General features: G+C 70.1%; 56 protein-coding genes and 1 pseudogene (2 of these 57 cut by a window edge). 22 read left to right on the top strand and 35 right to left on the bottom strand.

Going from position 1 to position 56,265, the window contains the following annotated elements; translation table 11 throughout:
* The 5 genes from RCR19_RS32925 to RCR19_RS32905 form a co-directional block, all read right to left on the bottom strand.
* On the bottom strand, positions 1-425 hold the 5' portion of the coding sequence (locus RCR19_RS32925; RefSeq protein WP_331268414.1) for a DinB family protein. It extends 145 nt beyond the left edge of the window; 425 of the gene's 570 nt are visible here — the first part of the coding sequence; it begins with the start codon at positions 423-425; its stop codon lies off the left edge, out of view.
* A 215-nt stretch (positions 426-640) separates the two neighbouring features.
* Positions 641-1,069, bottom strand: coding sequence for a DUF6193 family natural product biosynthesis protein (locus tag RCR19_RS32920; protein WP_331268413.1), 429 nt, complete (start codon positions 1,067-1,069; stop codon positions 641-643).
* A 467-nt stretch (positions 1,070-1,536) separates the two neighbouring features.
* Positions 1,537-1,677, bottom strand: a complete 141-nt coding sequence (locus tag RCR19_RS32915; protein ID WP_331268412.1) for a hypothetical protein — start codon at positions 1,675-1,677, stop codon at positions 1,537-1,539.
* Positions 1,678-1,768: 91 nt separating this feature from the next.
* On the bottom strand, positions 1,769-3,187 hold the full coding sequence (locus tag RCR19_RS32910) for a M14 family zinc carboxypeptidase (protein WP_331269619.1): 1,419 nt from the start codon (positions 3,185-3,187) through the stop codon (positions 1,769-1,771).
* An 11-nt stretch (positions 3,188-3,198) separates the two neighbouring features.
* Positions 3,199-3,324, bottom strand: a complete 126-nt coding sequence (locus tag RCR19_RS32905) for a hypothetical protein (RefSeq protein ID WP_286328964.1) — start codon at positions 3,322-3,324, stop codon at positions 3,199-3,201.
* 105 nt (positions 3,325-3,429) lie between these two features.
* Here RCR19_RS32905 and RCR19_RS32900 point away from each other — a divergent pair, with 105 nt between their 5' ends.
* Together RCR19_RS32900 and RCR19_RS32895 are read left to right on the top strand one after the other, a co-directional pair.
* Positions 3,430-4,620, top strand: coding sequence for a ThiF family adenylyltransferase (locus RCR19_RS32900; RefSeq protein WP_331268411.1), 1,191 nt, complete (start codon positions 3,430-3,432; stop codon positions 4,618-4,620).
* The gene (locus RCR19_RS32895; RefSeq protein WP_331268410.1) at positions 4,617-5,879 is read left to right on the top strand and encodes a hypothetical protein; all 1,263 of its coding nucleotides are present in this window, start codon (positions 4,617-4,619) and stop codon (positions 5,877-5,879) included. The genes RCR19_RS32900 and RCR19_RS32895 overlap by 4 nt, the downstream gene beginning before the upstream one ends.
* 73 nt (positions 5,880-5,952) lie before the next feature.
* On the opposite strand, the gene RCR19_RS32890 is transcribed toward RCR19_RS32895, so the two are convergent.
* On the bottom strand, positions 5,953-6,852 hold the full coding sequence (locus tag RCR19_RS32890; protein ID WP_331268409.1) for a LysR family transcriptional regulator: 900 nt from the start codon (positions 6,850-6,852) through the stop codon (positions 5,953-5,955).
* Positions 6,853-6,930: 78 nt separating this feature from the next.
* Between RCR19_RS32890 and RCR19_RS32885 the strand changes: the two genes are divergently transcribed.
* Positions 6,931-7,944, top strand: coding sequence for an EamA family transporter (locus tag RCR19_RS32885; RefSeq protein ID WP_331268408.1), 1,014 nt, complete (start codon positions 6,931-6,933; stop codon positions 7,942-7,944).
* Positions 7,835-8,476, top strand: coding sequence for an NAD(P)H-binding protein (locus RCR19_RS32880; RefSeq protein WP_331269618.1), 642 nt, complete (start codon positions 7,835-7,837; stop codon positions 8,474-8,476). The genes RCR19_RS32885 and RCR19_RS32880 overlap by 110 nt, the downstream gene beginning before the upstream one ends.
* Before the next feature lie 123 nt (positions 8,477-8,599).
* Here RCR19_RS32880 and RCR19_RS32875 read toward each other — a convergent pair whose 3' ends face one another.
* Complete coding sequence (locus RCR19_RS32875) at positions 8,600-8,986, bottom strand: HGxxPAAW family protein (protein ID WP_331268407.1); 387 nt, start codon at positions 8,984-8,986, stop codon at positions 8,600-8,602.
* Between the two features lie 164 nt (positions 8,987-9,150).
* Between RCR19_RS32875 and RCR19_RS32870 the strand changes: the two genes are divergently transcribed.
* From RCR19_RS32870 to RCR19_RS32845, 6 genes are all read left to right on the top strand, one after another.
* Entirely contained in the window at positions 9,151-9,594 is a 444-nt protein-coding gene (locus RCR19_RS32870) for a MarR family transcriptional regulator (RefSeq protein WP_331269617.1), read from the top strand.
* A gap of 225 nt (positions 9,595-9,819) precedes the next feature.
* Positions 9,820-10,842, top strand: coding sequence for an LLM class flavin-dependent oxidoreductase (locus RCR19_RS32865; RefSeq protein WP_331268406.1), 1,023 nt, complete (start codon positions 9,820-9,822; stop codon positions 10,840-10,842).
* 307 nt (positions 10,843-11,149) lie between these two features.
* Complete coding sequence (locus RCR19_RS32860; RefSeq protein WP_331268405.1) at positions 11,150-11,683, top strand: GNAT family N-acetyltransferase; 534 nt, start codon at positions 11,150-11,152, stop codon at positions 11,681-11,683.
* 43 nt (positions 11,684-11,726) lie between these two features.
* Positions 11,727-12,476, top strand: coding sequence for a hypothetical protein (locus RCR19_RS32855; RefSeq protein ID WP_331268404.1), 750 nt, complete (start codon positions 11,727-11,729; stop codon positions 12,474-12,476).
* A gap of 114 nt (positions 12,477-12,590) precedes the next feature.
* Complete coding sequence (locus RCR19_RS32850) at positions 12,591-14,171, top strand: IS1182 family transposase (RefSeq protein WP_331269501.1); 1,581 nt, start codon at positions 12,591-12,593, stop codon at positions 14,169-14,171.
* Between the two features lie 71 nt (positions 14,172-14,242).
* Complete coding sequence (locus RCR19_RS32845; protein ID WP_331268403.1) at positions 14,243-14,740, top strand: nuclear transport factor 2 family protein; 498 nt, start codon at positions 14,243-14,245, stop codon at positions 14,738-14,740.
* Between the two features lie 438 nt (positions 14,741-15,178).
* On the opposite strand, the gene RCR19_RS32840 is transcribed toward RCR19_RS32845, so the two are convergent.
* Positions 15,179-15,823 (bottom strand): helix-turn-helix domain-containing protein, encoded by a 645-nt coding sequence (locus RCR19_RS32840; protein ID WP_331268402.1) that lies wholly within the window; start codon positions 15,821-15,823, stop codon positions 15,179-15,181.
* Between the two features lie 164 nt (positions 15,824-15,987).
* Between RCR19_RS32840 and RCR19_RS32835 the strand changes: the two genes are divergently transcribed.
* A complete protein-coding gene (locus RCR19_RS32835) occupies positions 15,988-16,953 on the top strand; it encodes a zinc-binding dehydrogenase (protein ID WP_331268401.1) in 966 nt (321 codons plus the stop codon).
* Between the two features lie 131 nt (positions 16,954-17,084).
* Here RCR19_RS32835 and RCR19_RS32830 read toward each other — a convergent pair whose 3' ends face one another.
* The 3 genes from RCR19_RS32830 to RCR19_RS32820 all read right to left on the bottom strand — a co-directional run bounded on the left by RCR19_RS32830 (position 17,085) and on the right by RCR19_RS32820 (position 19,491).
* A complete protein-coding gene (locus RCR19_RS32830; RefSeq protein WP_331268400.1) occupies positions 17,085-17,834 on the bottom strand; it encodes a DUF5677 domain-containing protein in 750 nt (249 codons plus the stop codon).
* Positions 17,835-18,053: 219 nt separating this feature from the next.
* The gene (locus RCR19_RS32825) at positions 18,054-18,638 is read right to left on the bottom strand and encodes a DinB family protein (RefSeq protein ID WP_331268399.1); all 585 of its coding nucleotides are present in this window, start codon (positions 18,636-18,638) and stop codon (positions 18,054-18,056) included.
* 232 nt (positions 18,639-18,870) lie between these two features.
* A complete protein-coding gene (locus RCR19_RS32820; protein WP_331268398.1) occupies positions 18,871-19,491 on the bottom strand; it encodes a helix-turn-helix domain-containing protein in 621 nt (206 codons plus the stop codon).
* 228 nt (positions 19,492-19,719) lie between these two features.
* On the opposite strand from RCR19_RS32820, the gene RCR19_RS32815 reads away from it, so the two are divergent.
* Positions 19,720-21,327: an MDR family MFS transporter gene (locus RCR19_RS32815; RefSeq protein ID WP_331268397.1), complete on the top strand. Its 1,608-nt coding sequence runs from the start codon at positions 19,720-19,722 to the stop codon at positions 21,325-21,327.
* A 184-nt stretch (positions 21,328-21,511) separates the two neighbouring features.
* Here the strand turns inward: RCR19_RS32815 and RCR19_RS32810 are convergent, their stop codons facing one another.
* Positions 21,512-22,342, bottom strand: a complete 831-nt coding sequence (locus tag RCR19_RS32810; protein WP_331268396.1) for a TIGR02452 family protein — start codon at positions 22,340-22,342, stop codon at positions 21,512-21,514.
* Between the two features lie 301 nt (positions 22,343-22,643).
* Here RCR19_RS32810 and egtA point away from each other — a divergent pair, with 301 nt between their 5' ends.
* The 4 genes from egtA to egtD are packed head-to-tail and all read left to right on the top strand — an operon-like array spanning position 22,644 to position 27,062.
* Positions 22,644-23,960: an ergothioneine biosynthesis glutamate--cysteine ligase EgtA gene (gene egtA, locus RCR19_RS32805; protein ID WP_331268395.1), complete on the top strand. Its 1,317-nt coding sequence runs from the start codon at positions 22,644-22,646 to the stop codon at positions 23,958-23,960.
* Positions 23,957-25,273, top strand: a complete 1,317-nt coding sequence (gene egtB, locus RCR19_RS32800) for an ergothioneine biosynthesis protein EgtB (RefSeq protein ID WP_331268394.1) — start codon at positions 23,957-23,959, stop codon at positions 25,271-25,273. Before egtA ends, egtB begins: the two co-directional genes overlap by 4 nt.
* Positions 25,273-26,064, top strand: coding sequence for an ergothioneine biosynthesis protein EgtC (gene egtC / locus RCR19_RS32795; protein WP_331268393.1), 792 nt, complete (start codon positions 25,273-25,275; stop codon positions 26,062-26,064). Before egtB ends, egtC begins: the two co-directional genes overlap by 1 nt.
* Entirely contained in the window at positions 26,061-27,062 is a 1,002-nt protein-coding gene (egtD, locus tag RCR19_RS32790; RefSeq protein WP_331268392.1) for an L-histidine N(alpha)-methyltransferase, read from the top strand. The genes egtC and egtD overlap by 4 nt, the downstream gene beginning before the upstream one ends.
* Positions 27,063-27,114: 52 nt before the next feature.
* Here the strand turns inward: egtD and RCR19_RS32785 are convergent, their stop codons facing one another.
* The gene (locus tag RCR19_RS32785) at positions 27,115-28,374 is read right to left on the bottom strand and encodes an extracellular solute-binding protein (RefSeq protein WP_331268391.1); all 1,260 of its coding nucleotides are present in this window, start codon (positions 28,372-28,374) and stop codon (positions 27,115-27,117) included.
* A 200-nt stretch (positions 28,375-28,574) separates the two neighbouring features.
* Between RCR19_RS32785 and RCR19_RS32780 the strand changes: the two genes are divergently transcribed.
* Entirely contained in the window at positions 28,575-28,781 is a 207-nt protein-coding gene (locus tag RCR19_RS32780; protein ID WP_059129244.1) for a dodecin, read from the top strand.
* A gap of 18 nt (positions 28,782-28,799) precedes the next feature.
* On the opposite strand, the gene RCR19_RS32775 is transcribed toward RCR19_RS32780, so the two are convergent.
* Positions 28,800-29,288, bottom strand: a complete 489-nt coding sequence (locus tag RCR19_RS32775) for a hypothetical protein (protein WP_331268390.1) — start codon at positions 29,286-29,288, stop codon at positions 28,800-28,802.
* 220 nt (positions 29,289-29,508) lie between these two features.
* Between RCR19_RS32775 and RCR19_RS32770 the strand changes: the two genes are divergently transcribed.
* Positions 29,509-30,762 carry a hypothetical protein gene (locus tag RCR19_RS32770; RefSeq protein ID WP_331268389.1) on the top strand — a complete coding sequence of 418 codons (1,254 nt, stop codon included), beginning with the start codon at positions 29,509-29,511 and terminating at the stop codon, positions 30,760-30,762.
* Between the two features lie 25 nt (positions 30,763-30,787).
* Here RCR19_RS32770 and RCR19_RS32765 read toward each other — a convergent pair whose 3' ends face one another.
* The 4 genes from RCR19_RS32765 to RCR19_RS32750 all read right to left on the bottom strand — a co-directional run bounded on the left by RCR19_RS32765 (position 30,788) and on the right by RCR19_RS32750 (position 33,346).
* Positions 30,788-31,600 carry an SAM-dependent methyltransferase gene (locus RCR19_RS32765; RefSeq protein ID WP_331268388.1) on the bottom strand — a complete coding sequence of 271 codons (813 nt, stop codon included), beginning with the start codon at positions 31,598-31,600 and terminating at the stop codon, positions 30,788-30,790.
* Positions 31,601-31,772: 172 nt separating this feature from the next.
* Entirely contained in the window at positions 31,773-32,198 is a 426-nt protein-coding gene (locus RCR19_RS32760) for a CBS domain-containing protein (RefSeq protein WP_331268387.1), read from the bottom strand.
* Positions 32,199-32,242: 44 nt separating this feature from the next.
* Positions 32,243-32,704, bottom strand: coding sequence for a TIGR03668 family PPOX class F420-dependent oxidoreductase (locus tag RCR19_RS32755; protein ID WP_331268386.1), 462 nt, complete (start codon positions 32,702-32,704; stop codon positions 32,243-32,245).
* Between the two features lie 216 nt (positions 32,705-32,920).
* The gene (locus RCR19_RS32750) at positions 32,921-33,346 is read right to left on the bottom strand and encodes a MarR family transcriptional regulator (protein ID WP_331268385.1); all 426 of its coding nucleotides are present in this window, start codon (positions 33,344-33,346) and stop codon (positions 32,921-32,923) included.
* 65 nt (positions 33,347-33,411) lie between these two features.
* On the opposite strand from RCR19_RS32750, the gene RCR19_RS32745 reads away from it, so the two are divergent.
* Positions 33,412-33,858: a PaaI family thioesterase gene (locus RCR19_RS32745; protein WP_331268384.1), complete on the top strand. Its 447-nt coding sequence runs from the start codon at positions 33,412-33,414 to the stop codon at positions 33,856-33,858.
* Positions 33,859-33,950: 92 nt separating this feature from the next.
* Here the strand turns inward: RCR19_RS32745 and RCR19_RS32740 are convergent, their stop codons facing one another.
* The 8 genes from RCR19_RS32740 to RCR19_RS32705 form a co-directional block, all read right to left on the bottom strand.
* Positions 33,951-34,346 carry a luciferase family protein gene (locus RCR19_RS32740; protein ID WP_331268383.1) on the bottom strand — a complete coding sequence of 132 codons (396 nt, stop codon included), beginning with the start codon at positions 34,344-34,346 and terminating at the stop codon, positions 33,951-33,953.
* Between the two features lie 127 nt (positions 34,347-34,473).
* Positions 34,474-36,291 (bottom strand): APC family permease, encoded by a 1,818-nt coding sequence (locus RCR19_RS32735; protein WP_331268382.1) that lies wholly within the window; start codon positions 36,289-36,291, stop codon positions 34,474-34,476.
* Between the two features lie 129 nt (positions 36,292-36,420).
* The gene (kdpA, locus tag RCR19_RS32730) at positions 36,421-38,070 is read right to left on the bottom strand and encodes a potassium-transporting ATPase subunit KdpA (RefSeq protein ID WP_331268381.1); all 1,650 of its coding nucleotides are present in this window, start codon (positions 38,068-38,070) and stop codon (positions 36,421-36,423) included.
* A gap of 1 nt (position 38,071) precedes the next feature.
* Positions 38,072-38,974: a potassium-transporting ATPase subunit C gene (locus tag RCR19_RS32725; RefSeq protein WP_331268380.1), complete on the bottom strand. Its 903-nt coding sequence runs from the start codon at positions 38,972-38,974 to the stop codon at positions 38,072-38,074.
* 2 nt (positions 38,975-38,976) lie between these two features.
* Positions 38,977-41,124: a potassium-transporting ATPase subunit KdpB gene (kdpB, locus tag RCR19_RS32720; protein ID WP_331268379.1), complete on the bottom strand. Its 2,148-nt coding sequence runs from the start codon at positions 41,122-41,124 to the stop codon at positions 38,977-38,979.
* 41 nt (positions 41,125-41,165) lie between these two features.
* Entirely contained in the window at positions 41,166-41,255 is a 90-nt protein-coding gene (kdpF, locus tag RCR19_RS32715; RefSeq protein ID WP_059129256.1) for a K(+)-transporting ATPase subunit F, read from the bottom strand.
* A 98-nt stretch (positions 41,256-41,353) separates the two neighbouring features.
* Positions 41,354-42,685, bottom strand: coding sequence for a diaminopimelate decarboxylase (gene lysA / locus RCR19_RS32710; RefSeq protein WP_331268378.1), 1,332 nt, complete (start codon positions 42,683-42,685; stop codon positions 41,354-41,356).
* Between the two features lie 14 nt (positions 42,686-42,699).
* Complete coding sequence (locus RCR19_RS32705) at positions 42,700-43,140, bottom strand: SAV_915 family protein (RefSeq protein WP_331268377.1); 441 nt, start codon at positions 43,138-43,140, stop codon at positions 42,700-42,702.
* 325 nt (positions 43,141-43,465) lie between these two features.
* Between RCR19_RS32705 and RCR19_RS32700 the strand changes: the two genes are divergently transcribed.
* Both RCR19_RS32700 and RCR19_RS32695 read left to right on the top strand, forming a co-directional pair.
* Entirely contained in the window at positions 43,466-44,047 is a 582-nt protein-coding gene (locus RCR19_RS32700; RefSeq protein WP_331268376.1) for a universal stress protein, read from the top strand.
* Positions 44,048-44,332: 285 nt separating this feature from the next.
* Positions 44,333-44,911 (top strand): universal stress protein, encoded by a 579-nt coding sequence (locus RCR19_RS32695; RefSeq protein ID WP_331268375.1) that lies wholly within the window; start codon positions 44,333-44,335, stop codon positions 44,909-44,911.
* Between the two features lie 98 nt (positions 44,912-45,009).
* On the opposite strand, the gene RCR19_RS32690 is transcribed toward RCR19_RS32695, so the two are convergent.
* The 7 genes and pseudogenes from RCR19_RS32690 to RCR19_RS32660 form a co-directional block, all read right to left on the bottom strand.
* Entirely contained in the window at positions 45,010-47,550 is a 2,541-nt protein-coding gene (locus RCR19_RS32690; RefSeq protein WP_331268374.1) for a sensor histidine kinase KdpD, read from the bottom strand.
* Between the two features lie 2 nt (positions 47,551-47,552).
* A complete protein-coding gene (locus RCR19_RS32685) occupies positions 47,553-48,236 on the bottom strand; it encodes a response regulator transcription factor (protein WP_331268373.1) in 684 nt (227 codons plus the stop codon).
* Positions 48,237-48,367: 131 nt separating this feature from the next.
* Entirely contained in the window at positions 48,368-49,036 is a 669-nt protein-coding gene (locus RCR19_RS32680; RefSeq protein WP_331268372.1) for a potassium-transporting ATPase subunit C, read from the bottom strand.
* Positions 49,037-49,041: 5 nt separating this feature from the next.
* Positions 49,042-51,180: a potassium-transporting ATPase subunit KdpB gene (gene kdpB, locus RCR19_RS32675; protein WP_331268371.1), complete on the bottom strand. Its 2,139-nt coding sequence runs from the start codon at positions 51,178-51,180 to the stop codon at positions 49,042-49,044.
* Positions 51,177-52,841 carry a potassium-transporting ATPase subunit KdpA gene (gene kdpA / locus RCR19_RS32670; protein ID WP_331268370.1) on the bottom strand — a complete coding sequence of 555 codons (1,665 nt, stop codon included), beginning with the start codon at positions 52,839-52,841 and terminating at the stop codon, positions 51,177-51,179. The genes kdpB (RCR19_RS32675) and kdpA (RCR19_RS32670) overlap by 4 nt, the downstream gene beginning before the upstream one ends.
* Positions 52,842-52,849: 8 nt before the next feature.
* Positions 52,850-52,939, bottom strand: a complete 90-nt coding sequence (kdpF, locus tag RCR19_RS32665) for a K(+)-transporting ATPase subunit F (RefSeq protein WP_016434100.1) — start codon at positions 52,937-52,939, stop codon at positions 52,850-52,852.
* 257 nt (positions 52,940-53,196) lie between these two features.
* Positions 53,197-53,760 (bottom strand): annotated as a pseudogene (locus RCR19_RS32660) (amino acid permease); the annotation flags it as partial.
* A gap of 215 nt (positions 53,761-53,975) precedes the next feature.
* On the opposite strand from RCR19_RS32660, the gene RCR19_RS32655 reads away from it, so the two are divergent.
* The gene (locus RCR19_RS32655) at positions 53,976-54,533 is read left to right on the top strand and encodes a hypothetical protein (RefSeq protein WP_331268369.1); all 558 of its coding nucleotides are present in this window, start codon (positions 53,976-53,978) and stop codon (positions 54,531-54,533) included.
* A 317-nt stretch (positions 54,534-54,850) separates the two neighbouring features.
* Here the strand turns inward: RCR19_RS32655 and RCR19_RS32650 are convergent, their stop codons facing one another.
* Complete coding sequence (locus RCR19_RS32650; protein WP_331268368.1) at positions 54,851-55,657, bottom strand: DUF4118 domain-containing protein; 807 nt, start codon at positions 55,655-55,657, stop codon at positions 54,851-54,853.
* Positions 55,654-56,265, bottom strand: the 3' portion of a protein-coding gene (locus RCR19_RS32645; RefSeq protein WP_331268367.1) for an ATP-binding protein. It continues 1,890 nt past the right edge of the window; only the last 612 of its 2,502 coding nucleotides appear in the window; its start codon lies beyond the right edge, outside the window — the gene reads right to left on this strand; its stop codon occupies positions 55,654-55,656. The genes RCR19_RS32650 and RCR19_RS32645 overlap by 4 nt, the downstream gene beginning before the upstream one ends.

Below are 56,265 nucleotides of genomic sequence, written 5' to 3'. Positions count from 1 at the left end.
GGTTGTGTGGCGTCCAGGTCGGGCAGGGTGACGACCAGCTCGTCGGTCCGACGGGCTACCCCGGCGTAGTCGGCGAGCACGCCGGCCAGCGTCTCGCCGGGCAGCATCCGGAACTCGTCGGCCCGTCGGGACCAGTCGGCCTCGGTCATGGTGGTGAAGTCGCCCATCGACGACGGGCCGTCCAGGATGAACTGCACCCAGGTCCGCTCGACCGCAGCGACATGCTTGATCAGGCCGCCCAAGCAGAGCTGGCTGGCGGTGGTCCGGCGCCCGACCTGCTCGTCGGTGAGGTCGCGGGTGGTGAAACGCAGGAAGTCCCGATGCTTGGCCAGTACCTCCAGCAAGTCGGCGCGCTCGCCGGTGGCTGTTGGCGCATCGGCCGGGTCGTGGGTGGCCAGTTCGTTGACAGTCACGATATCGCTCATGGTCGCTGCCTTCCGTGGTTCGTGTTCCGCCGGGCAAGGAGGACGCTAGAGGTCGTAGAGGTCAGATTCTGACCTAAATGAGGGGAGATCACCTCACCGGCGACGGCAGCGCCCACGGCGGGTAGCTCCATGTGGTGAGGCATGGCGGTGATCTCGGCCAGGCCGACTGCATTCGGATTGCTTTGCGGCCCAGCCGTCAACGGCTGTCCGTGTGGTCATCGTTGGTCGCCGTCGGACGGTCCCGGGACGGCCCGACTCGGCGCCTGGCCGACGTCCATCAGACGCTCGACCAACCGCTCCGCTTCGGTCACTGCCTCATCAGCACTGACCGTCTCGAGCACCGTGCCAGAGCGGGTACGCACGGCATAGAAGCCTTCAGGAGCGAGCGCGATGGCCACCGGCAGAACCTCACCCTCGCCAAGCCAGTGACGCGGTCCCGTGCTGAACGCAAGCGCTGTATGGCTGGTGAAGGGGTAGAACCGCCCCAGCGCGCTGTTCCGCGCCCTGTCGACCAATGCCGCCAGGATGGGCGGAACCCACGAAGTGGTGGCGGTTCGGGACCGCTCATCCCAGGCTTCGGCCGCACGAGCCCGAAAGTCCCACGCCGCCTCGGTCGAGTCGCCGGTCTCGCTCCCCGCGTCCAAGCTGCCTCCCCGTCCGGTCTACCAACGGCACGGTATCTTTTGAGCGTTGCATTGTGGCGCGGTGAACGTCGGTGGCGTCTCAATAGGCGGTGTCAAGCCGCCGCCACGTACGTCAGTGATCTTCGCTGACGACAAACTCACCCACGTGTTCCTCGCGGATGCGACCACCATGACCGACGCTTCATCTCCGCTCTTGGCCATCGACCTCTATGACGAACCGGGACGGACGTTCGGGTCCTGGCCCGCTGGTACCCCGAGATTTCCGCCAATCCGAGCATCGCCAACGTGAACTTCGCCGACGTAGCTGACGATTCAGGAACGTTCCGCGGCTGGGGTGACGATCGAACGCTCCGTCCCATGGCGCCGGTGGCTCCCATCTCGCCCGACCGCCACCGCGGGCTCTGCGCAATGCCTCCTGCTAGCTGCATTTCCCGTCGTTTCCCGCGAACGGACACGGACGGGCGCGACTACGGAGTGGTGTGAACGGCGGCGTCCAGCACCTTCGACTGAGCGTTGACGAGATCGCTCGGGATGCTCGCCGACTCCCCAAGGGTGTCGGAAATGTTCTTGTAGATCGCCAGTGTGGACCCGTGGCGGATGACAGCCACACTGACGGAGCACTTCAGGCCGTCCTCACCGGGCTCGACAACCCACTTGATGACCCACCGGGAGTTCTCAGGCTTGTTCGGCCCGCGGTGCTCACCCTTGGCCGAGGGCTCTCAGCGCGCACTCCGCCGCTGCCACTGCCGTACGGGTCTGGTGGGCCACCTGGGCGTGGACCGGGACGGGGCGTGTGTGCAGGGCGGTCTCGAAGTCCGCGCACCAGGTGGTGAAGAGGTCGCTCAGTTCGTCGTGGAGCGCGGGGGCGGCGGCGTTGGCCGACGCTTCGAGCAGGCGCAGCAGCAGGCCCGCTGCCCTCAGGGGTTGGCGGCGGGCCACGATGTCCAGGGCGGCGACCTGGGCCGTTGTCAGGTGGCGGGGGTCCTCGGGGGTGTTCGCGGCGGCGGCCTGCTGCGCCAGGGGTTGCCAAGACGCGGCGACCAGGTCGTAGAGGCCGGCGGCCATCCACTCCAGTACGCGGCGGAGGGGGTCAGTCTCGGGTGGGGGCAGGAAGCCGCGGGTCTTGGAGAGGACCTCGGTGACCTGTCGGCCGCCGTCGCGCACCAGGTCGGCCAGGTTGCTCAGAAGGCGGACGGCCTCCGGTTCCGGGGTGGTGTCCGCGACCATGGGGGCGGCCCAAATGGGCACTTCGATGATGGCGGTGACGCCGCCATAGTGCCGGGGCGCGCACCAGGTGGAGCGGGCGATGTCCTCCGACCCGGCCGCCAGGCGGGCTGCGCTGTCCGGCGGGGGCAGGACGTAGATCGCGGGACTGGGGTTCTCCCAGTACAGCGCGTCGTAGGTGCCCTGCTGGAGGGGGATGCCGATCGCCTCGGCGGACTCACGGAAGGGTACGGCCAGATCGGGGAGGTCGCGGGTCAACTGGATCCAGCTTCCACCCACATCTGTGCTGTGCAGGGAGCACTGGATGAACGGGCGCAGTTCGTCGATCACGCGGAGGAGGGCGAGGGTCTCCGGGATCGGGCGGTCCGCGACGGGGGCCCATTCGGGTTGCTCGGCGGCCATGGGGCGGTAGGCCGTGCGGTAGTAACGTGCAAGGCTGAGAGGTCTTTTGGCGGGAATCGGGCCGAGATCCGGGCCGAATCCGGGGCCGGCAGCGTTTCCGAGGTCGGGTACGGACACGGACACGGGATCGAAGCCGCGTCCGAGAACAGGGCCGGCGTCGTCTGCCGCCTCGGCGAGGGCGGCGCCGTCCGGGTCAAGGCACAGGATGATGTTCCAGGTGACGAGGGTCGGGTCGGTTGCAGGGGACTGCCGGTCGCCTCGTGCCGCCAACTCCGCCAGCGCGAGGGCCGTGCCGCCCGCCGCCCGCTCGTCCGGGTGCGGTCCGGCGACCACCAAGGCCTTGTGAGGGCCGTGTCCGGCGGACAGCATCAGAAGCGGGCGGCCCTCACGGGACGTCCCGATCCGGCGCAGTCGGGCGGTTCCGGGGAACCGTGAAACCAACTTCCGCGCCGAATCGGTGACTTCCGCGACCGTGAGGTAACGGTCGTTCAGTGCGTGTCCGATCAGGAGCCGCCGTTACCGCCGCTCTCGCCGGTGGTCTCCTTCTTGTCCAGCGGCCTGATCTCGATCTTGCTCTTCGCCATGTCGTGTCCCTCCGTGAGGCCGGTCGGTGTGCGCGGGGTCCGCATGGGCGCACAGGGTCGACGTGCTCTTGCCAGAGTTCGCGTCAGGCGTCACCGTTGTCAATCGCTGTTGCCGCTGGAGAAGCCGGTGTTGACGAGATTGGCGGGAAGATGACGGTGCTAGTGATGCGGCGGCCCCGGATCAAGCCGGAGCACCGGCCCTACCGCACGGTGGACGGTCACATCAGGATCGGAAGCGTCGTCTACGGCATCGGTTCCGAGGTCACGGACCCCGACGGGTGGGTATGGACCCTGGTCGAGGCGATGGACGGCACGCGGGACCCATCGGAGATCGTCACCGAAGTCTCCGTACAGCACGCCGAGTTGGAAGTGTCGGCCGCGGACATCCGCCAGACGATGGCCGATCTGACCGAGGCCGGGTTCGTGGAGGACGCCGGTGCCGCGCCGCCACCCGGGCTGTCCGCCCCGGAACGGGAACGGTACAGCAGAGGAATGACGCTGCTCCGCTGGATGGACCTGCGGCCGAGGAAGAGCTCCTGGGATCCGCAGGCTCGGCTGCGTCGCGCCCGCGTTCTGCTGATCGGCGTCGGCGGCACCGGCGGAGCCGCGGCACGAGACCTCGTGGCCTCGGGCGTCGGCGCACTGCACTGCGTGGACCCGGACGTCGTAGAGCTGTCCAACCTCAACCGGCAGACCCTGTACGGCGAGCACGACCTCGGAACGCCCAAGATCGACGCCGCACTTGGAGCGCTGCGGGCACTCAACTCGACGGTCACGGTCACCGGTGAGCGGCGCGAAGTACGCGGGCCCAGGGACTTGGCAGGGTTGCTGTCGGGCGAGGTGGATGGAGACGGGAGGCCGTCCGGGGACGCGTACGACCTGCTCCTGCTCGCCGCCGACCGGCCCGCCGTGATCCGCAGGTGGGCCAATGCGGTCTGTCTGGACGCCGGGATGCCGTGGGCGGAGGCCGGTTACCGGGGTCCGCTGGTGAGCGTCGGGGTCTTCGCACCGGGCCGGGGCGCGTGCTGGGAGTGCCTGCGCATCGCGGAGGCCGAGCGGCGGGATCTGCGGCTCGGGCCCGGTCAGGACGAGGACGCGGCGTCGCCCCGTATGCCCTGGAACCCGGTCAACGCCGTGACGGCGGGGCTGTCGGGCGGTCTGCTGGCGCACGCGGCCATCGCGCTGCTGTGCGGCATCCCGCCGACCGACCCCGGTTACCGGTTCGGCCTCAACCTCATGGTCCCCGGTGATCCGATCATGCAACGCTCGGATCCACGTCCCGACTGCCCCGCATGCGGTACGAAGTCCGGTGCCGACTCGCCTGTCGTGAAACCCTCGTGAGCGATGCGGTGGCTGACGACGCTCCCCTCGTCGAGCCGTCGGCACGCGTGGTGTTGCACGACCTCGCGGTGCGGCGGGACCGGGACGAGTGGATCGTCGGCCGGATGGCGACTCGGACCTTCGTCGCTCTTCCGGACGTCGGGGCGCGAGCCGTCGAACTGCTCGGTGCGGGGCTGAGCGTAGGCCGTACGGCACGGACCTTGCACGAGGAGACGGGTGAGGACTTCGCGATCGCGGACTTCGTAGGGGATCTGGCCGCGCTGGGGTTCGTGGCGCGGATCGGGGACCGTACGCTTGCCAACGGTGCGCCACCGCGCCCTTCGCTGCCGTGGCTCCACCCGCGACACGTCCGCTTCACCCTGCACCCGGTGCTCGCCTTCGCCGTCGTAGCGCTGCTTGCCGCTGCCGTGGTGGTCCTGGTCCGACGTCCCGAACTACTGCCGAATTACCGGGATTTGCTGTGGAGCCCGCACGGGAGCCTGGTGCTGCTGAGCGGGGCGGCAGCCGGGTGGGCGCTCGTACTGGCCCACGAGCTGGCGCACTTGGCCACCGCGCGCGCGGCGGGTGTGCCGGGGCGCATTCGGCTGGGCACACGGCTTCAGTTCCTTGTGATGCAGACCGACATCAGCGGCATCGAACTCGCCCCCCGACGCCACCGGTTGACTGCCTACCTGGCCGGGATCGCCCTGAACCTGTCCGTCGCCTCGACCGTCGTCCTGCTCCTCACCGCGACAGCCCCCGATACGACAGCTCACCGACTGCTCGCCGCCGCTCTGCTCCTGGCGCTGATGCCGCTGCCCTTCCAGCTCATGGTGTTCACCCGCACGGACCTCTACTTCGTCCTTCAGGACCTCACCGGCTGCCGGAACCTCTACAGAGACGGACGCGCCTACGCGCGGTACGCGGCCCGAAGGATCACGCGAGCACTCCCTTCCGATGGGACCGGGGACGGTGATCCAAGCCGCCGGCTGCCCGCGCACGAGCGCCGGGCCGTCCGTGTCTACAGCGTCGTCCTCGTGATCGGCACGGTGCTCTGCCTGGCGTTCATGGCCGCCGTCACCCTCCCCGCCGACCTCACCCTCCTGGCCCACGCGGTGAGGGGACTCGGGCCGGGACACGGTCTCGCGGTCCGGGCGGACTCGGTGGCCGTCCTGGTCACGCTGGGCGGGGTGAACGTCCTGTGGGTGGTGACGTGGTGGCGCAACCGGAGGGTCCGCAGGGGTGGTTCGGTCAATGCCCGGGGCGGTTCTCGGGGGTGAGCAGAGGTCTTCCCATGCAGGCCCGGACGCTTGTCGCCGGGAGGCAGAACGAACAAGTGTGTTCAGCGGTCGACTAGGACCGTGGCGATGACGGCCTCACGCCGAGGACGTCGAGCATCGCACGGGTGGCCGGGCTGGGGTTGAAGCGGCTCCAGGCCAGGTACTCCAGGCGGCGCGGCCCATCGGCCACCGGGATCAGGGCCAGTCGGGGATCGTCCTCGGCGAGCGGTCGGATGAACGCCTGCGGCAGCAGCGCGACGCCGAGTCCTCGCGCGACCAGCCGGATGATCAGCTCGACCATACCCGCCTCGTATGCCACATCGCGGACCAGACCGGCGGTCGCGAAGGCCCGGTCGGACTGGGCGCGGGCGGGCGTCCCGGCCACGAAGTCCACGAACGTCTCGTCGGTGATCTCCGTCAGCGCGACTCCGGAGGCGCCCGCCAGCCGGTGCCCGGCCTCCACCACCAGCACATGCCGGTCGTGATCGAGGACGACGGTCTCCAGTCCGGCCGGCCGCTCACCTTCCGGCAGGCCGAGAAAGGCGATGTCCAGTTCCCCGGCCCGGATCGCCGCCGCCAAGTCGTCGCTGCGCCCGGAGCGGAGGACGACACGGACGTCCGGATGCCGGGCGCGGTACCGCTGCAGCACCTCCGGCACGTCGACGGCGGCCGTGGTCACGATCACGCCGACGGCGAGCCGCCCACGCACCACACCGGCCGCGGCCGCGGCGTCGGCCACCGCACGGTCGGCGGCGGCCAGGCATTCGCGCGCGCCCACGAGAAACGCGGCGCCCGCGCCGGTCAGTTCGACCCGGCGGCTCGAGCGTGCGAACAGCCGGACCCCCACCTCCCGCTCCAGCGCGGCGATCCGGTGGCTCAGCGCCGACTGCACCACCTGACAGCGCTCCGCGGCACGCGTGAAGTTGAGGGTGTCGGCGACGGCGACGACGTAGCGCAGTTGCTGAAGGTCCACGCATCCATCATGTTCATTCATGGCTGTGATGACAACCATGCTTTGGAATCATTGGTATGTCCGGCCGAGACTCCCCTCATGCATCGGAACAAGACGCAGGCGACGACCGTCCTGCTGACCGCGCTCGCCCCCGCATCCTGGGGCACCACCTATGTGGTGACCACACGGCTGCTCCCGCCCGGGCATCCGCTGTTCGCGGGCCTGATGCGGGCCCTGCCCGCCGGGCTGCTCGCGCTGGTCATCACCCGAGTGCTGCCGCGCGGTGAGTGGTGGTGGAAGACCGCGGTTCTTGGCGTCCTCAACATCGGTGCCATGCCGCTGCTGTTCGTGGCCGCCGAACGACTCCCCGGGGGAGTCGCCGCCACCCTGGGCGCCGCCCAGCCGCTGCTGGTCGCCGGACTCGGCCTCGCGGTGCTCCACGACCGGCCCACGCTCTGGCGGCTGGCCTGGAGCGTGCTGGGTGTGCTCGGCGTCGGCCTGGTCGTGCTGGGACCGCAGGCCCGGCTGGACGCGGTCGGTGTGCTCGCCGGCCTGGGCCATACGACCACCATGGCCGGCGGGGTCGTCCTCACCAAACGCTGGGGCCGGCCCGCAGGTGCCGGACCGCTGACCCTGGCCGGCTGGCAACTGACCGTCGGCGGCCTCCTGTTGCTGCCCCTCACCCTGGCCGTCGAAGGGGTGCCGCAACGGATCGACGCGGGCGCCGCCGGAGGCTACCTGTGGCTCGGGAGCATGGGCGGACTGATCGCGTACGCACTGTGGTTCCGCGGGATCGGCAGGCTGACGGTCGCCGCGTCCGCACCCCTGGTACTGCTGTCTCCGCTGGTCGCGACAGTCATCGGGATCGCGCAGGGAGAGTCTCTGAGCCCGCCGCAGGCCCTGGGCTTCGCGCTGGCGCTGACCGCGTTGGTGGCCGCACAACTCGGTCCGGCCGCACGGAAGAACACCGCGACGAAGGAGAAGACGTTCGATGACGCAGCGCATGACGGTCGCCGTGCTCGGGGCCACCGGGATGGTGGGTTGCAGGGTGGTCGCCGAGGCGAGCCGGCGCGGACACCGGGTGCTGGCGTTGTCCCGGAAGCCGGCGAATGAGGATCCGGGCGTGACGCCGGTCGCGGTGGACGTGAATGACGTGGCCGCGGTGGGCGAGTCACTGGCCGGTGCAGCAGCGGACGCCGTGGTCCTGACCGTGCGGACCTTCCCGGCCGACGAGGAGTTCCTGGTCGCCGCCACCCGTACGGTGCTGGACGCCGCGGCCAGGCTCGGGATCCGCGTCCTCGTGGTCGGCGGCGCCGGCGCCCTGCGCAGCCCCGGCACCCCGGATCTGCCGGTCGCCGACAACCCCGTGTACGTGCCTGCCGAATACCGCGACGTGGCGGCCGTCGGAATCGCCCAGCTGCGGACCTGCGGGACCCACTCCGGTGCCGACTGGGTCTACCTGAGCCCGCCTGCCCGTCTGGAACCCGGCGCCCGCACCGGCCGGTACCGGCGCGGCACGGACACCTTGCTGCTCGGCCCGGACGGGGAATCCCGCATCAGCGCGGAGGACTTGGCCGTAGCCGTACTGGACGAACTCGAAACCCCGGGCGTCGAACGGCACTTCACGGTGGTGCAGCAGCACTAGGAAGTGGCGTGCCATGGTCAGCCACACACGCCTGACCGATCGCTTCATGAGGAGTATCGCGGCGACTAGAGCGGATTCGGCTGTGGGCCGGTTCGCGCGGGCCGTGACCGGTGCAGTCGGCGGTCAGGCGGGGGTCGAGTCGGTGACCTGGAAGTCGCACTCGGCTGGTTCCACGGCAGCCATGGGGTGTGTGCGCCGTGCTCCCCGCCGTCCCGCCAGGCGGCACCCCAGGCAGTCGGGGTGCCCCTCCCTCGCGCTCGTGTCCCGGACACGCCAGTACCACTGCTCGACGGGACGCGGCCCGCTCGGCTTGCCCCAGCCGGCCAGGTGGAGCGCCCAGGTGATCAGGAGTGCCAGGACGAGAACGCCGGAGCCCGCGAATACGAGCGCTTTCCATGTCGTGATCACGCCGAGAGCGCACAATCCGGAGCCCAGCGTCGCCACCGCCGTTCCGGTCCAGCCGGCGGCCGTATGCCCCAGGTCGTATGCGTCGTCCCCGTGAATGGACATGATCGTGCTCCTTGAGAGCTGTGAGGATGAGGGAATGGTGACGGCCATGAGCCGCTCACGAGAGATAGATTATCTCACGAGCTAAGTTACTTAGATGCTAAGGGGAATTTGTGGGGCACCGCAAGGCACGTCCTGCCGCGACGAGCGACCAGGCGCTCTACGCCATGGACCGGATGATCGCGACGGCGCAGTTCGGCCAGCAGGACATCGCGCGCCGACTCGGCCTCAACGTCACGGACCTCACCTGCCTGGGCTTTCTCATCGAGGCCTCCATGGCAGGCGAGTCCCTGGTCGCCGGTGACCTGGCGGAGCGGGCGAGGCTGACGACGGGGGCGGTGACGGGTGTACTGAACCGGCTGGAGAAGGCCGACTACATCCGCCGCGCCCCGGATCCGGGCGACCGCCGACGGGTGGTCGTGATCATGGAGGAAACGGCTCAGGAACGCATCCTGGCGGTGTACGGCCCCGTGTACCAACGTCTGACCGCCCTCTTCGCCGACTACGAGGCCGACGAGATCGCGGTGCTGACGGACTGGTTGACCCGGGCCCGAGGATTGTTCGACGAGGCACTGCAGGAGATCCGGGAGGAGTCGCCCGGTCCACAGTGACGAGACGGCTCCACCAGAGCACGGCGGGGGCTCCTCACGTCCGGCCATGACGCAGTCCCGGCGAGCACCCCTGCCTGATGCCGCGGGGGGACGCGCCCGCCGTCACCGAGGTGCTGACCGCTTCCGGGCCCGTGCTGCTCCCGACCTGGAGGAATGAGCGGCGCCGGCGCATGGTCACGATTGACTGCGGGGAATCAAACGCGACCTTCGAACGCTTGGCACCAGGTGAAGAAAATCGGATTCCTCTCCTTCGGCCACTGGTCGCCCAGCCCGCATTCCCAGGCCCGGTCGGCTGCGGACGTCCTGCACCAGTCCATCGACCTTGCGGTCGCGGCCGAGGAGCTCGGCGTGGACGGCGCCTACTTCCGGGTGCACCACTTCGCCCAGCAGGCGGCCAGCCCGTTCCCGCTGCTGGCGGCGATCGGTGCGCGCACCTCGAAGATCGAGATCGGGACCGGCGTGATCGACATGCGCTACGAGAACCCGCTGTACATGGCCGAGGACGCCGGTGCCGCCGACCTCATCTCGGCCGGTCGGCTGCAACTGGGCATCAGCCGCGGCTCACCGGAACAGGTGATCGACGGGTGGCGGCTGTTCGGCTACAACCCTGCGCCGGGCGAGACGGCCGCCGGCATGGCCCGCCGCCACACCGAGGAATTCCTCAAGGTCCTCGACGGCGAGGGATTCGCCCAGCCCAACCCGCGGCCCATGTTCCCCAACCCGCCCGGCCTGCTGCGGATCGAACCGCACTCCGAAGGGCTGCGCGACCGGATCTGGTGGGGCTCCGCGTCCAACGCGACCGCCGTCTGGGCCGCCGAACTGGGGATGAACCTCCAGAGCTCGACGCTGAAGGACGACGAGACGGGCGAGCCGCTGCACATCCAGCAGCGCAAGCAGATCGAGGCGTACCGCGAGGCGTACAAGAAGGCGGGCCACACACGGGAGCCCCGGGTTTCGGTCAGCCGCAGCATCTTCGCCCTGACCGACGACCTCGACCGCGCCTACTTCGGCCGCGACCGCAACTCCCGGGACCAGGTCGGCATGATCGACGACACGACCCGGGCCATCTTCGGCCGCTCCTACGCCGCGGAGCCGGAGGAGCTGGTGAAGCTGCTGCGGGATGACGAGGCGATCCAGGCCGCGGACACCCTGCTGCTGACCATCCCCAACCAGCTCGGGGTCGACTACAACACCCATGTGCTGGAGAGCATCCTCACCCACGTGGCACCGGAACTAGGCTGGCGCTGAGTGTCGGCCGCCGTACACATAGAGCCGTACATATACATGTGAAAGAGCGTGCCTGCGGGTCCGGTCAGAGCCCAAGTGGCTCTGACCGCGATTCCGCACATGATCTCGCTGCCGCGGGAGGCTGCCGCCGAATCGGTCCCACCTCTCGTGCCGCGCTGCCGAAGTGGCATGTCGTCCGTCCGGCCGTCCGCTGTTCCACCCGACACGCTGTGTGGTGCGGGCGGCTTGACGCCTCGTGGTTCCGCGGCGGCAGCGCCGACGAGTGCCGGATTACCGATGAGGCCCTTGCCTTGGGCAGGATGGGCGCATGATCGAGATCCGCACACCCCGCCTCCTCCTCCGCAGCTGGCACGACGACGACCTCGCGCCGATGGCGGACATCAACGCGGACCCACGGGTCATGCACTGGATCGACGACGGCTCGGTGCGCGACCTGGACCAAACGGCCGAGGACATCGAGCGGTGGGAGGAGGAGTGGGACGAGGAGGGCTTCGGGCTCTTCGCCATCGAACTGCTGGCCTCGGGCGAACTGATCGGGTTCACGGGACTGTCCGTGCCCGAGTTCCTGCCGGAGGTGATGCCCGCCGTGGCGATCAGCTGGCGGATCGGCTCACAGTTCTGGGGCCAGGGATACGCGTCCGAGGCCGCACACGCCACGCTGGAGTTCGCACTCCAGGACCGTGGCCTTGACCGGGTCATCAGCATCAACCGGGTGGGTGACAACGCCTCCGAGAACGTCAGCCGCAAGCTCGGCATGGTGTCTGAGCGGGAGACGGCACACCCGGTGTACGGCTACCCACTACGCGTTCACGCCATCGATCTCACCGAGTACCAGGCATGATCTGCCGGCGAGGAATCTTCGACAGTCTGCTTGGATGCCGCTGATGACGACGAGTTCCGCTGTTCCCCGTTCAGACGACGCCGCTGTCGACCGCCTGAAGGCCCTGTTGGAACGTGCTGCCACGGGCCAGGACAGTCAGGCCTGGAGCGACCTTTGGACGGAGCTGTACCACAACGGCACTCTGGATGCCGCTCATCCGCTCGTGCTGCCCACGCTGGCCGACATGGCGGAGTCCGGCAAAGCCGACGTGGCAGCTTCGGCGCTCCACCTGGCCGGCGCGCTCCTCGTCCAAGCCGACCAGCGGTACGAGACCCGAAACCTGCGCCCCCAGTACGCGCCGGAAGTCAGGCGCCTACTGGGCGCCGCAAACCAGTGGCGGCAGGTCACCGCCCACCATAGGGACTACTGCTATCTGGTCGAGGCGATCCTGAACCTCGAGGGCGACATCCACTGGGCGGAGGACTTGCTCTTCGGCGTCGTCAGCGAGGAGTACGAGCTCGAGTGCCCCGATCCCGACGGATGCACGTCGCTGTGGGTGATCCTCGGAGAGCGGGGCTTCTTCAGTACGGCGGAGGACTACGCACTCTCCGAGGACGACGTCGAGACCTTCCCGCTCCATCCCGCCGATCCCGGCGACCTGCAAGGTCTCGGCCGGCGCCTCTACGACCTCGCCGTGACCGACGGCCATGAGGAGGTCGCGCACGCCCTGACTCATGCCTTCGGTGAGGCGACCTGCCCGGAGTGCGGGCGACGCTTGTCCGTCGTCGAGCAGATCGTCGCCCGTTCCAGCTGAGAACCGGCGTCAAGGTGTGGGCTTTACAAGAACGGGGCGGACTAGAAGACTCATGAAGATCTTGGGGTTCTGGCCCCACCGTGTGAGCGGTGGGGCCAGACTCGTTGTGTGGTGATGGGGGAATGGGTCGGGGAGACGGTCGGGCCGGATGTGTGGGAGACCTGCCGGGAGTTGATCCCGGTAGGGAGTGTGTTCGCGTTCCTGGCCGAGGACCGCGGTGCGCTGTTCCCGGCGGAGATGTTCGCGGACATGTACCCCTCGGGGAACGGACGGCCCAGCATGCCGCCGCAGATCCTGGCCTCGGCGGTCACGCTGCAGGCCCTGCACGGGCTGTCGGACTTCGAGACGGTCCAGGAACTGCGGTGCGACCTGCGGTGGAAGGCCGCCTGCGGACTCGGCCTGCACGACATGGCGTTCGATCCGTCGCTGCTGGCCTACTTCCGCCGCCGCCTTTCCCGGTCGGCCCGGCCGAATCGGGTCTTCGAGGCGGTGCGGGAGGTGGTGAAGGCGACCGGTGTCCTCAAGGGCAAGCACCGGCGGGCTTTGGACTCCACCGTGCTGGACGACGCGGTCGCCACCCAGGACACCGTCACCCAGATCATCGCCGCCATCCGCGCGGTGATCCGCGAGGTTCCCGGCGCCGACCAGATCGCGGCCGTGCAGTGCACCGCGCACGACTACACCGATCCCGGCAAACCCCGCATCGCCTGGAACGATGAGCAGGCCCGCGCCGACCTCGTCGACTCCCTCGTCGGTGACGCGCTCAGGCTGCTGGGCCACCTGCCTGACCAGCAGCTCGGTGAGAAGGCTGCGAACGCGGTGGGCCTGCTGGCCCTGGTCGCCGGACAGGACGTCGAACCCGCCGAGGACTCCGACGGCCGTGACGGGCGCTGGCGCATCACTCGGGGCACCGCCTACGACCGGATGGTCTCCACCGTCGATGGCGAAGCCCGGCACATCCACAAGACACGCACCCACCAGCAGGACGGATACAAAGCCCACCTGGCCATCGAGCCGGAGACCGCGTTATACACCGCTGTGACCCTCACCCCCGGTGTCGGGCCCGAGCACCACGAGGCCACCATCGGCGTGGACCTGCTCGCCGAGGAAGACGGGCCGGTGGACGCCTTCGGCGACACCGCCTACTCCACCGGCGAGGCCCGCCAGGCCCTCGAAGCAGCAGGCCACCGGCTGTTTTTCAAACCCGCCCCGCTACGGCCTGCCGTCCCCGGCGGTTTCACCCTGGACGACTTCCGTATCGACACCGCCGCCGCCACGGTGAGCTGCCCCGCTGGACACACCGTCCCCCTGTCGGACCCCGGCGGGCAGAACAACCAGCGCAAGGCTGCCTTCGGGAACCTGTGCACCGGATGCCCCCTACGTGAGCGGTGCACCAAAGCCAAGGCCGGCCGCATCCTGACCATCCGTCCCCACCACGACCTGCTCGCGGCCGCCCGCCGCCAGGCCACCGCCGACCCTGACTGGCAAGCCGACTACCGCCGCTGGAGACCACCGGTCGAACGCGCCGTCGCCTGGCTCGTCCACCACGGCAACCGCAGACTCCGCTACCGCGGCACCATCGCCAACGACACCTGGCTCCACACCCGAGCCGCCGCCCTCAACCTCCGCCGACTGATCAACCTCGGACTCACCCGCACAGGCAACACCTGGACGATCAACCCCGCCACCGCATAGACCAAGGGGCCACCCGGCCCAGAAACCAGACAGCCCCACCAAGATCTTCATGAGTCTTCTAGGGTGAGTTGGTGACCGACACTCCTCGCGAAGTCTTCCTCAAACTCGTGCACGGCGTCTGTGAAGAGCGATGGACGGACGTGGTGGACCTCTACGCGGAGCAGACCGACGTCTCGCACCCGTTCCATCCGCTGGGGGCACCGCCGCTTCTCTCCCACGAGGCACTGCGAACCCACTTCGGCGGCGGACCGCAGTCGCACGAGGGTCCGACCCTCAGGCGCCGGCCGACCCGGATCAACGTTCATGAGACCGTCGACCCCGAGGTCATCGTGGCTGAGTTCCAGTACGAGGGCATCGTGGTGGAGACAGGCGAACCCTTCACCATCCCGGGCGTCTTCATCATGCGTGTCAGGAACGGGAAGATCGTCGAATCCCGCGACTACCTGGACCACTTGCGCTCGGCTGCGGCCCGCGGCCGGCTCCCCGAGGTCTTGGACACCATCCGCGATCACCACGCCAAAGGCCCTGTCACCGACCCGCCAGGTCAAGCCGGCGTCGAGTCACGTTGACTCGGCACGGCCGTGATCTCAGACAGCCCCGCAGCGTTCGGGCAGGCCGCGCATACTCTTCGCTTCGCAGAACATCAAGGATCTCATCCACAACCGACATGATCGCAACCCGATACCACGCCCTTCATGGCGCGGCAGGCTACAGGGCGGGAGGCGTAACGAACTTGGCCGGCGGTTGCTTTGACGCGAGTGATCACGGCCTTTTGCACCGGCCCGCGATCGGGCAGACCTGTGGACCTGCCCGTTAGCGCCCGGGGGGGACATCCGCTCGGTGCAACGGGCCGTGCTGTCCGAGCGTCTCCTAGCGGTGGCGCGCGCCCACTCTGAAGGGTGCAAGGACGTAGAGGTCGGCGCCGTTGCCCGACATTCCAGCAGCCTCGCGCCGCTCCTGGGCCGGCTCGTCTGACTGCCGATGTGACCCGCCTCCTGCTGACGCGCTCAGGGCGTGACGGGCGAGTACGCGAGCCGCAGATGTGGAGCCTGCGGCAGCGGCGCGGACGGCGCAGTCCCCGGGACGGCTCGGAACGCCTCGATCACGTAGGCGGCGAAGCGGCGGGAGGCGGCCAGGCGGGCGTCACGTGGCGCGTCCTGGACGCCTCGATGGGCCATGAGCATCAGGATCAGGTCGTCGACGACGAAGCCGGAGCGTAGCCGACCGGTCGCTTTCGCCCGGCGGGCCAGCTCGGTGACCGCGCGCAGAACCGGCTCACGGTCGGCGGCGAAGTCCATGGCCTCGGGGTAGGCCGTCATGAAGGCGTCGGCGAATCCCCGGCTGTGAGCGTGGAGTTCGCAGATCTGCTCGACGAGGCTCCGGAACCCGTGCCAGGGGTCCGAGTCGGCGAGGGCATCGCGGACGATGGCATGGCAGGCTCGCCGCTGCTCGGCGAAGGTCTCCCCGATCAGGTCCCGCTTGGTCGGAAAGTGCCGGTAGAGCGTGGCGGGGCCGACCCCCGCGTGCCGGGCGATCTCTCGCATGGGCACACTCAGACCTTCCTCGCCGAACACCGCGCGGGCAGCTTCCAGGATGCGGGCCCGATTGTCGCGGGCGTCGGAGCGAGCGACGTGAGGCAAATGGTCGGTCATCGTTTCTCACTTCAGCCAAGCGGACGGGTGCGTCCGTTACGTTCCGATGGCGGTGGCGCCGCCCCGCACCGGCACTCTGCCGGTGACGCCTCGGCTCAGGGGCCGGCTCGCCGCCCGCGGCCCCGCCGCTGTGTCCCATCCTTCCATTGACTCGAGGAACCGAGATGAAAGCCGTAGTGATCAGGACGTTCGGAGACCCCGACGGCCTGGAGGTTATCGACCTGCCCGTTCCCGCCCCTGCACCGGGGCAGGTGCTGATCACCCCGGAAGCGATCGGCGTAGGGGGCGTGGACGCCGTGATCCGCCGGGGAACGCTCGCCACCCACGGTTTCAAGGAAGGCCATCTCCTCGGCAGCGAGGTCGCGGGAAACATCACCGCGGTGGGAGCGGGTGTCGACGACACATGGATTGGCAGGCGGGTATGGGCGTTCACCGGCCTGTCCGGTGGCTACGCCGAGCAGGCCGTCGCGGCGGTCGAGGATGTCATTGCGCTGCCCGATGGGCTGACCGGGGCCGAGGCGGTGGCTCTCGGCAGCTCCGGCGTGGTCGCACACTTCGCCCTGGAGCGCGCCCGTTTCACGCCGGGGGAGACGGTGCTCGTACGCGGTGCGGCGGGCAGCATCGGGATCACGGCGGTCCAGCTCGCCGCCAGGGCCGGCGCGGGTGCCGTGGTGGTCACCACCTCGTCGGAGGAGCGCGGAGCCCGCATGAGGGACCTGGGAGCGACCCATGTCCTCGACCGCTCCGGCGATGGCGGCGGCCCGGACGCCCCGTCCGGCTTCGACGTGGTCATCGACGTGGTGGGCGGTCCCCAGCTTCCCCTTGTGCTGGACAGGTTGAACTCCAACGGCCGGTTCGTGGCCGTCGGCGTGGTCGGCGGGCACCCACCGGCGGACTTCGGGATGCGGCTCATGGAAGCCTTCCGCAAGTCGCTGTCGTTCGCCACGTTCAGCCTGGACACCGTGCCCGTCCCGGACCGGCAGGCCGTACGGTCGGCCCAGTTCGCGCAGGCAGCGCGTGGGGACTTGCGCACGGTCGTGCACCAGGTGTTGCCACTGGACCAGGCCGCGACGGCCCACCGAGAGATGGACGCGGGCAGGGTGTTCGGCAGGATCGTGCTGGTCCCCTGAGCCGGGCGGGATGGTGTTCGCGCGCTACTTGACGGCATAGGGCTCGTCCTGGCGGGGGACCCGCGGCTATCACCGTGCTCCGAGCATTCCGTCGTCACGCCCGGCACGGTCACGGTCCCCGTCGTACCCGGTCAGTGGGCGCCGTTCGTGTGCGCCGCGATGTCCTCGATGCCGGTCTCCCGGGCGACGAGTTGCAGCTCGGCGCTCCATGGCTGGCCGGCCAGCAGCTGGTTGAAGCAGGACATCGCAAACCAGGTGAGCACGAGGGCGATGTACGGCGCCCGGCCGTCCGGGCTCGGGGCGTGCTGTGGGTACTGAGGTTCGCTCAGCAGATGTACGGTCTCGGCGTCGACGCCCGCGTAGAAGCGCTCCGCGGACGTGAGCGTGGCGTGGGAGAGCAGGCTCTCCCCAGCGTAGATGGCGTGAAGGGGTGCTCCGATGCGTTGCAGCAGGTGCCCCATGTTGTTGTACGTCTGCGCCCGGCTCCGAGGCAGGACCACGGCCGCGTCGGCGATGGTCGTGTCGTAGGTGATGCCCGCGCTGTCGGTCGCCTCCCGCAGCTTCCTCTGCTTGTACTGGAGCGCGTGGTTCATGCTGTCCACCGCGTCCGGCCCGTCCTCGGCCAGCCACCAGACCTGAGCCGCGTGTTCGAGCATGCTGCGCCGGTTGGGGGCGGTCTCATGGCCGAAGCCCTGGCGATGGAGGAGGACAACAGCCGCCGCCTGACGGTGGACGTTGGCCAGCATGCCCCATGCCACAAAGAACGGGCGCACGTCCTCACCCGCGGGCTGCAGTGCTCCGCTGGAGTCCTCGACCAGGCGCGCGAGGGCCTCGAGCCCCTTGTAGGCGCGTTCGTGTTCGACGGTCAGGTCTTCAGGCATGCGCGGTTCCTACCCAGCGGGCCGACATGGCGGCCAGTGTGCAGCAGGGGCGGGCCTTCCGGCCAACATTTTGCCCCGTCCGAGTGGACGGTCACCGCCGCGGCGTCGGCCCTATGGAGCAAGCGGACCGCGTATGCCGTCGCAGGCCCAGTGACGAGTTCCGAACATCCGTCAGCGGGCGGAGGCAGCGTGTTCCGGTTCCTTCCGCATGACGCTTTGTCACTGTCTGTGGCTCCGGTAGAGGTCGCGGAGCAGGGCCACCTCGGCCCCGTGATGGATGACCTCACGGTTGATGTGCAGGATCACGTCGGCGAACGGGTAGCTGCCGTCGAGCGTGCCCGGCGGGCCCTCGCTGTATCTGCTCAGCAGGGTGTCGTCGGCGGAGTCCAGACCGGCGCACCAGTCCGCATATCCCCTGTCGATCCAGGCCAGGCCCTCGGCCGCGGTCAACCCGGGCCATGGGACTCGATCGAGGGTCAACGTCCGGTCGCCGAAGTGGAAGTCGGCGCGCTGGGCGAGGGTCTGGCCGATGTGTGCCATGCGCCAGGCGATGGTGGTGAACGGCGGCGGTTCCGGCGCAGGAAACGCCCAGTCCGGCGCGATCCTGCCGTCACGCCGGGCGCGGAGGGACCAGCAGTTGTCGGTCGGCTCCCAGAGGTACTCGGCGTCCTCGAGCCCGGACAGCCGGGGACGCAGCTGGTGCTCCCAGTGCCGGGTGAGCTGGCCCGAAAGCCGGCGGAGTCGGCGGGCCGACATGGGGTCCCGCTGGATCATCGTCCCTTCTCCGTCCTCTTGCCGGTCCATTTGTCGCTCATCGCCCCCGTCACCGACGACGCCCGCAGCGGGCCGGACCGGAGACGAAGCCCGGCGGATCAGTCCCGGACACGTCATCACCCCCGCACCTGACCGAACACGCCCGCCACATCACACCCGCCCGACCCATCACACCCCGCCGACCGGCATCGCGGCGGCCCATTCCCGCGTCCCGGAAGCCGCACCCGTGCGCGAGAACGCGAACAAGAGGTCCGACGTCACGTCAGGGTCCTGATTCGGCCGAAGCGTCATCGGTGACCGGCGGTACGAGTTGGTGTGCGATGTCGCGGGCCACCGCGGCGACACGCTGGTCGGAGACCTTCAGTCCCTGTGCGGCCAGCAGCACGGTGTTGACGCTGAGCAGTGCGGCCCGCAGCCGCAGTTGCTCCTCCACCGAGGCGTCGGGTCCGGCGACGATCTCGAAGAGTTCGGTGAGTCGCTCGAAGGCGTTCTCCCGGCCGGGGTGGAGGTCGCGCACGACACGCTGGTTGGCCAGGGCGAACCGCATCACCGACATACCGCTGCCGGTGACCATGTCGACCATGCGGTCCACGGCGCGGGTGCGCAGGTCCGGCCCGGGAGGCTGCTCCCGGGCCCAGGCGACCAGGGCGTCCAGGGCGTCCAGATGCTCGGTGAAGAGCGAGCGGACGATGTCCTCCTTGCTGCTGAAGTGGTAGTAGAGGGCGGCCTTGGTGATGCCGAGGCGTTCGGCGATCTCCCGTAGCGAGGTCGCCTCGTAGCCCTGCTCGGTGAACAGCTCGATGGCCACCTTGCGGATCTGGGCCTTTGTGTCGCTGCCCCGCCGGTGCCCTGCCCCTGCCATCGCCATGTCTTCCCTTCGCATGCGGCGCTCCCGCACTCGAGTGCCTGGCTCGATCGTGGCCATGGTGGCCCTCCCTTGCCAACTTACCGGTCGGCAAGTAATCTACTAACCGGCCGGTAAGTGATTCGCCTCTCCCCTGGATGAGGCATCGCGGGGACGCGGCTCTCACCGCAACCGTCCCGCCTCCTTCACTCCTCGGTCTTTCGCGCATCCGAACGTTCCGCCTACTCCGCTGAAAGGCATCCGCCCGTGACGCAGACAGCACCGGCCTCGGCCGGCGCCGAGACGGCCCCGCCGGCTCGCTTCACCCACCGCGAGATCATGGTGACGATGAGCGGCCTGGTCATCGCCATGCTGCTCGCCATGCTGGACAACATGATCGTGGCGCCCGCGCTGCCCACGATCGTGGGCGATCTCGGCGGCCTGAACCACCTGGCGTGGGTCACCACCGGTTACATCCTGGCCTCGACCGCCGCCACTCCGATCTGGGGCAAGCTCGGCGACCTCATCGGCCGCCGGATCACCTTCCTGTCCTCCATCGCGATCTTCCTGATCGGCTCCGCGCTGTGCGGTATGTCGCAGAACATGGGCGAGCTGATCGGGTTCCGCGCGATGCAGGGCCTGGGCGCGGGCGGCCTGATGGTGGGTGTCATGTCGGTACTGGCCGAGATCGTCCCGCCCCGCGACCGTGGCAAGTACCAGGGCGTGATGATGGCGGTCATGCCCGTCGCCATGATCGGCGGTCCGCTGGCCGGCGGCTTCATCACCGATCACCTCTCCTGGCGCTGGGCCTTCTACGTCAACCTCCCGCTGGGCGTCGTGGCCCTGACGGTCTGCTGGTTCGTCCTCGCGAAGCTGCCGCGCAGCTCCGGTCAGGTGCGCATCGACTGGACCGGTGCCGCGCTGCTGACCGTCTGGATCACCACGCTGGTCCTGATCACCAGCTGGGGCGGCACCGAGTACGACTGGGGGTCGGCCATGATCATCGGTCTGGCCGTGATCACCGTCGTCGCCTTCGCCGCCTTCGTCATGGTGGAGCGCCGCGCCGCGGAGCCGATCATGCCGCTGTCGGTCTTCGCCAACCGCAACTTCACCCTCGCGGGCGCCCTCAGCCTCGTCGTCGGCTTCGCCATGTTCGGCGGAGTGACGCTGCTCCCCCAGTTCCAGCAGTACGTCCAGGGCTCCTCCGCCACCAACAGCGGACTGCTGCTCATGCCCATGATGATCGCCGCGATGGCGCTCTCCCTCGCGGGCGGTGCCGTGATCAGCCGGACGGGCCGCTACCGTGCCCTGCCGATCGCGGGCAGCCTCCTGATGGCGGTCGGGCTCGCCCTCTTCGCCACCATGGGCCCGGACACCTCCCGCACCATCACCGCGCTCTACATGGTCGTACTCGGTGCGGGTATGGGCTGCCTGATGCAGACCACCATGCTCATCGCCCAGAACAGCGCGCCGCTGCGGGACATGGGCGCCGCCACCGGTGCGGCCACCTTCCTGCGGAACATGGGCGGTTCCCTCGGTGTCTCGGTGCTGGGCGCCCTCTACACCCACACCCTCGCCGACTCCTTCACCTCGGCGGCCGGCCCCGCCACCGACGCCGGGAAGACCGGTGGCACGGTGGCGCAGATGACGCCCGAGGCCCTGCGCGCCCTGCCCGAGACCGTCCGGCACGCCTTCGCGAAGGCCGTCAGCGACGGCATCGACACCGCCTTCACCTGGGGCGCCTCCGCGGCCGTCCTCGGCATCGTGATCGCCCTGTTCATCCGCCACGTGCCGCTGCGCGGCTTCACCGGCGGCTCGGGCACGGACGCGGACAAGGCGCCCGTCGCCACGGCCGCCGAGCCGGTGACCGGCTGACCGGACCGACCGCCGCCCCGGCCCCGTACGGCCTCGTCGTACGGGGCCGGGGCGTACGTGTGACCACACCGCCGACGACGCGTACCCGCCGAACAGAGGGGCAGCTCGCCCGGGGCCGCAGCCGTCCAGGCATGATCAAGCAACCCCGACCGCCCGGGCGCCAGGCCAAAAACCGCCGACGAAATCACGCAGCGCACACGTCCGCAAAAGCCTCGGTGAACGCCGCTCGCGTCGTCGCCTCCGGAGTGCGGTCCAGCACGGCGAACACGATGTCGCCGAAGTGTCCCTCGAAGCGCCCCCCGACCAGCAGTGCGCGGAAGGCGCCGGCCACCTGCGCCGGGTCGTTGCGGAACACACCGCAGCCCCAGGCGCCCAGGACCAGGCGCCGGTAGCCACTGGCGACCGCCGTCTCGAGGACCCGTTCGGCCCGGGCCACCAAGGCGCCCGGCAGCTCGCCCGCGCGCTCCGGTGTCCTGCGCAGCACGACGCCGGCGTTCGGTGCCGGGGAGGTCAGGAAGCCGACCGTGTACGGCTCGTCGAGCAGGCGGCCGCGGTCGTCGCGGAACACCGGCACGCCGGGTGAGTGGATCACACGGTCCGAGTAGAACGGATCGCGGTGCGCCCGGTGGTGATCGTAGAACTCCTTCACCTCACGGAGGCAGGCGTACAACGCCGAGGACCGGCACAGGGCCTCCTCCTGGGCCTGGGCGCCGTTCAGGAAGCCGCCTCCCGGGTTGCGCGCGGAGGCGAAGTTCAGCACGGCCACCGGATCACCCGATCGGCCCACCAGTCGCCGGGCTGCCTCCAGACTGCTCTCCCCGGTGACCTCGAACCGCGTGCTGACCGCGGCGACCTGCGGCGTCCGCACCGGGTCCGGTCCGAACATCCGGGTTCCCATGCGCGCGGCGTCGACGGCCGCGGCGATGGACGCCGTACGCCCGCTGGAAGTGTCATAGCCCCCCGCGGCGACGATCGACTCCGTCTGCTGCGCGATGCGGCGCAGACGCGCGCTCACGGCGCCACCCCCGTGGGCGCCGTGAGCGCGCGGCGCACGGCCTCCCCCGGCGTGGCGCCGGATTCCCCCGTCGTGCTCATGGACGCATCCTGAGCGATGCTGGTCGTGAGCCGCAACAGAGTTTCCCGGCCCCGAGAACAACTGATTTCCCACCGAGGAACGGCGAGCAAGAAGCCGTAAAAGCACCACAGTGCACTCTTGTGCGAATCGGCGCGAGGGTCTTGGGTGGGACGAGTGTGTGCCGACCTGACCCAACCGGGGCCCGGTCGGCGGCATGGTGGAATCTCAGGAGGATCCCGACATGTCAGATTCGGTGAGTGACTGTCCGGAGCAGCGCTCCGCCGTCACCGACGCCGAGGTGGAGGCACTGGTCCGCGGCATCTGCTTCAAGACCGGACCGCCCCGCACACTCGGTGTCGAGGTGGAATGGCTCGTCCACGAGCTGCGCGAACCGTGGCTCCCGGTACCACCCGAACGTCTCCGAAAGGCCTACGCAGCACTGCGGTCCCTGCCCCTGGGATCGGCCCTCACGGTCGAACCAGGTGGCCAGCTGGAGCTCAGCTCCGCTCCGGCCGCCTCCCTGATGGAGTGCATAGGGGCCGTCTCGGCCGACCTCGACGCGGTCCGCGCAGTTCTGCGCGAGATGGACATCGGCATCAGCGGCATCGGCCACGATCCCTGGAACCCTCCGCGTCGTTACCTCCATGAACCGCGTTACGACGCGATGGAGAGCTATCTCGACCGCACCGGCCCCGAGGGCCGTTCCATGATGTGCTCGTCCGCGTCGGTCCAGGTGTGCCTGGACGCCGGATACGAGGAGCCGGGCCCGCTGGGGCACGGCCGGCGCTGGTGGCTGGCACATCACCTCGGCGCGGTACTGCTGGCCGCGTTCGCCAACTCGCCCTTGTCCCGGGGCCGGCCCACCGGCTGGCGCTCGACGCGGCAGTCCTTCTGGGCCGCCATGGAGCCGGGACGCAGCAGCGCTCCGCCGCTCGACGGCGACCCGCGCGTCGCATGGGCCCGGCATGTGATGGACGCGCCCGTGATGTGCATCCGGGCCGAGAAGGGTCCCTGGCGCGTGCCGACCGGCATGACCTTCCGGGACTGGGCCAGATCCGCCGATCCGCCGGACCGCGGTGATCTCGACTACCACCTCACCACTCTGTTCCCGCCGATACGGCCACGCGGCCATCTCGAACTCCGCATGATCGACGCCCAGCCGGGCGACGACGGGTGGATCGTGCCGCTCGCCGTGACGACCGCGCTCTTCGACGACCCCCAGGCCGCCGAGACCGCCTACCGGACGGTGAAACCCCTCGCCGAGCGGGCGGGTTCGCAGCCGGCTCCGTGCAATGAGCTGTGGATCGCCGCCACTCGCGACGGTCTCACCGACCCCGAACTGCGCGAGGCCGCCACCGCCTGTTTCGCGGCCGCGGCCGAGGCACTGCCCCGGCTCGGCGCCACGGACGAAGTCCGAAGTGCCGTCGCCCGGTTCACCGAACGTTACGTGGCCCGGGGCCGCTGCCCCGCCGACGATCTGCTGCTCCAGTTCCACGGGAAGGACACCCGTTCCGGCGGGCAGGACACCCGGTTCCACGGGAAGGACATCCACACATGACCGACGAGCGGTCACCGATAGACCCCGACCGGCTCAAGGAGCGCGCGCTGGACGCTCTGACCACGGCCCGCGACCGCACCGCGCTGCTGACCACGTGTGTCGAAGAGCCCGACCTCATGGCGCAGCACTCCCCGCTGATGTCGCCGCTGGTGTGGGACCTCGCGCACATCGGCAATCAGGAAGAACTGTGGCTGCTGCGCACGGTCGCGGGCCGCGACGCGATGCGGCCCGAGATCGACGGCATTTACGACGCCTTCGAGCACCCCCGCTCCGAGCGACCCACACTGCCGCTGCTGGCGCCGGAGGAGGCGCGCCGCTACGCCGCCGAGGTGCGCGGCCGGGCCCTGGACGTGCTGGAGAACACGCGGTTCGAGGGCCGGCGGCTGACGCAGGCGGGCTTCGCCTTCGGCATGATCGCCCAGCACGAACAGCAGCACGACGAGACGATGCTGATCACTCACCAGCTCCGCAGGGGGCCGCAGGCGCTCACCGCCCCCGATCCGGAGCCCGTGCCGCCGTACGCGGGGCCGTCCGAGATCCTGGTCCCCGGCGGTCCGTTCACCATGGGCACCTCGACCGAGCCGTGGGCGCTGGACAACGAACGGCCCGCGCACGAGCGTCTGGTGCCCGCGTTCCGCATCGACGCCGTTCCGGTGACTAACGCCGCCTATCAGGCCTTCATCGAGGACGGCGGCTACGGCGACGAGCGCTGGTGGACCCCCGGGGGCTGGGAGCACATCCGCACCCACGGTCTCGAGGCCCCGCTGTACTGGCACCGGGACGGCGGGCAGTGGCTGCGGCGGCGCTTCGGTGTCACCGAGGTCGTACCGCCCGACGAGCCCGTCCTGCACGTGTGCTGGTACGAGGCTGACGCGTACGCCCGCTGGGCGGGGCGCCGGCTGCCCACCGAGACCGAGTGGGAGAAGGCGGCGCGCCACGACCCGGAGACCGGCCGCTCCCGGCGCTACCCCTGGGGTGACGCCGACCCGGGGCCCGAGCACGCCAACCTGGGCCAGCGGCATCTGCGGCCCGCACCGGCCGGTAGCTACCCGGCGGGCGCCTCGCCGCTCGGGGTACGGCAGTTGATCGGTGACGTGTGGGAGTGGACGGCCAGCGACTTCCTGCCGTATCCGGGTTTCACGGCCTTCCCGTACAAGGAGTACTCGGAGGTGTTCTTCGGGTCGGAGCACAAGGTCCTGCGCGGCGGTTCGTTCGCCGTGGACCCGGTGGCCTGCCGGGGCACGTTCCGCAACTGGGACTATCCGATCCGGCGCCAGATCTTCTCCGGCTTCCGCACCGCGAGGGACGCCTGATGTGCCGCCACCTGGCCTATCTGGGCCCCGAGGAGCCGCTCGGCCGGCTCCTCCTGGAGCCCGGCCACAGTCTGTACCGGCAGTCGTGGGCACCCCGCAGACAGCGGTACGGCACGGTCAACGCCGACGGCTTCGGGGTCGGTTGGTACGCGGAGGCGGATCCGGTGCCGGCGCGGTACCGCCGGATGGGCCCCATCTGGGCCGACCCGTCCTTCGCCGATCTGGCGCGGGTCGTGCGCTCGGGCGCGCTTCTGGCCGCCGTGCGCGACGCGACCGAGGGATGTGCCGCCGGCGAGGCGTCCGCGGCGCCGTTCGCGGCGGGCCGGTGGCTGTTCAGCCACAACGGCGCCGTGGCGGGGTGGCCCCGCTCGGTCGCCGAGCTCGCCCGTGCCCTGCCGCCCGCCGAACTGCTGTCGCTGGAGGCGCGCACCGACTCGGCGATCGTCTGGGCACTGGTACTCAACCGGCTGCGGGCCGGTGACGAAGGGGCCCAGGCGCTGGCCGACACCGTGCTGGAGGTCGCCGCGGCGGCCCCCGACTCGCGGCTCAACCTGCTGCTCACCGACGGCAGGACGATCACCGCGACGGCATGGGGCGACACGCTCTGGTATCTCTCCCAGCCCGGCCGGTACACCGTCGTGGCCTCCGAGCCGTACGACGACGACCCGCAGTGGCAGGAGGTACCGGACCGCACGCTGCTCGCGGCCACGCCCACCGACGTCCTGCTGACCCCGCTCAAGGACCTTCACGACGACCTGGCATCCGCACCCCACGAGGAGCCCAGCACGTGAGCCCGTTCCATCTGACCCGCACCCTTGCCGAGGACGCCGCGGACGCGGCGCTGCGCGCCGATGTGCTGCGCGGCCTCGGCCTGTCCCAAGGTCCCGACGCCTCCCGGGCGGAGGGCACCCCGGCACTCAAGACGCTGCCGCCCAAGTGGTTCTACGACGCCCACGGCAGCGACCTGTTCGAGAAGATCACCGAGCTGCCCGAGTACTACCCGACGCGCGCCGAACGGGAGATCCTGATCGCGCGCTCAGGGGAGATCGCGGCGGCGACCGGCGCCCGCACCCTGATCGAGCTGGGCTCCGGATCGTCCGAGAAGACCCGGTACCTGCTGGACGCGCTGACCGGCCTGCGCACCTACGTACCGGTCGATGTGAGCGAGAGCGCGCTCACCCAGGCGGGACAGGCGCTGATCGCCGAGCGGCCGGGGCTCGACGTCCACGCGCTCGTCGCGGACTTCACCGCCGGTCTCACCCTGCCGGACACGCCGGGGCCGCGGCTCGTGGCGTTCCTCGGCGGCACGATCGGCAATCTGCTGCCCGCCGAGCGTGCGGAGTTCCTCGCGTCCGTGCGTTCCCTGCTGGCACCGGGCGACGCGCTGCTGCTCGGCACCGACCTGGTGAAGGACGAGTCGGTGCTCGTGGCGGCGTACGACGACAAGGCCGGTGTGACGGCCGAGTTCGACAAGAACGTGCTCACGGTCGTCAATCGCGAACTGGGCGCCGACTTCGACCCGGACGCGTTCACTCATGTGGCCCTGTGGGACGCCGAGAACGAGTGGATCGAGATGCGGCTGCGGGCGCGCAGAGAGCAGACCGTGAAGATTCCCGCGCTCGATCTGGCGGTCCACTTCGCGGAGGGCGAGGAACTGCGCACGGAGGTGTCGGCGAAGTTCCGCGAGGACGGTGTACGGCGTGAACTGGCCGCGGCCGGTATGGCCTTGGCGCACTGGTGGACGGACGAGGAGGCGAGGTTCGCGCTGTCCCTGAGCATGGCGCGGTGACGGCACCCCGGTGAGGCCGGGCCGGCAGCGGGCACCCTGGTGGGGCCCGCTGTCAGCCGTCGGCCAGTGCCCGGGTGATGCTGCGTGAGGCACGGGCCGCCTCGGTGGCCGGGTCCGCGCCCTCCAGCACCTTGGTCATATAGGTCTTGATGGGGTTGTCCGCCTCGACCGCCGCCCAGGCCGGAGCGGCGGGCGTCGCCCGGCCCCGTGCGGCGCCCGCCGCCATCGCCGCGGCGCCCTCCTCGTCGGCCACCGCCCGGGCGAGGGTGGTCTTGTTGGGCACGTAGTTCATGGTGCGGGCCAGATCGGTCTGCCAGGTGGTGCCCGCGAGTGCGGCGACGACCGCGGTCGCACCGGGGCGGTCGTCGGTGTTCTTGGGGACGACCAGGTCGGAGCCGCCGGTGAAGACCGCCCCGGGGTGGGCCGCCGTCCTGCCCGGTACGGGGAAGTACCCCAACTTCCCCTCCAGCTCGGGGTTCTTCTCCGTGACGGCCTGCGCGAGCCCCGGTACGGCCACGATCTGTGCGACCTGCCCCTCGGTGAAGACCCCGGCCTGCGGGGGGTGTTCCTCGTCGGCGTCGACGGGCCCGGAACCGAGGGCCTGGAGCCGCCGGTAGAACGCCATGCCGCGCAGCGCCGCGGGCGTCTGCAGTGTGCCCTCCCACCTGCCCGCCGACGCCTGTTCGGCGAGGTCGCCGCCCTCGTCCCAGATGAATCCGGAGAGCGTGTACCAGTCCTGACCTGGCAGGTAGATGCCCTGGGTGCCTCGGGAGTCGAGTTCGGCGGTGCCGGCGAGCCACTGTTCACGGGTCTTCGGCGGTTCGGTGATGCCGGCCCTGGCGAAGAGGTCCTTGCGGTAGATCACCACGCGGTTGGCCGCGTACCACGGGATGCCGTACTGGTGTCCACCGAACCTGCCCGGCTGGGCGAGGCCGGGCAGCCAGTGGTCCATGCCCCAGTCACGCATCGACTCCAGCGTCAGATCGAGCAGCCCACCGCCGTCGACGTACTGGGCGACCTGGGTGTTGCCCACCTCGATGACGTCCGGGCCGCCGCCGTCGGTCCGCCCGAGCGCCGACTGCACCTTCGTGCCGATCCCGGTCCACTGCTGGATGCGGATGTCGAGCCGCAGGTCGTCGTGGGTCTGTTCGAACGCCCGGGTGAAGCGCTCGAGGAACGCGGGAGAGGCGCTGTCCTTCATCAGCCACACGGTCACGGTCCGCCGCTCGGTTCCGCCTCCACCGGGCAGCACTCCGCACGCGGTCAGAAGGCAGGCACATACACAGCCGAGGGCGAGCAGACGGCGTCTCACGGTGGCTCCTGTTCTGTCTTGCGGACAGGGGACGGGGCCCGACGTGGGGGGCGAGCGTGAGGCTCGTACGGGTGTTCCGGGATTTTGGTATGGACCAATGCTCGGGTCAAGGGGGTGATTCCACGTCTCGCGGTCCGGCGCACGATACGGCACCGTGGAGTGACGTGCGACACAGCCGCCACGCGGAGAGGAGCACCCGCATGACCGACCACACCTACCGGGTCACCGAGATCGTCGGCAGCTCGACCGAGGGCATCGACCAGGCGATCCGCAATGGCATCGACCGCGCCTCGCAGACCCTGCACAATCTGGACTGGTTCGAGGTCACACAGGTCAGGGGTCACATCGAGAACGGGCAGATCGAGCACTACCAGGTCGGCCTGAAGGTGGGCTTCCGGCTGGACTAGTGGGGTGGCCGGATCCTCTCAGGTCCGACCCTCCCGCTCCTGCGCGTCCTTCAGTGCGGCCGAGGGCGTCGCCCAATCGGCGTGCACGACCCGGAACCCCGCCCGTCGGGCGTCCTGGCAGACCAGTTCGTCGTCGTCGACGAGCATGCGGATCTGCCTGCCGCGGGCCAGCTCGCGCAGGATCTCCAGCTTGGTGGAACGGGCCGGCCTGTAGTCCCCGCTCGCGCGCATGTACACACGCCCCTGGGGCAGCCCATGGGCGGCGAGCCAGTCGACGGTGTCCCGGCGGCAGCGTGCGGGCCGCCCGGTGAGATAGACGACCTCGCATTCCTCGGCGCTCTTCAGTGCGAGCGCGACCCCCTCCGCCAGCGGCGGATCCTGCGGCGCGGCCGCGAAGAAGGCGCCCCAGTCACGCGATCGGGCCTCCAGGAAGTGCTGCCGGTGCGCGGTGTCGGCAAGGGTGTTGTCCAGATCGAATACGGCGAGCGGCCGGCTGCTGTTCGTCACCCGCCCACTCTAGGGACGGCGCCGCGGACGGCGGTCCCATCGATGCTCCCGGCGAAGTGTCAACCTGTTCCGCCTCCTGAGCGAGCCCCTTGGAGTGGCGGTGTTCTACGCGCTGTTCACCCACCCCGCGCCCGTTCTCGCCCGTGCGGCGGGCGCGATTCACCGAGTTCGGCACCGACTCACGGAAGATTCTCGTACAGCGGTGGTATATGACCCAATCATGGCCAAACTTCACGTTGCGGAACGTGCTTCGGTGCCGCAGGGGCACGGTGTGGGCACGTCCACGCCCACAGCCGTCCCCGAACGCGCCGGGGGCGCCGCCCGTCGCGTCCGCCTCCCCTTCGGCAGACGGCTTCTGCCCGGCGCCGCGCCCGCGCTCGCCCTGTTCCTGTCCATCCGCCTCGCCGGCATCGGCGCGATCGCCCTGGCGAACCACCTCGACCGCCACGCGCTGCTCAAGGGCCTGGCAACCTCGTGGGACTCCCGCTGGTATCTGCACATCGCCGAGCACGGCTACGGCACCCGCGTGCATGTGCTGGCCACCACCGGTGCCGTCCAACGGGACTGGGCCTTCTTCCCGCTCTACCCGGGGCTGATCCGCGCCGTCCACACGGTGCTGCCCGTCTCCTGGAACGTCGTCGCCCTGCTGGTCGCCTGGAGCGCCGCCGTCGTGGCCGCGTACGGCATCTACGCCATCGGCCACCATGTGTACGGACGGGCCGTCGCGACCGCGCTCGTAGGTGTGTGGGCCGCCCTGCCGCATGCCGTGGTCCTCGACATCGCCTACACGGAGTCGCTGCTCACCGCCCTCGCCGCCTGGTCCCTGTACGCCGTGATGACCGGCCGGTGGATGTGGGCGGGGGTGCTGGCGGCCCTCGCGGGTCTGGCCAGGCCCACCGGGTTCGCCGTGGCCGCGGCGGTGGCCGCCGTGGCGGTGCGGGAGATCGTCGTCCGGCGCGGACGCGTTCCACCGGCGCTGTGGATCGGCACCGCGATCGCCCCGCTGGGCTGGGCGGGCTTCGTGCTGTGGGTCGGCCACCGCACGGGCGATCTGCTGGACGGCTACTTCAAGGTGCAGCACGCCTGGGACTCCCGCTTCGACTTCGGCGCCGGGTCGGTGCGCTTCCTCAAGGCACTGCTGCTGTACGGGGGCCGTGTCGTCTATCCGCTGGCACTGGTGCTCGTCGTGGCGGCCGTCGTGCTGTTCTGCCTGCTGTGCTTCGACCGCGCCCCACTGGCGCTCATCGTCTACGCCGGGATGCTCGTACTGATCACGGTCGGCGGCTCGGGACCGTACGCGTCGAAACCGCGCTTCCTGGTGCCCGCTTTTCCCCTGCTGTTCCCGATCGCGCTCGCCTTCGCACGCAGCTGGCGGGTGCGCCCGAAACACGTGTTGCTGATCGGTACCGTCCTTGCCGTGCTCTCGCTGGCCTACGGGTCCTATCTGCTGACGGCCAGCCGCACGCCGTTGTGAGCGCGCGGCCGGCCAGGGACGTCCCTCAGGGCTTCACGGCGACCACACCGAACTGCGGAACCGTGACCGCGGAGTCGGAGTCGGGCCGCCACTGCGCACATGAGACAAGGCCGGGGGGCAGGATCTCCAGGCCGTCGAGGAAGGTCGAGATCTCCTCGCGGGTGCGGGCGGTGATCGGCGGTGTCGCGTTGTCGTTCCAGAACCGCATGGCCTCGACGTTGCCCTGGCCGCCGAGGTCGGCATCGGTGGTGGGGTGGGTGAGCACGAGGTAACTGCCGGAGGGCACCGTCGACATGAGGGTACGAGCGATCTCCTGGGCCCGGTCCATGTCGAGGACGAAGTTGAGGATGCCGAGCATCATCACCGCGACCGGCTGCTTCAGGTCCAGGGTGTCCGCCGCGCCGCGCACGACGGTCTCCGGGTCGTGGACATCGGCGTCGATGTAGTCGGTCGCCCCCTCGGGCGCACTGGTCAGCAGCGAGCGGGCGTGGGCGAGCACGATGGGGTCGTTGTCGACGTACACGATCCGGGAGTCGGGCGCGATGCGCTGCGCTATCTCATGGGTGTTGTCGAACGTCGGCAGCCCGGTGCCCACGTCCAGGAACTGCCGCACGCCGCAATCGGCGACCAGGAACCGCACGGCTCGCCCGAGGAACTCACGGTCCGCGCGGGCCACGTCCCGGATCACCGGGAACATCCCCGCGACCTGGTCGCCGACCTGCTGGTCGACCTCGTAGTTGTCCCGACCGCCGATCCAGTAGTTCCACACCCGCGCGTTGTGCGCCACCCCGGTGTTCAGCCGGGGCGCCGCCCCCGACGGACGCTGGTGCTCGCTCACGTCGCTCTCCCCTTCTTCGTGCGCCGGGGCAGCCGCCCCCGGTGTCCGGACCGTCGCAGTGCCCGTTCGCCGCCATTGTGCCGTCTGTTGATCACGGCGTCCGCGACTTCGGCAGAACCGGTCGGAGAGCTAGGCGACACACACACGCGGACGCCGGGGGAGGTGACCCGGCTCAGCGGTCCGGGGAAGCCCTGCCGATGTCGGCGAGAGGCGAATCGGGCTCCTCCGCGGCGGCCAGATCGCTCAGACTGACGATGCCGACCGGGCTGCCGTCCCCCTCGACGACGGGAAGCCTGCGCACGGCGTAGCGGCGCATCAGCTCGGCCGCGTGGTCGGTGGTGTCCTCGGGCGCCAGGGTCACCACGGGAGGACGGGTGCACACCGAACCCACGCGTGTGGTGTGCGGATCGCGGTCCTCGGCGACGGTGCGGATCACGATGTCCCGGTCGGTGAGCATCCCGAACAGATCGCGGTCGTAGCTCACCAGCACACCGCCGACGTCCTGGTCGCGCATCAAGTGGGCCGCCCTCGCCACGGAGGTCATCGGCTCGACGGCGATCGCGTCGAGGGACATCACATCACGAACCATCCTGCTCATGGGATCCTCCCGGAATCGTCCTGTCAGGCTGTCGTCCGGCCCCGTCACCCCTGCGCCCGGCGGCCGGACGCCGCTTCCCAGCCGCTCCAGCGGTGGACGGCGACCACGATCACCGGTCCGTCCGGCGGCCAGTCCCGGTACTGGGGGTACTTGCGCGTCAACAGCGCGAGCGCACTGCGGTACTCGTCTCGGTCCCGCTCCCCGGGGGCGTCGGGCAGCACGGTGTGGGCGTCGCCGTCGGCCCGTACCCACCACAGCCGGCCCCAGTCCTCGTCGTAGACGTCCACCAGCAGGCACACGGCCGGACGGGCGGCGATGTTGTGCAGCCGTTGCAGCCGCGGGGAGCTCTTCGGCTTCCGGTCCACGGCTGTCACGACGGCGTCGCCGTGGACGGCGAACACGACGGGTACGAGATGGGGGTGCCCCTGCGGATCGACGGTGGCCAGCCGTGCGACCGGGGACCCGGCGAACCGCCGCCGTGCCTCGTCCTCTGCCATCCGCGGCACTGCCGGCCCTCCTCCCGGGTCGATGACGTCGGCGCCGTGTCCGCTCCCGTCCGGTGTCCGTCCTGCCAGGCGCTCTGTCCTGCCAGGCGCTGGCGGGTACCCGGTATCGACCTCTCTACACCGTCTCACCCACTGCCGGGAGCGGGCACCCGGAGCAGTGGGCGACGGGAGGGCTCGGGCCCCGCGCCTACGGCACCTGCGGACGCCCGGACGGGCTCATGGCCGCCAGTGGGCCAGATCGTGCAGCGCCGCCGCGGTCCTGGTGAACCCTTCGGCGCCGAGCACGGTGCGCAGTTCCGCGTTGAAACGGTCGATCTCCGGCCGGGCCGCCCGCAGCGCTCCGCTCCCCGCCTCGGTCAACTCCAGGACCACCGCGCGGTGTTCACGCGGATGCGCTCCCCTGGAGACGAGTCCCGCCGCGGTGAGCCGTCCGACGAGCCCGGTGACCGCCGACTCGCGCAACCCGAGGACCCGGGCGAGCTCCTGCTGGGTGAGGCCCGGCTGGTCGCGGACGGCGAACAGGGCGCCGAGCTGCGCGGTCGTGATCCCGGCGGCGGTCAGCAGCCGCCGGTCCGCGGTGGTGCGCAGCTGGTGCGCCGCGCGCTGCAGGAGGAAGAACAGACGGTCGTCCGGCTCGGCCATGGCCCGATGTTGACAGACGCTCGCGACGGGCGCCATTCTCACTTCACTGGCGAAGTGAGGTGCAGGTGACCGACGTCCTGAACTTGGAGCTGGCCCGGAAGGTGCTTCAGGCGCAGCCCTTCAGTGTGTTGGTCGGCGCCCGGCTGGTGGCCTTCGGCGGTGGCGAGGCGACGCTCGAGCTGGACATCCGCGAGGAACTGCGCCAGCAGTACGGCTTCGTCCACGGCGGGGTCCTCGGCTACGCGGCCGACAACGCGCTGACCTTCGCTGCGGGGAGTGCGGCCGGCGGCGGGGTGATCACGTCGGGCTTCACCATCGACTATCTGCGTCCGGTCACGGGTGTGATCCTGCGCGCCCGCGCACAGGTGGTCCGGGCCGGCCGCACGCGTGTCGTGTGCCGGTGCGATCTGTTCGCCGTGGACGAAGCGGGCGTGGAGACGCTGTGCGCGGTCGCCCAGGGCACGATCGCGGTGTCGGGGCCCGCGGACCGGACCGACACCGGGCAGGGCTGATCACAGAACGGCGTATCGGTCCCGCGGACACGGCGGCTCGGCGGCGGCGGAACCGGACACCCATGACGGCGGGGCGAAGGCCCCATCGCCCCTCAGCGGCAGGCGCCCTGGCGGTCGCGCGGAAGCACGGTCACACGACGGAAGTTGCACGCCTCGGGCGCGCCACCGGACGGCGGACGCGTCTGGTGCGCCTGGAGCGCCACGCTGACCAGGCTCAACAGCAGGTCCACGTCGGCGTTGCAGTCGAGGTGCACGGTCACCCAGCGCGATCCGGGCATCATGCGGATGGCGGTCGATCCGGCGAGGTCGCCGGAGATGCGCTGGATGGCCCTGGTGGTGAGATGGAGGTCCGCCTCGTGGTCGCTGTGGAAGTGGACGATCTCGCTGTGCGGCGAGCGGAGCGCCCGCCCGACGCCGCAACTCGCCGGACCTGTGGACAGGTCGGGCCAGGCGTCGAGTCTGTGGAGGGCACGCTGGGCCGGAGTCATGCCCCCATCGTCGTCCCCTTACTGCCTCGACACCAGAGGTTGAGGGTTCTGTAACCGGGACGTGAGGTTGACGGAGTCGACCGGACGGGTCACCCGGTCGGCGGCGCGGGGGTCGCAACAGCCGGGCTCACAAGGTCAACCGGTACGGCAGCATGCAGACCACGACGTCGGTGCGGGCCCGCAGCACGGTGGCGAGCAGCAGGCCGCGCTGATTCTGGAGGATCTCGTAGCGGCGGTGACGGGGTTCCACCTCGGGGATCAGCACGGCGATCTGCCGTCCGTCGCCGGACATGCGCTGCACGTACTCGACGATCGGCATCACCAGTGAGCGGTGCGGGCTGTCGATCACATCCAGCCGCACGCCCGGATTCCAGCGGTCCCAAGCCTCCTGAAGGGCGCGGGTCTTCTCCGGGTCCGCATGGACGGCCACCGCGACCACCTCGTCGCCGAGGGCGAGGGCGGCGCTGACGGCGTGCCGGGCGAGCTTGCTGACCTCGCCGAGCGGAACGATCACCAGACTTCCGGTCCACCTGTCCGGGGGATCCGGGATGCGGCCGAGTCCCAGTTCCTCCCCCACTTCCGTGTAGTAACGCTCCACACGGGCGAACAGCAGCATCATCAGCGGGACCGCGATGACGACCACCCAGGCGCCCTCCAGGAACTTCGTGCCGAGGAGGATCACTCCGGCCAGCGTGGTCAGCACGGCGCCGGTGCCGTTGATCAGGGCCCGGTGCAGCCACCGGGCGGGGCGCTGGGTCGTCCAGTGCCGCACGAGACCGATCTGGCTGAGCGTGAAGCCGATGAAGACACCGATCGCGAAGAGCGGGATCAGCCGGTGCGTGTCGGCATCGACGGCGATGAGCAGCACGGCGGCCAGCAGGGCCAGGGCCAGCACGCCGTAGCGGTAGACCGGCCGTTCGGCACGGAGCCCGAACAGATGGGGCAGGCGGTGGTCGCGGGCGAGCAGGCTCATCAGCACGGGCAGTCCGCCGAAACTGGTGTTCGCCGCGAGAAGCAGAACCAGAGTGACGATCAGATTGGTGGCGTAATAAGCCCAGCCGGTGCCGTAGGCGCCTGCCGCGAGCTGGGCGAGCACGGTCACGTTTCCACGCGGGGCGACATGGTCGCGGCGGATGAGCAGGGCGAGACCGATGAGCATGATCCCGAGCAGCGCGCCCAGCATGAGTTCGGTGCGCTGGGCCCGCTTGACGCGCGGGGTGCGGAAGGTCGGTACGGCGTTGGCGATGGCCTCCACACCCGTCAGGGCGGAGCAACCGGACGAGAAGGCCTTCAGGACGAGCAGCAGCCCCAGCGACTCGTGGGCCGGGAAGGACTGCTGGGTGCCGACGACGGCCACCGGATGGGAGCGGATCAGACCGAGGACGACGATGCCCAGGATGGCCACGACGAACAGCACGGTGGGCAGCATGAGAACGCGGGCGCTGTCGGTGACTCCGCGCAGATTCACCGCGGTGAGAACTGCGAGTCCGATGAGGCAGATGACGAGCTTGTCGTCGGCGAGCGCCGGGAACGCGGACGCGAAGGCGTCGGCCCCCGCCGCGAGGCTGACGGCGACGGTGAGCACGTAGTCGACGACCAGACTCGCCGCCGCGAGCAGGCTGGTGGTCCGTCCGAGGTCCTTCTTGGCGACGGCGTAGGCCCCTCCGCCATCCGGGTGTACCGCGATGACCTGGCCGTAGGACACCACGAGTGCCGCGAGCAGGAAGGTGATCGCGAGGGTGATGGGCAGGGTGGCGGTCAACGCCCCGGTCCCGGCCACGACCAGAGCCAGCACGATCGCCTCGGGTCCGTAGGCCACCGAGCTGAGCGCGTCCAGGGAGAGCGCGGCCAGGCCCTCCAGGCTTGTCAGATGATGCTTCTCGCCCTCGCCCGGACGCAGCGGGACTTTCGGTCTCAGCTCACGACGTGCCAGGCCATACGCCATCGGGACCTCACCACGGCCGGTCGGACGGTCCCCCACAGTCTCCTCTGCGGTGTCCTGGGGCGCGTCCCGGGGGATACGGCCGGGCGGGCCAGTGGTGAGGAGCACTGGCCCGCCCGGGGTTCATGGAAATCAGAGGAGCCCCTCCGCCAGCGGCCCGAGCGAGAGGGCCGGCAGGAAGTTGAGCAGCGCCAGGATGAGGGCGGCACCGGTGGCCAGAGCGATGAAGTTGACGCCACGGGCCTGGAGGGTGCCGACGGTGACCACGCCGGGCTGCTGACGGGCCAGCCGCCCGGCGAGGGCGAGCAGGAACACCATCGGCACATAGCGCCCGATCAGCATGGCCGCGCTCATCAGCAGGTTGTGGAAGTCGGTGGCACCGTTGAAGCCCGCCATGGCACTTCCGTTGCTGTTGACGTTGGAGGTGTAGGCGTACACCAGCTCGGTCAGGCCGTGCGGTCCCGGGTTGCCCATGGACGACTGGCCCTGCCCCAGCGCGACGGCGAGGGCCGAGCAGCCCAGGATGGCCGTCGGCGCGACCAGCGCGTACAGGACGACGTAACGCATCTCCGGGAACCCGATCCGCTTGCGCAAGTACTCGGGCGTCCGGCCGACCATCAGGCCGCCGATGAACACGGCGATCATCACCGCGATGACCAGACCGTACAGTCCGCTGCCGGTGCCGCCAGGGGCGATCTCGCCGAGCATCATCGCCGACAGCAGCACCCCTCCGCCGAAGCTGGAGAAGCTGTCGTAGGCGGAGTTGGCCGCGCCGTCCGCCGAACCGGTGGCCGCCACGCCGAAGAGCGTGGAGCCGGGAATGCCGACACGGGTCTCGGTCCCCTCGTACTGCCCGCCGACCGCCGCCGTCACGGTGCCGGAGTGGGCGTTCTGCGCGAGGCTGCCGGCCGCGAGCAGCAGTCCGAAGAGGATGCCGACGACCGCGAGCAGCGTCCAGCTCTGCCGCAGCGAACCGATCATCCGGCCGTAGGTGCGGATGAAGGCGGTCGGGATCAGCAGCATCAGCACGATCTCGATGGCGTTGGTGTACGCCGACGGGTTCTCGAAGGGGTGCGCGCTGCTGGCGTTGAAGACACCGCCGCCGTCGCCGGACATCAGTTTCAGCGGCTCCCAGGAGCCGACCGGACCGCCGAGCAGGGTCTGCTGTCCGCCCGCGACCGTGGTGACGGTGTGCGCGCCGCCCAGGTTCTGGGGGACGCCCAGGGCGATCAGGATGATCCCGGAGACGATCGACAGGGGCACGATGACCCGGAAGATCGTACGGTTCAGGTCGACCCAGAAGTTGCCCAGTTGGGCGGTGTCCCGGCGCACGAGGCCCCGGATGAGGGCGAGCGCGGCGCAGATGCCGACGGCCGCCGAGGCGAAGGCCTGGACGCCGAGGCCGGCCATCACCGCGAGGTGACCGGTGGTGGACTCGCCCGCGTAGTTCTGCCAGCTGGTGTTGGTGGTGAAGCTGACCGCGGTGTGCAGGGCGAGCCGCCAGGGCATCCCCTCGTGTCCGGTGGACCAGGGCAGCCTGCCCTGAAGCGTGAACAGGGCGAAGAGCGCCGCGATGCTCATCAGGCTGAAGGCGAGCAGGGCGAACAGGTAGTGCCGCCAGTCCTGTTCACGGTCCGGGTCGACCCCGCACACCTTGTACAGGACGCGCTCGGCCCGCCTGTGCGGGCCGCCGTCGAGGGCTTTCGCCATGTAGTCGCCGAGCGGTACGTGCAGTGCGACGACGACCGCGAGGATGAGGGTGGCCTGGAGCCAGGCGTACATGTCAGGCCCCCTTCACGGGATGCGTGCGGTCGAGCGCCGCGTTCAACTGGACGACGTTCACTGCCGGTGCGCCGAGCACTCCGAGTCCCCGGCCGCTGGTGTACCGGTCGATCAGCTTGCGCAGGGAGTCCTCGCCCATACCGCGCTCACGGGCGACACGCGGGCCCTGGAGCTCGGCGTAGGCCGGACTGATCTGGGGGTCGAGTCCGCTGGCGCTCGCGGTGACCGCGTCGGCCGGGACCTCGGGGTGGGCGGGCGCGTCACCGCGGACCGGGGTGACCACGGCCTTGCCGTAGTCCTCCCCCGGCGTGGCGCACGTGACCGTCACACTCTCGTAGGTGGCGACGAACGGCTTCGCGGGACAGGCCTGGTTGACGCTGACCACACGAGTCGCCCTGCCCGTGGTACCGCCGTCGCGGAAGACACCGAGCACGGCGCCGACACCGTCGGCCGTGCAGTACGGGCGGGAGCCGTCGACGTGCTCCAGTTCGCCGACCGCCTTGCTGCGGGCGCAGACCTGGGTGAGCAGGCTCTGCTTGCCGGAGTCCGGCTGCCCCTTGACGGGCAGGACGTCGACGGTCGACTCGGGGCCGAGGTTGCCGGCAGCCGAGGCCGAGGCGTCGTATCCGGTGCCCGCGTTGGAGGGCCGGGGCTGGAAGTAGTAGGGGATCGGGTTGCCCTTCTTGTCGAGGAAGGACTGCCCGATCAGTTCGCTGCCGGCCTGCTTGCCGCCGGCACCGGTGAGCGGGGAGCCCTGCGCAGCCTGGCGCAGCCCCGGGATCTGGGCGATCGCGGTCATGCCCAGGGGGTAAGCGAGGCCCACGAGCAGGGTGAGCACGATGACCACCCGGATCGCCGCCACATGGTGGCCGATCCAGGCGGGCATCCTGGAGAAGAAGGTCATGGTCAGATCCCGGGGATGAACTGGACGACGGCGACGTCGATGAACTTGATGGCGAGGAAGGGCAGGATGAGCCCGCCCATGCCGTAGATCCACAGGTTGCGGGTCAGCAGGGAGTCCGCGCTGCTCGGCCGGTAGCGCACTCCGCGCAGGGCCAGCGGGATCAGCACGGCAATGATCACCGCGTTGAAGATGACCGCGGACAGGATCGCCGACGTCGGTGAGTGGAGCCGCATGATGTTGATCGCGTCGAGCGCCGGGTAGACCCCGCCGAACATGGCCGGGAGGATCGCGAAGTACTTGGCGATGTCGTTGGCGATCGAGAACGCGGTCAACGCGCCCCGGGTGATGAGGAGTTGCTTGCCGATCTCCACGATGTCGATGATCTTCGTGGGGTCGGAGTCGAGGTCGACCATGTTGCCGGCCTCCTTGGCGGCCGACGTGCCCGTGTTCATCGCCACGCCGACGTCCGCCTGTGCGAGCGCGGGGGCGTCGTTGGTGCCGTCGCCGGTCATGGCGACCAGGTGGCCGCCCGCCTGCTCCTTCTTGATGAGCGCGAGCTTGTCCTCGGGCGTGGCCTCGGCGAGGAAGTCGTCGACGCCCGCCTCGTCCGCGATGGCCTTCGCGGTGACGGGGTTGTCACCGGTGACCATGACGGTGCGGATGCCCATCCGGCGCAGTTCGGCGAAGCGTTCCCTGAGGCCGGGCTTCACCACGTCCTTGAGGTGGACGACACCCAGCACCCTCGCGGGGCCGTCCGCCGGCTGCTCGGCGACCGCGAGCGGGGTGCCACCGGAGGCCGAGACCTGCTTCACGCATACGTCCAGCGCCGCGGGCACGGTGCCGCCGTTCTCCTGAACCCACGCCGCGACCGCGGACGCCGCACCCTTGCGCAGCCGTCGCGCTCCCCCGTCCGCCCGGGAGGCGTCCGCGGCCAGGTCCACTCCGGACATCCGGGTGGTGGCACTGAAGGGCACCCAAGCGGCGTCCCCGGGCACGGTGGCCTCCAGGCCGAACTTGTCACGCACGTACGCGACGATGGAGCGGCCCTCGGGCGTCTCGTCGGCGAGGCTGGAAAGGGCCGCGGCGTCCGCGAGCCGACGACCCGTCACGGAGTCGACCGTGAGCAGGTCGCTCGCACGCCGGTTGCCGTAGGTGATGGTGCCGGTCTTGTCGAGCAGCAGGGTGTTGACGTCGCCGGCGGCCTCGACCGCGCGGCCCGACATGGCGAGCACGTTGCGCTGCACCAACCGGTCCATGCCCGCGATACCGATAGCGGACAGCAGTCCGCCGATGGTCGTCGGAATCAGGCAGACGAGCAGCGAGACCAGGACGATGCCGGTGACGCCGTCGGCGGTGAGGGCCTGACTGTCGGGCGCGGCGGCCATGAAGGCCTTGGAGAAGATCGCCATCGGCTGGAGCGTGAGGACCGCCACCAGGAAGACGAACGTCATCATGACCAGCAGCAGGTTGAGCGCGAGTTCGTTCGGCGTCTTCTGCCGGTTGGCGCCCTCGACCAGGGAGATCATCCGGTCCAGGAAGGACGCGCCCGGCTCCTGGGTGACGCGGACGACGATCCGGTCCGACAGCACACGCGTGCCACCGGTGACGGCCGAGCGGTCACCGCCCGCCTCGCGGATCACCGGCGCGGACTCGCCGGTGATGGCGGACTCGTCGATGCTGGCGACGCCTTCGATGACGTCACCGTCGCCGGGGACGAGTTCACCGGCCTCGACGACCACGAGGTCATCGCGCCGCAGCTCCCCCGCGCCGACGCTCTCCTCGATGTACGAGCCGGAGCCGGCGCCTGGCTGCCATCCGACGAGACGACGGGCGACGGTCTGACGGCGCATCCCGCGCAGGGTGTCGGCCTGGGCCCGGCCACGGCTTTCGGCCACGGCCTCCGCGAGGTTCGCGAAGACGACCGTCAGCCACAGCCAGGCGGTGATCAGCCATCCGAACAAAGACGCATGGGCGATGGCGAGGCCCGTCGTCAGGGCCGCACCGATCTCGGTGACGAACATGACCGGGTTGCGGGCCAGCGTCACCGGGTTGAGCTTGAGCAACGCGGCCGGCAGGGCCAACCACAGCTGTTGAGGGTCGAGAAGCCCGGCGCCGATGCGGCGCGAGGGGCCCGGGGCGCCTGCCGGCATGCTTTCCGCGGGTTTCTCCCTCACGGGGGCGGGGGCGGCCATCAGAAGCGCTCCGGCTTGATCAGGGCCACCACCAGGTAGGCCAGCAGGGCGATCGCGACGATCAGCCCCACGATGTTCTCGGCCGTCACAAGGACCTCACTCGTAGTTCGGACAGGGTTGGGAGCACCTCCGGGCGAGGGCCGGGCCGTCGACTCGCCCGGAGGTGGATCGAATGGGGACGGGGCGACTACAACCCGACGTCCCGGCTGCGGATGTCGTCCAGGGACTCCCGGCGCACCAGGAGACGGGCGTGACCGTCGCGCACGGCAACCACCGGTGGCCGGCCGACCATGTTGTAACCGGAGGCCATCGACACGTGGTACGCGCCCGCGACCGGGACGGCCAGCAGGTCCCCGGGGTGGACGTCGTCGGGGAGCTGCACGTCGGCGGCAATGACGTCGCCCGCCTCGCAGTGGCGGCCCACGACGGTCACCGGCGCCGTCGGCGCGGTGCTCTGGCGGCCGATGAGCCGCAGCGCGTAGCGCACACCGTAGAGCGCGGGCCGAGGGTTGTCGCTCATGCCGCCGTCGACCGCCACGAACGTGTGGTCGCCGGTGCGCTTGACCGACAGCACGTGGTACAGCGCGATCCCCGACGGGCCCGCGATGGCGCGCCCCGGCTCGATGATCAGACGCGGCACGGGAAGCCCGGCGGCGGCACACGCCTCGCTAAGCTCCGCACGGACCTTGCGCGCCAGCGCGGTGAGGTCCAGCGCCTGCTCACCAGGACGGTAGGCCACGCCGTGACCGCCGCCCAGGTTGAGCTCGGGCAGGACCAGCCCGTGCTGCTCGTGCAGCCGGGCCATCAGCCCCACCATGCGGCGCACCGCGAGCAGATACGGCTTGACACTGGTGATCTGCGAGCCCAGGTGGCAGTGCAGACCGGTCAGTTCGAGCTGCGGCTGGTCCAGAATGCGGCCGATGGCGTGCTGCGCGTAACCGTCCGCGATGGACAGACCGAACTTCTGGTCCGCCGTGCCGGTACGGATCTTCTCGTGACCGCCGGCGCTGATGCCGGGGACCACCCGGACCATCACCTTCTGGTGCCCCGCGGGTCCGACGGCGGCGGCCAGCCGCGCGATCTCCGACGGGCTGTCGATCACGATACGGCCGACACCGAGGCGCAGCGCGGTCTCCAGATCGCGCGGGGACTTGGCGTTACCGTGCAGCACGATCCGCTCGGCCGGGAATCCGGTCGTGACCGCGAGCTCCAGCTCGCCGGCCGAGCAGACATCCAGGCCGAGGCCCTCCTCGGCCATCCAGTGGACCATGGCCCGGCACAGGAACGCCTTGGCCGCGTAGAGGACTTCGGCCTCCGGGAAGGCGTCCCGATAGGTGCGGCAGCGCTCGCGCACCTCGGCCTCGTCCATGACGTAGACAGGGGTCCCGAAGCGCTCGGCGACCTCGGTCAGCGGGACGCCGCCCACCGCGAGGTCACCGCGGTGGTGCTCGGCGGTCGAGGCCGGCCAGACCGACAGCTCTTCGGAAGTGGTGACCGCGGGTTCGCGGACGGTGGTCATGATGCCTTCCCCTCTCAACCTATCCAGAGCGCCAGCGCCGAGACCAGCGCGGCGGCACCGGTCACCCGCAGCACACCGACGGCCTGCGGATCCCAGATGCTCGTGCGTGAATTCCTCACAGGGGGCTTCTCCGGCACCCGGGGCAGCTCCGCGGCCCGGGTCGGGGTGGGGGCCGGTGCGGAGAACTGGGGGTCCACCGTGACGGTGGTGACACCCAGCGGCGTGGTGAGCGCGCGCAGTGCGGGCTCGGCCAGCCGGATCCACTGCTGGTCGGAGCCGAGCGTCGCGATCAGGCGTTCCTCGGAGGTGAAGCCGACGGCCGTACGGTCGCCGAGGGGGGTGCGGAAGATGCGGGCCGCACACCCGACCGGACCCGACCGGACCGGGACGAACAAGGGTCCGGCCGGGAACCGTTCACAAGGTTCCGGGTCTTCACCGCTCAGGATGTCTGTCATGGGATGCCTCCTGGAGGATCCGGGTGCTTCGTCAGTGGGGGGGTGGCCCCGACAGCGGGGAGGCGTACCGGGGCTTGCACAAGACGCTATGCCCCGCCACCCGGGGGTTCGGAGGTTTCATGACGCGATGCTGACGGCAATCGGGATGACGCTGACGGGATGCTGACACGAGGGCGGAACGCCCTTCGGGCAGCTCATCAAGGCGACGCCAAGAAATCCGCCCACAGGCTGTTCGCAGGCCCGGGACCAGGGGTGTGATGGAGAGGCCCACTCAAGGGCGGCCCACGGGACACGCCCGCGGGCGCGTACGAGGAACGGTGGAGTCATGCCCGGTACCGGCGCCGCCCCCACAACCCCTGCTCGCGTCGTGGTGGGCGTGAGCGGCTCCCTGGGCAGTCTCACCGCCCTGCGCCGGGCCGCTGACGAGGCCCGCCGGCGGGAGGCCGAGCTGTGGCCGGTGCTGGCCTGGGAGCCGCCCGGGGGCGACCTCGTATCCCGCCACGGCCCCGGCACGACCGTGATGGTCGAGACCTGGCAGAACCTGGCCCGGGAGAAGATGCTCACCGCCCTCGCCGACGTCTTCGGCAAGGCCGGACCCGGTGTGGCCATGCATGCTCTCGTCACACGGGGCACCCCCGGGCCGGCACTGGTGGAGATCGCCGACCGCGACAGCGATGTGCTGGTCGTCGGGGCCGGACGGCGCAGCCTCTGGCACCGCGCCTGCTCCCGCTCCGTGAGCCGTTACTGCCTGACGCATGCCACCTGCCCGGTCTTCGCGGTGCCTCCGTCGCCCCTGGAGGCCGAACTCGCAGCGGCCCACCGTCGCAACGTCCTGGGACTCGGCCTGGACACGGGCTGCCTGGACCAGGAGGTGTTCCGGGTCACGCAGGAGCGGTCTGACTCCTGAATACCCGGCCGCCCGCGGCCCGGCCGTCGCCGCCCGCTCCCGCGACCGCGGCGCGGGGACTCCCTCACCGCAAAGCGGCGACCAACGGGCCCGGGAACCGGCTGCCGGTGAAACCCCACCCGGACGAACCCTGAAGGACACCCCCGACACGGCTCACTCGTGACGGACGGTCCCCCGGCACGTCAGAGGAACGCCAAGATGCGCTCCCGGGGTGCCCGCGGAACCCGGACCAGGAGTGAGATGGGAGGTGCGGACTCCGTACCGTGTGAGGAGACGACAGCAGCCATGGAGCATTCGGCCTCCGCCCCACCACCCCGCCGCCCGCGGGTGGTTGTCGGCGTGAGCGGCTCACCGGGCAGCATCACCGCCCTGCGCAGGGCGGTCCACGAGGCGCGACGCACCGGCGCGGAGTTGTGGGCGGTGTCCGCCTGGAACGTACCGGGCGGTGACGTCACGGCGCAGGACAACCCCGCCCCGCCCCTCCTGGTCGAACAGCGCGAGCAACGCGCCTTCCTGGAACTCTTCGACGTCATCGACCGGCTCTTCGGCGACGACGGCCCGGGCGTACCCGTCCATCTGGTGGCCGGCCGCGGGCCGGCCGGCCGGGTCCTGGTACAGGTCGCCGATAGCGACAGCGATGTGCTCGTCGTCGGCGCCGGACGCCGCGGCCGTCTGCGCCGCGCCCTGGGCCGCCCGGTGAGCCGCTACTGTTTCGCCCACGCCGGCTGTCCCGTCCTCGCCGTGCCGCCCTCCGAGCTCGAGGCCGCACTGGCCACGGCGCGGCGCCACCGCTTCCGTCGGAAGCGGCTGGACGTCGGGCAGTTGAAGGAGGAAACCGCATCAGGCGCCGAGAGGGGCTCGTAGGCAGCGTGCGGGTCCGCGGCCGGCCGCCCGTCGCACGGAAGGCCGGCCGGAGAAGCGCATGCGCGACCCCATCCCGTGGACGAAGTCGCCCCACGGTCCTATGTCATGGCGATCGTGGAGGGCACGGGCCGCACCGCCCGTTCCTCGCCCACCCGCAGGGTGACCACCATGGTCAGGCCGCCGCCCGGGGTGTCCTCCGCGTTGAGCGTGCCACCTACCGCCTCCGTGAAGCCACGGGCCACCGCGAGGCCGAGCCCCACTCCGGCACCACGCGGGGCGTCCCCGTAGCGCTGGAAGGGTTCGAAGATGCGCTCCTTCCCCTCGTCCGGCACCCCGGGTCCCCTATCCACGACACGAAGCTCGACACGGTCTCCGAGGGCACTCGCGGACACCAGCACCGGCTGGTCCTGCGGGCTGTAATTCACGGCGTTCTCGACGAGGTTGGCGACGACTCGCTCCAGCAGGCCCTTGTCCACCAGGACCATCGGCAGCGTCTCCGGAATGTCGAGCTCGACGCTGTCCTCCGGCACCCCGCCCAGCGCCATGGGCACCACCTCGTCGAGATCGATCTCCCGGACGATCGGGGTGACCGTGCCGGTCTGCAGGCGCGACATGTCCAGGAGATTGCCGACCACGTGGTCCAGACGGTCCGCACCCTCCTCGATCGCCTCGAGCAGCTCCGCCCGATCCTGATCCGACCACTCGACGTCGTCCGAACGCAACGAGGAGACCGACGCCTTGATGCCCGCCAGCGGAGTACGCAGGTCATGGCTGACGGCGGCCAGCAGCGCGGTACGGATACGGTTGCCCTCGGCCAGCGTCCGGGCCTGCTCGGCCTCCTCCTGCAGACGTCGCCGGTCCAGCACGACCGCGGCCTGCGCGGCGAAGGCGGCCAGCACCCGGCGGTCCTCGGCGGGCAGCACACGGCCCGTCAGGGCGAGGGCCATATGGTCCCCGACCGGCATGTCGACATCCGCGTCCTCCGGGCACTCCGAAGGCCGCGGCCCCACGCTTCCCGCACAGGTCCACGGCGCCACGTCGCTCTCCCGCTCCAGCAACGCCACCGACTCCATGCCGAACGTCTCGCGCACCCGCTCCAGCAGGGCCTCCAGACTGGTCTCGCCGCGCAGGACGCTGCCCGCGAGGAACGAGAGGATCTCCGACTCGGCGCGCAACCGGGCCGCTTGATGGGTGCGCCGGGCGGCGAGGTCCACCACCGAGGCCACCGACAGCGCGACCCCGACAAAAATCACGATCGCGACGATGTTCTCGGGGTCGGCGATGGTCAGCGTGTGGACCGGCGGGGTGAAGAACCAGTTCAGCAGCAGCGAACCCACCACCGCCGAAGCAAGCGAGGGCACGAGCCCGCCGAGCAGCGCCGCGGCCACCGTCAGCGCCAGGAACAGCAACATGTCGTTGGCGAGGCCGACTTCGGGCGAAAGACCGGTCAGGAAGAAGGTGAGCAGCGCGGGGCCGAGCACGCCGACGAGCCAGCCCCAGATGATCCGGACGCGCCCCAGCCGCGCCGTACGGGGCACCGGCAGCCCGCGCCCCTTGCCCGCCTCGGCATGGGTGATCAGGTGGACGTCGAGGTCGGGCCCCGACTCCCGGGCGACCGTCGCACCGACGCCGGGCCCGAAGACGTACTGCCAGGGCTTGCGACGGGAGACGCCCAGCACGATCTGTGTGGCGTTGACACCGCGTGCGAAGTCCAGCAACGACGCCGGGATGTCGTCCCCGACGACATGGTGGAAGGTGCCGCCCAGATCCTCGACCAGGGTGCGCTGGACGGCGAGTTCCTTGGGCGAGCCGGAAGTCAGGCCGTCGCTGCGGGAGATGTAGACGGCCAGCACCTCACCGCCGGCGCCCTTCTCCGCGAGGCGCGCGGCCCGGCGGATCAGCGTGCGCCCCTCGGGGCCACCGGTCAGACCGACGACGATCCGCTCACGCGAACCCCAGATCTTCGACACCCGGTGCTCGCTGCGGTACTCGTTGAGGTACTCGTCGACCCGGTCCGCCACCCACAGCAGGGCCAGCTCCCGCAGGGCGGTCAGGTTTCCGGGCCGGAAGTAGTTGGACAGGGCCGCGTCGACCTTGTCCGACTTGTAGATGTTGCCGTGCGCCATCCGTCTGCGCAGCGCCTGGGGCGACATGTCGACCAGCTCGATCTGGTCGGCGCGGCGCACCACCTCGTCCGGCACCGTCTCCTGCTGCCGGATGCCGGTGATCGACTCGACGACGTCGCCGAGGGACTCCAGGTGCTGGATGTTGACGGTCGAGACGACGTCGATCCCCGCGGCGAGCAACTCCTCGACGTCCTGCCAGCGCTTGGCGTTGCGGGACCCCGGGATGTTCGTATGGGGCAGCTCGTCGACCAGGGCCACCTGGGGGCGGCGCGCCAGGACGGCGTCGATGTCCATCTCGGTGAAGACGCTGCCCCGGTACTCGAGTTCCTTGCGCGGTATCTCCTCGAGCCCGCGCAGCATCACCTCGGTGCGCGGCCGATTGTGGTGTTCGACGAAGGCGACCACGCAGTCGGTGCCACGCTCGACGCGCCGGTGCGCCTCGGACAGCATCGCGTAGGTCTTGCCGACACCCGGTGCCGCACCGAGGTAGATCCGAAGCTTGCCGCGAGCCATGTTCATCCCTCGAATCGGTAACCCATGCCGGGTTCGGTGATCAGATAGCGGGGGTGTGAGGGGTCGGCCTCCAGTTTGCGGCGCAACTGGGCCATGTAGACCCGCAGGTAGTTCGTCTTGTTGCTCTGGGACACCCCCCACACCTCCTGAAGCAGGTACTTCTGCGTCACGAGCCGGCCGGGGTTGGTGACCAGGATCTCCAGCAGGTGCCATTCGGTCGGCGTGAGCCGCACGTCCCGACCGTGTCTGACGACCCTCTTGGCGAGGAGGTCGATGGTGAACTCGCCCGTCTCCACCTGCGTCGTCTCGGGCGCCAGCGGCACGTCCTCGGTACGGCGCACCGCTGCCCGCAGCCGGGCCATGAGTTCGTCCATGCTGAACGGCTTGGTGACGTAGTCGTCGGCGCCGGCGTCCAGGGCGGCGACCTTCTCGTCGGACGCCTGACGGGCCGACAGCACCATGACCGGTACGCGGGTCCAGCCCCTCAGGGCCTTCAGGACGTCCACCCCGTCCATGTCGGGCAGGCCGAGATCCAGTATCACCACGTCGGGCTGGCGTGAGGCCGCCAGGCGCAGGGCCGTGGCACCGTCGGGTGCCGCGTCCACTCCGTAGCGGCGGGCCTGCAGGTTGATCACGAGGGCCCGTACGAGTTGGGGGTCGTCCTCCACCACCAGCACCCTGGTCATGGGTGTGCGCCTTTCGTGTCGTGCGTGGGCCGTGGGCGCCGCAGGCGGCGCAACCGGCCTCATGGCGACGGGAGTCGGCGGGTCCGGATTGCCTCCCGGACCGCCGACTCCCGCTCGAATCGCGTGGTGCCTCAGCTCTTGGTCACGAGTCCCTTGAGCGCGATGTTGAGCTCGAGGACGTTGACGCGGGGCTCACCGATGAAGCCGAGGGTACGGCTCGTGGTGTGGTCCTTGACGAGCTTCTCCACCTGGGCGACGGGCAGGCCGTTCTTGTCGGCGACCCGGTGGACCTGGATGTCCGCGTACTGCGGGGAGATGTCCGGGTCCAGACCGGAGCCGGAGGACGTCACCGCGTCGGCGGGGACGTCGGACGGCTTGACGGTGTAGCCGGCGACCGAATTGTCCTTGACGACCGCGGCCTTGGCGTCCTTGACCCACTTGATCAGGTCGGCGTTGTCACCGGAACGGTTGGTGGCGCCGGACAGGATCAGCTTGTACTGGGTGTTGACGCTGTTGGAGCCGAGGCCGTTCTGGGGACGGCCCTGGAACCACTTCAGGTCGGGGTCGGGGGTCTCCTGACCCTTCTTCAGCGGCAGGTTGTAGGCCTGGCCGATGAGAGAGGAGCCGACGACCTTCCCGTCCGCCTTGATCTCGGAACCGTTCGCCTTGTCGTTGAACAGGCCCTGGGTGATGCCGGTGACGACCAGCGGGTAGATGACACCGGTCACCAGGGTCAGCACGAGGAGGGCCCGCAGGCCCGCCCCGAGCAACCGGGCGGTGGTCGAAACGGAGTTGTTCATGGCGATCAGCCGATCCCGGGGATGAGGGAGATGATCATGTCGATGATCTTGATACCGATGAAGGGGGCGATGAGGCCGCCGAGACCGTAGATCCCGAGGTTGCGGCGGAGCAGCTTGTCCGCGCTCACGGGCCGGTACTGCACGCCCCTCAGGGACAGCGGTACCAGAGCCACGATGATGAGCGCGTTGAAGATGACCGCGGACAGGATCGCGGAGTCCGGCGAGGCCAGGTGCATGACGTTCAGCTTGTCCAGGCCGGGGTAGACGGCCGCGAACAGCGCCGGGATGATCGCGAAGTACTTCGCGACGTCGTTGGCGATGGAGAACGTCGTCAGCGCACCACGGGTGATCAGCAACTGCTTGCCGATCTCCACGATCTCGATGAGCTTGGTCGGGTTGGAGTCGAGGTCGACCATGTTGCCGGCCTCCTTGGCGGCCGACGTACCCGTGTTCATCGCCACGCCGACGTCCGCCTGCGCCAGGGCCGGGGCGTCGTTGGTGCCGTCACCGGTCATCGCGACGAGCTTGCCGCCCGCCTGCTCCCGCTTGATCAGCGCCATCTTGTCCTCGGGAGTGGCCTCCGCGAGGAAGTCGTCGACACCCGCCTCCTGGGCGATCGCCTTGGCCGTCAGCGGGTTGTCACCCGTGATCATGACGGTCTTGATGCCCATACGGCGCAGCTCGTCGAACCGCTCGCGCATGCCCTCCTTGACGACGTCCTTCAGGTGGATGACGCCCAGGACACGGGCACCCTGCTCGTCCTTGACGGCGACCAGCAGTGGGGTGCCGCCCGCCTCGGAGATCCCGTTGGCGATCGAGTCGGCGTCCTCGGCGACCGTGCCGCCCTGCTCCTGCACCCAGGCGATGACCGAACCGGACGCGCCCTTGCGGATCTTCCTGCCGTCGACGTCCACACCCGACATACGGGTCTGGGCGGTGAAGGCGATCCACTCGGCGTGCGTCAGCTCGCCCTGGTGGCGCTCGCGCAGACCGTACTTCTCCTTCGCCAGGACGACGACGGAGCGGCCCTCGGGGGTCTCGTCGGCCAGCGAGGAGAGCTGGGCGGCGTCCGCGACCTCGGCCTCGGTGGTGCCCTTGACGGGCAGGAACTCGGCGGCCTGGCGGTTGCCGAGCGTGATGGTGCCGGTCTTGTCGAGCAGCAGCGTGGAGACGTCTCCGGCGGCTTCGACCGCGCGGCCCGACATGGCGAGGACGTTGCGCTGGACCAGGCGGTCCATGCCCGCGATACCGATCGCCGACAGCAGTGCGCCGATGGTGGTCGGGATCAGACAGACCAGCAGGGCCACCAGCACGACCATCGTCAGGTGCGTGCCCGCGTAGTCGGCGAGCGGCGGCAGCGTGGCACACGCCAGCAGGAAGACGATCGTCAGCGACGCCAGGAGGATGTTCAGCGCGATCTCGTTCGGCGTCTTCTGCCGGGACGCGCCCTCCACGAGGCTGATCATCCGGTCGATGAAGGTCTCGCCGGGCTTCGTCGTGATCTTGATGACGATGCGGTCGGAGAGCACCTTCGTACCGCCGGTCACCGCGGAGCGGTCACCACCGGACTCACGGATGACGGGCGCCGACTCACCGGTGATCGCCGACTCGTCGACGGACGCGACGCCCTCGATGACGTCGCCGTCACCGGGGATGACGTCCCCGGCCTCGCAGACGACCAGATCGCCGATCCTCAGGTCGGTACCCGGAACGCGCTCCTCGGACTTGCCGTCCTGCAGCAGTCGGCGCGCCACCGTGTCGGTCTTGGCCTTGCGCAGGGTGTCGGCCTGCGCCTTGCCGCGGCCCTCGGCGACGGCCTCGGCCAGGTTGGCGAAGATGACGGTCAGCCACAGCCAGGCGCTGATCGCCCAGCCGAACCAGTCGCTCGGGTCCTTGAAGGAGAACACCGTGGTCAGGATGGAGCCGACCCACACCACGAACATCACGGGGGACTTGATCATCACCCGCGGGTCGAGCTTGCGGCAGGCGTCCGGCAGTGACTTGATCAGCTGCTTCGGGTCGAAGAGGCCCGCGCCGACACGGCCCTCTGCGGTCTTGTGCCCGGAGGGTACGTCGCTGTGCGGCGCCCGGGTCGGAGTGGCTGTGGACACTGTGTCCTCTTGCTTCTCTGTGCGAGTGGTCATGACGCCAGCCCCTCGGCCAGCGGGCCCAGCGCCAGGGCCGGGAAGTACGTCAGACCGGTGATGATGAGGATCGCGCCCACCAGCAGACCGGTGAACAGCGGCTTCTCGGTGCGCAGGGTGCCCGCGGTGACCGGGACCGGCTTCTGCTCGGCGAGCGAGCCGGCCAGCGCCAGGACGAACACCATCGGCAGGAAGCGACCGAACAGCATCGCGAGGCCCAGGGTGGTGTTGAACCACTGGGTGTCCGCGTTCAGGCCGGCGAAGGCCGAGCCGTTGTTGTTGGCGGCGGACGTGTAGGCGTAGAGGATCTCGGAGAATCCGTGCGCCCCGCTGTTGGTCATCGAGTTGCCGGGTGTGGGCAGGGCCATCGCGAACGCGGTGAACACCAGGACCAGCGCCGGGGTGATCAGGATGTATATGGCCGCGAGCTTGATCTCGCGCGAGCCGATCTTCTTGCCCAGGTACTCGGGCGTACGGCCGACCATCAGACCGGCGATGAACACCGCGATGATCGCGAGAATCAGGATGCCGTACAGACCGGAGCCCGTACCACCGGGGGCGATCTCGCCCAGCATCATGCTGAGCATGGTGATGCCGCCGCCGAGGCCGGTGAACGAGGAGTGGAAGGAGTCCACCGCACCGGTCGAGGTGAGGGTGGTCGACACCGCGAAGATCGACGAACCGCCGACACCGAAGCGGACCTCCTTGCCCTCCATGGCGCCGCCGGCGATCTGGAAGGCCGGGCCGTGGTGGGCGAACTCGGTCCACATCATCAGGGCGACGAAGCCGACCCAGATGGTGCCCATGGTCGCGAGGATCGCGTAGCCCTGCTTGACCGAGCCGACCATGACGCCGAACGTGCGGGTCAGCGCGAACGGGATCAGCAGGATCAGGAAGATCTCGAGCAGGTTCGAGAACGGGGACGGGTTCTCGAAGGGGTGGGCGCTGTTGGCGTTGAAGTAGCCGCCGCCGTTGGTGCCCAGCTCCTTGATGGCCTCCTGCGAGGCGACCGCTCCGCCGTTCCACTGCTGCGATCCGCCCATGAACTGGCCGACCTCGTGGATGCCGGAGAAGTTCTGGATGGCGCCCAGGGCGACCAGGACGATCGCGGCGACCGCGGCGAGCGGCACCAGGATGCGGATCGTGCCGCGCACCAGGTCGGCCCAGAAGTTGCCGAGGTCACCGGTGCGCGAGCGCGCAAAACCGCGCACCAGCGCCACGGCGACGGCGATGCCGACGGCCGCGGAGACGAAGTTCTGGACGGCAAGACCGGCGGTCTGCACGACGTGGCCCATGGCCTGCTCGCCGTAGTACGACTGCCAGTTGGTGTTGGTCACGAAGGACACGGCGGTGTTGAACGCCTGGTCCGGGTCGATGGCCTGGAAGCCGAGCGAGCCGGGCAGAACGCCCTGGAGCCGCTGCAGCAGGTAGAGGAAGAGGATGCCGGCCGCGGAGAAGGCGAGCACACCGCGCAGGTACGCGGGCCAGCGCATCTCCGTGTCCGGGTTGGCACCGATGCCCTTGTAGATCCACTTCTCGACACGCCAGTGCTTGTCGGAGGTATAGACCTTGGCCATGTAGTTGCCGAGGGGGACGTAGCAGAGCGCCAGAGCGGCGATCAGGGCGAGCAGCTGGAGCACGCCTGCAAGTACGGGACCCATGTCGTGTCTCAGAACCTCTCCGGGAAGATCAGGGCGAGGACGAGATAGCCCAGCAGGGCGACGGCCACGACCAGGCCGACGATGTTTTCGGCGGTCACAGCTTCGTCACCCCCTTGGCGACGAAGATCACCAGCGCGAAGCACGCGATCGTGGTGACGACGAAGGCCAGATCGGCCATCGTGAGCTCCTGGAATGAGGTTCGGTTGGAACAAGGACGGTTAAGAGAAACAGCCTTCCTGTCCGGATTCGACGCTCGTTGACGGCTCCCTTACGGCACGCTGCGCCCCTTTGACGGGACTCTTACGGCCCCCTGGAGGACCTGCGGGGAGGCATGGCCGTCGGGTCCGGATTTTCGTCAGAACAGCCGGAAGTGCAGTCTGCAGATCACCGCGTCGGTCTCCCGCCGCACCGCGTGGGCCACCACGGCACCGCGCTGGTTCTGCAGCAGGCGTTGCCGGAGCCGCTCGGGTTCGGTCTCCGGGATCAGGACGGTCACCCGGGTCGCCGGCTCGTTCACGCCGACCTTGCGGACGTAGGCGGCGATGGGGCGGCCGAGGGAGCGGCGCTCCTCGCCGAGCCGGACCGGGGGCACACCGGGGTCCCATTCGGCCCACGCGTGCTCCAGGGCGTGCGTCCGGGCGCGGTCCTCGGGGCCGGGGTGGCAGACGGTGACGGCACGGACCTCGTCGCCCAGCGAGGCGGCGGCCGTCAGGGCCTCGGAGGTCAGCCGGGACACCGAGGAGACGGGGACGATGACGACCGAGCGATTGCGGTGCGGGGGCTCGGGGATCCGGCCCAGGCGCAGGCGCTCACCGATCCGGCTGTGGGCACGGTGCACCGGCATCAGCAGCGGAAGCGCGAGTACTGTCAGCCAGGCGCCGTCCGCGAACTTGCTCACCGTGACGACGATGCACGACACGCGGTGCAGCCATGGTTGTGTGCGGGGGCCGTCGTGACCGACCGCTCCTTGTGCGTTCTTCGCGCCGAACCGGCCGACCTTGACAGCGCCTTGACGCACATGTGACGTGGGCAGCCCGCGCGCGCCGCTGCGACCGCGTCAAGAACGGCCGATGCCTCGTCAGAGTCGTGTCAAGGTGCGTTGCCCGGGCTCACCCGGTCCATATCGTCAGCGGTATGGGACGCCGCGACGACGCGCGAGACGACACGGTGGACGCGCACACGCAGGAGGCCGGCCGCGCGGTGTACGACCGGCGCTGGACCGGGGACCTGCACAGCTCGATCCGCTGCGCGGCCCTGCTCTTCGGCATGCTGCTGCTGATCGACTGGGGCTCCGGCCACCCGACGTGGTGGCGGACCGCACTGTGGCTCGCGCTGTCGGTACTGCTCTTCCTGGTGCTCCACCCACGGCGGGTGTCGGCGGGCGAGGGCTGGCTGGCCTCGCGCGGACTGATCGGCACACAGCGGGTCCGCACCGACATGCTGGTGTCGCTGCGCAGCCTGGAGGGCGTCTCCCAGCGGCTGGTTCTGCGGGACGCGTTCGGCGACCGCGTCGAGCTCGATCCCCAGGTGCTGGTGAACAACCCCGACCTCTGGTACCGCCTCCACGAGGACGTGCGCAGGTCCGCCGAGCTCGGCTCCCTGCTGTGCGGGGCGACCGCGCTGCGCCGCATCCAGGAACGGATCGAACGCGAGACCGCCCACACGGTGTTCAAGATGTCCGGAATGGAATGACGCCTCCACAGCCCCGCCGGACCCGGTCCCTCCGGCCGCCTGCCTCCAGCTGAAGCGGGCGTCCCGTTGTCGCGGCCCCGCCGCGTGTCGCCAGGACCACCCGGTCCCCGGCTCGCAGGACGCTCACTCCCCCACTGCGGACGCCGGTCGAAGCCGGGCCGCGCCGGACCGGGCCCGGCGAAGGTGTCCCACCATGCCGGCTGCGTCCGCACCGCTGCGGCGGGCAGCCTCCACCCGTTCTTCCGGAACACCTCGTACGCAATGCGACACCCCGGCTCGCGGTGGCCGGTCATGTCCACGGCGCCCGAGCGATCGGGTCAGCCCTCGCGGGCCGGCCCCGCCGCGTCGAGTACCGCCCTCGTCTCGCCGGCCAGGGTCACCGCGACCAGACGGGCCAGGAGCGGGGGTACGGGCCCCGAGCCGGGGGTGAGCATGAACCGCCCCTGATAGCGGCCGTTGCCGTAGACGCGCAGTTCGATCTCTCCCTCGGGCCAGCCGTCCGCATCGAGGTCACGGCGGCGCCCGCCGTACGTCAGGCTCCCGTCCCGTCGCAGCCGCGGTGGCTGGCCCAGCAGCGTGCCGGACTCGAAACGGCAGTCACGCAAGCCCAGCAGTTCCGTCAGTTCGCCGTTGACGTGGGCGACCACGACGTCCGCGGATCCGGCGGACTGGGCGAGGACGGCCGTGGCGTGCATACGGGCGATGTACGCGGCGTCCGTATCCGTGATCGCCTCCAGGCGCCGGGTCCGTACCGCGAGGTGGGACACGATCAGCCCGACGACCAGCAGGAGCAGCGCCGTCCCGAGGTCGGAGGAGTCGGTGATGCCGAAGGTCCAGTACGGCCGGGTGAGGAAGTAGTCGAACCAGGCCGCCGCCGACAGGGCGGCGAGCACGCCCGCCGCACGGCTGCCGAGCGAGGCGATCGCCACGACCACCACGACGAAGACCAGGGCGGAATCGGTGTGCGAGAGGTCCGTGCGGAACGGGACGAGGGCCACTGCCACCACGAAGGGGGCCATGAGGCCCGCGGCGACCGCCGGCCCTTCGCGCACGGACCATGCTGCGATCGAACCACCGGGGCCCGCCGCGTGGTGCAGCCTCCGGATACCGGTCTCGGTGCTCATGACGCACCTCCTACGCTGTGTGCACTCTGCGGATACACATGCCCGGCCGCCTCGGCGACGGGCAGCGACAGCACCATGGTCAGTCCGCCGCCGGGCGTGTCCTCGGGGGTGAGGGTTCCGTTCATCGCTTCGGCCAGTCCCTTGGACAGGGCTAGACCGAGGCCGAGACCTGTGGTGTTGTCGGTGTCGCCGAGCCGCTGGAACGGCTCGAAGAGCCGGTCACGGCCGGTCGGCGGAAGACCGGGTCCGCGGTCCACAACCCGTACCTCGACCCGTCCGGCCAGCGCGCTGGCGGTCACCAGCACCTTGGACCCGGATGGGGTGTGGCGGACGGCGTTGCCGACCAGGTTGGCGATCACTCGTTCGAGCAGAGGCGGATCCACCAGCAGCACGGGGATGTCCTCCAGGTTCCCCGCCTCGGCCTCCGGGAAATCCGCCAGTGCCGTCGGAAGCACCTCCTCCAGCGCGGTCGCCCTCAGTTTCAGCGTGAGGACTCCCGCCTCCAGGCGGCTGAGGTCGAGAAGGTTCTCCACCAGCCGGTTGAGCTTCGCCATGGACTCGTCGGCGGTCGCCAGCAGTTCGTCCTGGTCCTCGGCCGAGAACTGCAC

The sequence above is a fragment of the Streptomyces sp. WAC07094 genome, from assembly GCF_036320405.1.
Lineage (GTDB): Bacteria > Actinomycetota > Actinomycetes > Streptomycetales > Streptomycetaceae > Streptomyces > Streptomyces lannensis.
The sequence above is the reverse complement of the archived record's forward strand: the minus strand, read 5'-3'. Positions and strand labels throughout refer to the sequence as shown.

Coding starts and splice junctions, on each gene's coding strand:
- egtC (WP_331268393.1), top strand. CDS start 25,273: ATGTGCCGCCACCTGGCCTATCTGGGCCCCGAGGAGCCGCTCGGCCGG.
- RCR19_RS32705 (WP_331268377.1), bottom strand. CDS start 43,140: ATGACAGACATCCTGAGCGGTGAAGACCCGGAACCTTGTGAACGGTTC.
- RCR19_RS32900 (WP_331268411.1), top strand. CDS start 3,430: ATGACGGTGCTAGTGATGCGGCGGCCCCGGATCAAGCCGGAGCACCGG.
- RCR19_RS32885 (WP_331268408.1), top strand. CDS start 6,931: ATGCATCGGAACAAGACGCAGGCGACGACCGTCCTGCTGACCGCGCTC.
- RCR19_RS32905 (WP_286328964.1), bottom strand. CDS start 3,324: ATGCGGACCCCGCGCACACCGACCGGCCTCACGGAGGGACACGACATG.
- RCR19_RS32820 (WP_331268398.1), bottom strand. CDS start 19,491: ATGCGAAGGGAAGACATGGCGATGGCAGGGGCAGGGCACCGGCGGGGC.
- RCR19_RS32825 (WP_331268399.1), bottom strand. CDS start 18,638: ATGGACCGGCAAGAGGACGGAGAAGGGACGATGATCCAGCGGGACCCC.
- RCR19_RS32655 (WP_331268369.1), top strand. CDS start 53,976: ATGGGACGCCGCGACGACGCGCGAGACGACACGGTGGACGCGCACACG.
- RCR19_RS32875 (WP_331268407.1), bottom strand. CDS start 8,986: ATGTCCATTCACGGGGACGACGCATACGACCTGGGGCATACGGCCGCC.
- kdpB (WP_331268371.1), bottom strand. CDS start 51,180: ATGACCACTCGCACAGAGAAGCAAGAGGACACAGTGTCCACAGCCACT.
- kdpB (WP_331268379.1), bottom strand. CDS start 41,124: ATGCCGGCAGGCGCCCCGGGCCCCTCGCGCCGCATCGGCGCCGGGCTT.
- RCR19_RS32780 (WP_059129244.1), top strand. CDS start 28,575: ATGACCGACCACACCTACCGGGTCACCGAGATCGTCGGCAGCTCGACC.
- RCR19_RS32760 (WP_331268387.1), bottom strand. CDS start 32,198: ATGAGCAGGATGGTTCGTGATGTGATGTCCCTCGACGCGATCGCCGTC.
- RCR19_RS32685 (WP_331268373.1), bottom strand. CDS start 48,236: ATGACCAGGGTGCTGGTGGTGGAGGACGACCCCCAACTCGTACGGGCC.
- RCR19_RS32700 (WP_331268376.1), top strand. CDS start 43,466: ATGCCCGGTACCGGCGCCGCCCCCACAACCCCTGCTCGCGTCGTGGTG.
- RCR19_RS32750 (WP_331268385.1), bottom strand. CDS start 33,346: ATGGCCGAGCCGGACGACCGTCTGTTCTTCCTCCTGCAGCGCGCGGCG.
- RCR19_RS32880 (WP_331269618.1), top strand. CDS start 7,835: ATGACGGTCGCCGTGCTCGGGGCCACCGGGATGGTGGGTTGCAGGGTG.
- RCR19_RS32850 (WP_331269501.1), top strand. CDS start 12,591: ATGGGGGAATGGGTCGGGGAGACGGTCGGGCCGGATGTGTGGGAGACC.
- RCR19_RS32830 (WP_331268400.1), bottom strand. CDS start 17,834: ATGCCTGAAGACCTGACCGTCGAACACGAACGCGCCTACAAGGGGCTC.
- RCR19_RS32835 (WP_331268401.1), top strand. CDS start 15,988: ATGAAAGCCGTAGTGATCAGGACGTTCGGAGACCCCGACGGCCTGGAG.
- RCR19_RS32855 (WP_331268404.1), top strand. CDS start 11,727: ATGACGACGAGTTCCGCTGTTCCCCGTTCAGACGACGCCGCTGTCGAC.
- RCR19_RS32770 (WP_331268389.1), top strand. CDS start 29,509: ATGGCCAAACTTCACGTTGCGGAACGTGCTTCGGTGCCGCAGGGGCAC.
- RCR19_RS32690 (WP_331268374.1), bottom strand. CDS start 47,550: ATGGCTCGCGGCAAGCTTCGGATCTACCTCGGTGCGGCACCGGGTGTC.
- egtA (WP_331268395.1), top strand. CDS start 22,644: ATGTCAGATTCGGTGAGTGACTGTCCGGAGCAGCGCTCCGCCGTCACC.
- RCR19_RS32740 (WP_331268383.1), bottom strand. CDS start 34,346: ATGACTCCGGCCCAGCGTGCCCTCCACAGACTCGACGCCTGGCCCGAC.
- RCR19_RS32650 (WP_331268368.1), bottom strand. CDS start 55,657: ATGAGCACCGAGACCGGTATCCGGAGGCTGCACCACGCGGCGGGCCCC.
- lysA (WP_331268378.1), bottom strand. CDS start 42,685: ATGACCACCGTCCGCGAACCCGCGGTCACCACTTCCGAAGAGCTGTCG.
- egtB (WP_331268394.1), top strand. CDS start 23,957: ATGACCGACGAGCGGTCACCGATAGACCCCGACCGGCTCAAGGAGCGC.
- RCR19_RS32725 (WP_331268380.1), bottom strand. CDS start 38,974: ATGACCTTCTTCTCCAGGATGCCCGCCTGGATCGGCCACCATGTGGCG.
- kdpA (WP_331268381.1), bottom strand. CDS start 38,070: ATGTACGCCTGGCTCCAGGCCACCCTCATCCTCGCGGTCGTCGTCGCA.
- RCR19_RS32870 (WP_331269617.1), top strand. CDS start 9,151: ATGGACCGGATGATCGCGACGGCGCAGTTCGGCCAGCAGGACATCGCG.
- kdpA (WP_331268370.1), bottom strand. CDS start 52,841: ATGGGTCCCGTACTTGCAGGCGTGCTCCAGCTGCTCGCCCTGATCGCC.
- RCR19_RS32860 (WP_331268405.1), top strand. CDS start 11,150: ATGATCGAGATCCGCACACCCCGCCTCCTCCTCCGCAGCTGGCACGAC.
- RCR19_RS32695 (WP_331268375.1), top strand. CDS start 44,333: ATGGAGCATTCGGCCTCCGCCCCACCACCCCGCCGCCCGCGGGTGGTT.
- RCR19_RS32840 (WP_331268402.1), bottom strand. CDS start 15,823: ATGACCGACCATTTGCCTCACGTCGCTCGCTCCGACGCCCGCGACAAT.
- RCR19_RS32680 (WP_331268372.1), bottom strand. CDS start 49,036: ATGAACAACTCCGTTTCGACCACCGCCCGGTTGCTCGGGGCGGGCCTG.
- RCR19_RS32735 (WP_331268382.1), bottom strand. CDS start 36,291: ATGGCGTATGGCCTGGCACGTCGTGAGCTGAGACCGAAAGTCCCGCTG.